Source organism: Gilliamella sp. B3023, from assembly GCF_026536845.1.
Lineage (GTDB): Bacteria > Pseudomonadota > Gammaproteobacteria > Enterobacterales > Orbaceae > Gilliamella > Gilliamella apicola_E.
The window spans coordinates 115,343-173,013 of record NZ_JAFNNH010000002.1 but is presented as its reverse complement, the minus strand read 5'-3'; the positions used below and the strand labels follow the sequence as shown (position 1 = coordinate 173,013).

Genomic DNA, 57,671 nt, shown 5'->3' with positions numbered 1-57,671 from the left:
TCCTTAAGTCTATAATCATAGATACTGACTTTTTGTTTTATTTTATGTTCAAGTTCAAAATCAAATTCATCACTTATCGCATCAATTAAACCGTTTGCTAAAGCGTATTGGGCCATATTACCATTAACAGATTTTAGTTCCGATAACATTTTATCGGCTGAAGGAACTAGTTGTGTAGGTGCTTTTTTGCGTTCTGCAGAAATGTCATTAAGGTAGTTATTCCACATTAAATTTAACCAACGAGAAGTGTTACTTCTTGCTTCTTCTGACATATTATCTCTGATAAATGGCTCAATAGCTGATTTATATGTTCCTACACGGAAAACATGAGTATTAATCTTTAAGTTGTCTAATAATGTTTTGTAGTACAAATTATTGGCGGATAATCCAAAAACATTAACTGCACCTAATGGGGTTAAATAGATTTTATTAGCATAACTCGCTAAATAATATTGGCTTTGATTGAAGCTTGAACCAATAGCGTAAATAGGCTTATTTGCCTCTTTGAATCTGTTTAAATATTTACCAATATATTGCAAAGAACTCAAGTCTGCTCCGACAAAGTTATCCAATTTTAGGACTATGCTATTTATATTAGGATCTGATGTAGCTTGTGATATTTTTTGCACTAAATCGAATAAACTATTTTCACGTGATAGATTTACTCTTTTACCATATAATTTATTTTGTATTTCATACAATTCATCACTATAAAGTGAATTGTCGACAATAACGCCTTCAAGATTTATAACTAATGTGCCATATTGAGGAATGATGTCTTGCTTTTGTGATTCTTTAAATAATGCAATACCACTCAAGATCAATAGGATTATGATTAAGAAAATTAGGTTAAGAAATATTTCTCTAATTAAATTGATACCTTTCCAAATTGATTTTATAACAGTTAGTACAGACATAATAAAATAACCCTTTAATTATTCTTTTATTTTTAATTTTTCATGTTTTTCTTTTTGAAATATTTTTTATCTTCAAATCGTAAACATGTTAATTTGCCACCCCAACAGCACCCTGTATCGAGTGCGTAAATATTTTCAGGTGTTCCTTTTCCATTCAATGCTGCCCAATGACCAAAAGCAATACTATATTCTGACGGAATTTTACTTGGTAATGAAAACCATGGTTTAAGTTTCGATGGGGCCTCATCTGGTTGATCTTTACAATAAAAATCAAGCCGTCCATCTTCGTAACAGTAACGCATTCTTGTTAAAGCATTCGCAATAAAGCGTAATCGATCTAACCCTTGTAATTCATATGACCATTCATCAGGAAAGTTACCATACATTTTGTCAAGAAAGAGGGGATATGAGTCACTACTTAAAACCTGATGAAGATCATTAGCACATTTTTTCAATGTTTCAAGATCCCATTGTGGAGATATTCCGGCATGAGTCATAATAAGTTTTAATTTTTCATCTATTTGAATTAATGGTTGTTTACGCAACCAATTCATTAGTTCATCGAAATCATCAGCGTGGATGAGTTCGTCAAGATTATCCTTCTTTTTTGATGGTGTAACATTGGCGTAAATTGAGAGTAAATGTAAGTCGTGGTTACCTAAAACTAATCTTATTTGTTCGCTGTTTTGTTTTACAAATCTAAGAACTTCAAGTGATTTTGGTCCTCTAGCAACTAAATCTCCAGTAAGCCATAAGGTATCTGATGATGAAAAATCAGCTTTCTCTAATAGTCGCATAAACTCATCATAACAGCCGTGAATATCACCAATTATTAGATTTGCCATAAGGTTATTTCCAAGCGTTTGCTAATAGACAATATTGTTGTACTGTCAAATTTTCCGCACGTAAATTCGGGTCAATACCTAATTCAGCTATTTGCTCACTGTTAAATAAATTACTTAAGCTATTACGAATTGTTTTACGTCTTTGGTTAAAAGCTTCGGTAGTAATACGTGATAGTACTTTAATATCATTAACTAAATAGGGCTTTTCTTTGTAAGGTATTAGTTTAACTACAGCTGAATCAACTTTAGGTGCTGGTTTAAAAGCTGTAGGTGGTACTTCTAAAACAGGGATGATTTGGCAGTAGTATTGTGCCATAACACTCAATCGACCATAACTTTTGCTGTTAGGTGCAGCAACTAAACGAGTAACAACCTCTTTTTGCAGCATAAAATGCATATCAGTAATGATTGGTGCATATTCGAATAAGTGAAACATCAATGGTGTTGAAATATTATAAGGTAAATTACCAAAAACTCTCAGAGGTTGACCTAATGTATCGGACAATTTGTTGAAATCAAAATTTAGTGCGTCTTGTTCAATCACACTGATTTTATTTTGTAAAAAAGGATTTTCAACTAATCGGCTAGCTAAATCTCTATCAATCTCAATAACAGTTAAATGATCTACCAATTTACTTACAGGTACTGTCAATGCGGCAAGCCCTGGTCCTATTTCAACTAGTGCTTCTTCTTTCTTAGGTTGTATGGCTGCCACAATACTTTCAATAATATAATTATCATGTAGAAAGTTTTGACCAAATCGTTTACGGGCAAAATGACCTTGATGAACACGATTATTCATTCTTACCTTCACCTGTAATTTTGATATATGCATCACCTTTTAACTCTTGAATCCAAACTTGTGCTTCTTCAGCAAATTTTCTATTGAAAATCATACGATAAGCTTGATCTTTTTTAACTAAGTTTGTACCGTCAGTTTGTCTGGTATCAATTAGTTGGATTATATGCCAACCATAAGATGATTTTATTGGTTGACTGATTTCACCCTTTTTCAATTGTGATAATGCAGTCCTGAAACCTTCATCATAAACTTCTGGCCTATTCCACCCTAAATTACCACCACTATCTTTTGAACCTGTGTCTTCTGAGTTAGCTTTTGCTGCTGCAGCAAAAGTTGTTGCTCCGCTGGTAATGGCTTTGCGAATGTTAATTAATTTTTGTTTAGCCACCTGATCGGTAACTAATACGTTGGTTTTAATTAAAATATGACGAGCATTAACTTCTTGAAGTGTAATTTTTTGTGGTGTTTCAGAACGGTTATCGTCAACTTTTAATATGTGAATCCCAACTCCAGAGCGAATTGGTCCTATAATACTTCCTTTTGGCGCTCGAATTAGTCGTTCCTCAAAAATAGTAGGTAACTCATTTAACTTTTTCCAGCCCATTGATCCACCTTTTAAAGCAAGATCATCATTTGAGTATGACGCGGCTAATTTAGCAAAATTTTCCCCTTTTTTTGCACGATTGATGATGTCCATCGCTTTATTGGTAGCACTATCAACTTGTTGTTTAGACGCTTTTTCTGGAATAGTAATTAGAATATGACTAATTTTAACATCAATATTGTTAGTTGGTTGGTTAGCTATTGTTTTGGTTAAATGTTCTACTTCTCTGTTAGAGACTTTGATTCTAGGTCGAACTTCATGCAGGCGTGCTTGTTCTATTAGCATATCAGTATGAATACGATCACGATAAGTGCTATAGCTCATGCCCATAGTTGATAATCTGCTTCTTAGTTGATCTATTGTCATACCATTTTCAGCTGCTATTCTATCGATTGCGGCGGTAACTTCATCATCACTAATAGTAATTTTTGCTTTTGCCGCTCTTTGTAAAATTAATTTTTCAACAACAAGGCGATCAATAATTTGTTTTCTAAGTATTTTATCATTAGGTAAAGATTTAGGATCGGCGCTCGCTTTAATCGTTTTGAGCATGTCACTAACATCACTTTCTAAAATGACGTTGTTATTCACAACAGCTGCAACCTGTTCTACCACTTTTGGAGCTGCATTTGCTGAAAAAGGTGTAAAGAGTACTAAATTAACACTCAAGTTTAATGCAATAAAAAGTTTTAATAATTTCATATTTACTCAACTCATTATGTTGTTGCGGTATTAAATTTACCACAATAAATTTATTAGTATGTTTATTCAAATGTTGTTGTATAAGGTAATTTACCAAAGTTTAACATTTTGGCTTGCGTGTCACGATTACTTCCTAAACCTTTAAGTTCAAAGTTAATTGACAGTTTGTTTTTGTATTTACTTATATGTTCTGTGTTATCCCAGTCGGTTAATTTGCGTCCATATTGTACGGTTACTCCCCAACAGCAGTCGCTATAATTTACCCCAATAAAACTGTCTGAAATCTGTTTTTGCTTAATATCATAATAATAAGATCCCACAGCACTCACTTTTTCAGATAGTGGCCAACTAACCATAATGCCGGCTTGAGAAAGATCTTGTTTATAACCTTTATATGCGGAATACTTATACCTGTCATCTACAGTGTCAATATAGTTACGATTGGCATAACGATAAGATAATTGAATTAATTTGTCACCCGATGGTCGATATTCAAACGTTGTATTGGCTAGCGAAATAGTATCGATACGGGTGTCGTATTGAATCCCGCTTCGGAAAATAATATCGTCACTAATTCGCCAGAAATTATCTGTTGCCCAAGTGACACTACCCGTATCAGAATTTTTATCTAATTCATTATTGTGATCACCGGTTTTAGATTTTGTAAAATAGGTAATTTGCCCTAAAGACATATTAAATTTTTCAACTTTGTTACTATCATAAAAACGTGTAGTTACACCCGTTGAAAGTTTATTTGTTGATGCAATACGGTCTAAACCACTATATGTTTGATCTCTAAATAAACCAATATAATCAGCTTGTAAGAGTGTGGAATCGTAATTTCCAATATTTGATTGGTTACGATAAGGGTTATAAGTATATTTCACTCTAGGTTCGAGTGTTTGGCTATACCCATCGATTAGATCAAAGTCTCTTTCAAAAATTACTTTACCATCAATACTAAATTTCGGTATAAAACGATTTACAGTGCGATTTAACTTTATCCCTTCTTTTATGTGTTCAAGATTATTATTATATTTAAATATGTTTTTCTGGTTGTAATGAGTTGCCATAAAACCAGTTTCTGCAGATAAATTTGCCCAAGAATTTGTAACTGTATAATTGATAGTTGGTTCTATATGGACTCGCCAAGCTTCGGGTTCATTATCTGTTGAATTTATAAAATGAGAAAGTTGTGAAAAAGTCTTAAATTTTAATGGTCCCAGCTCGTAGTTATAATAGTTGATATCTAATTGAGGCTGAGTTTGGTAAAGAATATCATAGTGGAATGGTTGGAAGTGTTTGTAACCTAAAGCAACATCCCAATTTTCATCATTGTATGCTAATTTATAAAACTGAGTCAGATATCCAGCTGTTTGAGACGCATATTTAGAACTGAGATCTGTTAAATATTGATTGTCACTGACTCGTGTAGTATCAGCTATAAAACGCCAATTGTAGTTAATTAATTCGTCGTTTTTCCAATAGAATAACCATCGATTACGATTGTTATCGTATCTGTTGCCATTTGTTGATTTTTTTCTATCGTCACTGTATTGATTATCATGCTGTAACCAGTCAAAAGCGAAAGTCCCTAATCCTAATTGATTTAAGTAGCGAAACTCAGTTTGTAACTGTACACCACGGTGTTGTAGTATTCGCGGTGTTATAGTCGCATCATAATTTGGAGCAATGTTCCAATAATACGGTAATGAAAAATCGATACCATCAACACTATCGTAACCAAAACTAGGAATTAACAACCCTGATCGTCTTTTATTGCCTGTAGGCAATTGTAAATAAGGTGAGTAAAGAACAGGTACTTTCTCTATTCTAAATACCGCATTCCAAACTTCTAACAACTGTTCTTCATTATCGTGAATAATTGTTGAACCTGTAATATTCCAAGCACTATCTCCTACAGGACAGGAGGTAAAACTACCATTTTTAAGAATTACATAGCGATTCTTATCAAGTTTGATCTCATCGGCTTCACCTCGTCCAAGTCTATTAACTAATTGATACTCACTTGGATTCATATTGGCATCATTGTTGTTTAGATTCATCGATGCGTGATTACCTTTGGTTTGTATCATATTATCTTGATAAGTGATATCACCATCGAGTGTAACCATCCGATTATTTGCATCTTTTGAGTCAATCGTCACTTTATCAGCTAAAACTGTACGATTGCCTTGCTCTACATAAACACGACCTTTGTAAATAGCTAAATTAGGATAAAGTCCTTCAAACTCATCTGCCTCTGCATTAATAGGTAATGTATTTATATCTCCATTAACAATTGGTCGCTCAAATTTAGGTACACCAACAAGACACTGCGGATTAGTAGTGTCATTTTGGGGTAAATCTATTGCATAACTGCTATAATTGTACAAAGAAAATGTTACAGCTATAGCAATACGAGAAAGCGATAATTTTTTCATTAATGATTAGAATATGATTATGATTATTTTAATTGAAACATTATAGCGGTTATTTATAAAAGTGCGAATGAAAATTAACGTTTAGTCCGTCGTTTATTCGTTTTACCAAGTTGTCTTACCATGGCTATTTTCTTTTCAGTCGATACTTGTTGAAATTCATCCCACCACTTAGCTAAATCTAAAAGCTCACCTTTTTCGATAGAAGCTCGCATTTCTAATAAATCATAAGCTGCTCGGAACTTTTGATGCTCTAAAATGACAAATGCACGTTTTCCTTCTCGTTTTTTCATTCTTAATTGTAATCGCCACATATCACCCATAACCGCTGTAAAACGTCTTGGTATAGCGATAATACGGCATTGCTCATTTAGTACATCATTAATTGCCATAGAAAAAGAATCGTAATATTGCAAACCGCTCTCAATGCAGTTTAATTGAGTTTGTTCTATAATTGGATACCAAAAAAATGCTGCATATAAAAAAGCAGGGTTAATGCGTTGCTCATTTGCTATACGGTAATCAGTATTTTTTAACACTTGAGCAATCATTTTTTCCATATTTCCTTCATGGTCATGTGTAAATAAACGTTCAACCACTGGAAACAATTGTTTAAATAAATGATACTGCTTTAATAATATATAAGTATCGTAACCATATCCTGATTGTAGTAATTTCAACGATTCATCAAAAAGACGGGCTGAAGGAATATTATTTAATAATGGAGCCAGTTTTTTTATTGGTTCAGCAGTAGCTGGGTCAATTTTCATGTTAAGTTTTGCTGCAAAACGGATTGTCCTTAACATTCTGACTGGATCTTCACGATATCTTGTTTGTGGATCACCAATTAATCGAATAATGCCATTTTGTAAATCTTTTAGTCCACCACAATAATCACGAATTGTATAATCTTTGACGCTATAATAAAGCGCATTCATTGTGAAATCACGACGAACGGCATCTTGCTCTATCGTTCCATAGACATTATCTCGTAATAACATACCTGCTTGTGATCGTTTTGATATGTTCTTTTGTTCACTCTGATCATCATGATCACCTCGGAACGTTGCAACCTCAATTATCTCTTTTCCAAACATAATATGAGCTAAACGAAAGCGTTTACCTATCAAGCGGCAATTTCGAAAAATCTTTTGAATTTGTTCTGGTGTAGCATTTGTCGCAATATCGAAATCTTTAGGTTTTTTACCTAATAGAAGGTCGCGAATACAACCACCTACGAGATAGGCTTCATATCCTTGTTTATTCAATCGATAAAGTACTTTCAACGCATTTTCGCTTATATTCTTACGAGAAATATTATGCTCATTACGTGAGATGGAAATATAATGCGACTCTTGTCGCTCTTTGTGATGGAACATTTTACGATAAAAGCGAGAAACTTGTTTAAAAATAGCGCACCTCGAATTAATAATGGTCTATACTGAAATATAGCGCGCGATTATATCGCAATTAAATCTAACTTTCCATTTTTCTTGAAATAGTTATACCGAGTAAAATAAAGGAAATTTCTTTATATTAATTAAATATTTTATTTGATTTTTTGAACATAATTATCAACAATAGTAATTTATATAGTACAATTAGTTAGATTATTTTTTAACTTTATAAAAATTAATTCAAAATAGATTATCTTATTTATTTTATTAATGACTAATTGATTTAATTAAACTTATACTCTTTTAAAAAAAGATTTTTGATAAAAATAATTATTAATTTGGTTTACAATTAAGAGTATAAAAATATTAACTGATAACTTATTGGGGACTCTATGAATATTCGAGATTTGGAATATTTTGTATCATTAGCTGAATTCCGGCATTTTCGTAAAGCAGCTGATGCTTGTAATGTTAGTCAACCAACACTAAGTGGTCAAATCAGAAAACTTGAAGACGAACTAGGCGTAATGTTACTTGAACGTACTAGTCGTAAAGTATTATTTACTCAAACTGGCATGATGCTTGTTGAGCAAGCTAAAGAAATTTTACGTAATATACAGATTTTAAAAGAGATGGCTAGTCGTCAAGGGGAAGAGATGGCGGGTCCTATGCATATTGGATTAATTCCGACTATCGCTCCATATTTATTACCACATGTGATTACCGTATTACATGAATCCTTTCCTCAACTAGAACTTTATTTACATGAAGCGCAAACTGCCAATATTGTTGCTCAACTTGAAAGTGGAAAATTGGATTGTGCTATTATCGCTCAAGTAAAAGAAACCGCACAATTTATTGAACTACCTTTATTCAATGAACCTATGTTTTTAGCCGTTCCTGCAAATGATGAATTAGCTAGTAAACAGACAGTTAAGCTTTCTAGTCTGAAAGGGAAGAAATTTTTAATGTTGGAGGATGGTCATTGTCTACGCGAACATGCTATGGGGTATTGTTTTCAGGTAGGAATTGATGAAGATAAACAATTTAAAGCGACGAGTTTAGAAACATTGCGTAGTATGATATCAGCAGGACGTGGAATTACTTTATTTCCAGAGTTAGCTGCTCCAAATGAACGTACTCGTGATAATATTTGCTATATTCCATGTACTGATCCTGTCCCAACACGAAGCATCGCTTTAATTTATCGACCTGGTTCTCCATTACGTTCTCGTTATGAAACTATCGCTAAAACTATTCGTGACCATATGCCAAAAGTCTTTGCTGAAAAAGAACGACTGTTAGGCCAGAAATAATTTATATTTCTTATAGCGCAGAATTTAAAAAATGAAAAATGTTAAAACCTGTGGAGTTAGAGCGCAGCAAAAGGAGAGAACTCGTCGAAGTTTAATTGATGCTGCGTTTCATCAACTCAACGCGGAACAAGGTTTTGCAAGTTTAAGTCTGCGCGAAGTTTCCCGTGAGGCAGGTATAGCTGCTACATCATTTTATCGCCATTTTCGTGATATGGATGAGTTAGGTTTAGCGATGGTTGATGAGAGCGGTTTAACTCTTCGTCAATTATTGCGCCAAGCTCGAAAACGTATTGAAAAGGGGGGGAGTGTTCTTCGAACTTCGGTAACCACCTTTATTGAATTTATTGATAAAAACCCTAAAGTATTTTTATTGTTGCTCAGAGAAAAAGCCGGGACTTCTTCAGCATTCAGATCGGCAATTGCACGCGAAATTCAGCACTTTATTGTGGAGCTTGTTGATTATTTAGACAATGCCAACCAAATGCCACATCATTATAATGAAGCTCAAGCCGAAGCAATGGTGACTATCGCATTTAATGCTGGCGCGGAAGCAATTGATTTCGACATAGTACAACGCCAAGAACTAATTGAAGATCTTATATTTCAACTTCGTATGGTTTCTCGTGGCGCTTATTACCTTTATCATAAAGAAAAAATCAAAAATAATAATGAATAATTATTGTAAGTTGAAATCGTTATTTTAACTCACTATTATCAAAACCTATCTTATTGATTAATATTATTTATATGATGCAGTTATATAGGGAATAAGTTAATGGCTAAAGTGTACTATCTGTTTTTTTTCATATATTCAATTTCATTTTTTGGTTATGCAGATTCAAATGTTGGATTTAGGGAAATCCATTATGGAGAAGAAGATGGTAGACCTCTTAACATTGCAATATGGTATCCAACTACTAATCAACAGAAAACAGTATTTATAGGCGATAATGTAGTTTTTTATGGTTCTGAAGTTGTCCCTAACGCAATACCTATCAATGATTCAAGGAAACTTCCGTTAATCGTTGTTTCTCATGGTTACGGTGGTAGCTGGCAAAATTTAAGTTGGCTTGCCTATGAACTTGCAGGTAAGGGATATATTATTGCTGCGCCAAATCATCCAGGAACAACTTTTTTTAATAAAGATATTAATCAATCAAGAAAATTATGGCTACGTCCTGAAGACCTAAGTAAAACTATTGATATTTTAAAAGAAGATAAGCTATTAGCTAACCATATTGATATGAATAAAATATCAGCCATTGGGCATTCCCTTGGCGGTTGGACCGTAATAGCGCTTGCTGGTGCAAGATTTGATATTGATCTATTTAAAGAAGATTGTACTGAAAATTCACAATTGAAAGCTTGCCAATTAGTAAATGAACTAGGTCTTGATAACCCAAAATTAACTCAAAGTATGTTAGATTCAAGAATAAAATCATTTATCTCTTTAGATGCAGGGTTAGTCAGAGGTTTTACTCCCGAAAGTCTGAAAAATATTAATATTCCCTCTTTGATTATTGGAGCTGGTGTTGATGTTGGTGATATGAATGTAGAACTTGAATCAGGCTATTTAAGACGGTTTCTTTTAAAATCATTATCTACTTATACTGTTATACCAGATGCGATGCATTTTAGTTTTATACAAGTTTGTAAACCACAGGCGATAGAAATATTAGAGCAAGAAGCTAAAGGCGAAAGTATCATTTGTAAAGATGGCGGGGAACGAACCAGAACCGAAATTCATGATGAAATAATTAATCAAATTACTACTTTTTTAGATCAAAAAAATTTAAACCCTTAACATCTTATAAAAATACTGCGGCTAAAGCCGCAGTAATATTTTGTATCTACTAAAGACTAATCGTCATTAAAGATTTTGTAAAACTTTTTCAACACTATCTTTGGCATCACCAAATAGCATATAACTATTTTCTTTAAAGAATAGTGGATTTTGAACGCCTGCATATCCGGTATTCATTGAGCGTTTGGATATAATAACCGTTTTTGCTTTCCAAACTTCAAGAACAGGCATACCTGCGATAGGGCTGTTTGGATCTTCTTCCGCTGCCGGGTTAACTGTATCATTTGCACCGATTACCCAAACAACATCTGTATCAGGGAAGTCATCATTGATTTCATCCATTTCTAATACAATATCGTAAGGTACTTTTGCTTCGGCTAATAATACATTCATATGACCAGGTAAACGCCCTGCAACTGGGTGAATACCAAAACGGACTTCTATACCCATACCACGAAGCTTTTCAGTAATATTGCTTACAGCACCTTGTGCTTGAGCAACAGCCATACCATAACCTGGTACGATAATAACTGAACGTGCTTCTTTTAATGTTTGAGCAACTTCTGCTGGCTGCATTTCACGGTATTCACCTTGTTCTTCTTCTGAAGAGCTTGATGCGCTACCATCGCTACCAAAACCACCGGCAATGACGCTGATGAATGAGCGATTCATTGCTTTACACATGATGTAAGAAAGAATTGCCCCTGAAGAACCAACTAAAGCACCGGTTACAATAAGTAAATCATTACCTAACATAAATCCTGCTGCAGCTGCTGCCCATCCAGAATATGAGTTAAGCATTGAAATAACTACTGGCATGTCTGCACCACCAATTGATGCCACAAGATGGAAGCCAAATACTAATGCGATGATAGTCATAACAAGTAGACTAACAAGTGCGCCTGCGCCACTTTTCACACCAATAAAAGTAAACATCAAAATTACTGAAACAACGATTGCCGCTAAGTTCCAGTAGTGTTTATAAGGAATAGAAAGTGGTTTAGAGCTAATGCGGCCATTTAGTTTTCCAAATGCAACGACTGAGCCAGAAAAAGTAACTGCACCAATAAAGATACCAATAAAAATTTCTACTAAATGTACAGTAAGTTCACTGCCAGTGAAAACCATAATATTAGAATCTAAGAAGCTATTGAAACCAACGAGAACTGCGGCCATACCAACGAAACTGTGGAGTAGTGCAACAAGCTCTGGCATTTGTGTCATTTCTACTTTTTTAGCAAGATAAAGACCAATAGCTGCACCAATGACCATAGCAATAATGATCCAGTGTAGTCCGCCTTTAATACTTGCAATAGCAGCAATAAGTGCAATTACCATACCAACCATGCCATAAATGTTTCCAGATTTGGCTGATTCTTGATTTGATAGTCCTCGTAAACTAAATATAAAAAGTAATGCAGCAAGAACATAGGCTGCTTGAATTATTCCATGACTAAACATTATCAATAATCTCCTTTACTTGCCACGTTGAAACATTTTTAGCATTCTTTGTGTAACAAAAAATCCACCAAAAATATTGATACTAGCAATTAAAATAGCAACAAAGGCAATTGCCGTAGTTAAGCCATTATCATCACCGACTTGCAGTATTGCACCTACTAATATGATACCAGAGATAGCATTAGTAACTGACATTAATGGTGTATGTAATGAATGAGTTACATTCCATACTACGTAATACCCTACTACACAAGACAAAGCAAATACAGTGAAGTGTCCTAAAAAGGTTTCAGGAACCACATTAGCTAACCAGAAATAAGCAATAATCAATAAAGCTAAAATGCCAAATTTTTTTGCAGGTTGCATTGGTGTTGGTTCTGGTTTGGCTATAGGTTCAACCGCTTTTTTCTGTGGTTGTGCAGAAACTTGAATTGGTGGAGCTGGCCATGTTATTTCTTTATCTTTAACGACAGTTACGCCACGAATCACAACATCGTCAAAATTAATGTCGATGTTACCATCTTTTTCTTTGGCGAGTAATTTTAATAAGTTAACAATGTTAGTTCCATAAAGTTGTGATGCTTGTGCCGGCATTCGGTTAGCTAAATCTGTGTAACCAACTATTTTAACATTATTATCTGTTTCGAATACTTCACCCGGTTTGGTTAATTCGCAGTTGCCACCAGTTAAGGCTGCTAAATCAACAATAACACTACCTGGTTTCATTGACTCAACCATCTCTTTAGAGATAAGTTTTGGCGCAGGTTTACCTGGAATTAATGCTGTAGTGATAATAATATCAACATCTTTTGCTTGTTCAGCAAATAAAGCCATTTCAGCTTCAATAAAGGCTGCAGACATTTGTTTTGCGTAGCCATCTCCAGAACCAGCTTCCTCTTCGAAATCTAATTCTAAAAAGTCAGCACCCATACTATTGATTTGTTCAGCAACTTCTGGACGTGTATCAAATGCACGAACAATAGCACCTAAACTAACTGCTGCACCAATTGCTGCAAGACCAGCAACACCAGCACCGATTACCAATACTTTTGCTGGTGGTACTTTACCTGCAGCAGTGACTTGACCGGTAAAAAATCGACCAAATTGGTTCGCAGCTTCAATAACAGAGCGATAACCTGCAATGTTAGACATAGAACTTAATGCATCTAGTGATTGAGCTCGTGAAATACGAGGCACACAATCCATTGCCATTACAGTAATATTTTTAGTGGCAAGTTTTTCTAAAAGCTCTTTATGTTGAGCTGGATAAATATAACTAATGAGTGTTAATCCCTCTTTCATCAGAGCGATTTCATCATCAGTTGGCGCGTGAAATTTTAAAATAAGATCATTTTGCCAAATATCCTTTGTGTTTTGAATAGTGGCCCCAGCATCAATAAAAGCTTGGTCTTCAAAATGAGCAGCGTGTCCAGCACCTTGTTCTACTGAAACTGTAAATCCAAGTTTTAATAGTTGTCCAACAGTTTGAGGTGTTGCTGCAACCCTAGCTTCATTGGCTAACCGTTCTTTTGGTATACCGATATGCATTACGTTACATCCTTATGTTAAAAAAGATTATTCATGTCTCCCGATTTTAGCACAAATTAGCGACAGTGCGAGTAGGTAATTTATTTTTTATTATCGAAATCTTAATATTAAATTTAATAATAAGTGGATTTTAAATCTGAGAATTGAAATTAGAATATTTCTCTTGTAATCAGTGTGAATAGTTTGTTTTAAAAGTGAACTATCTTAATCGCCATTAAGAACACCTCTGTTTGCCAAAAAAAATTGTTTTTTCTACCTATGGTTAAATATTAATTAGATATTTCAATTGGTGAGTGAGTTATCAGACTAAGTTTTGCAATTATCTGATAATTCAACAAGGTTAATTTGAACTTTAATTAATATTTCATAGTCAGCTGAAAACATCAACGACAGCACGATCTCTGATAATAACCTTTTATTGGTTTTATACGTGAGAAAATAAAATTATTGATATTTAATTATATATCAAATAGATACAAATAAAGAATCATCTCATTTGAGTATAGTTACTAATGATATTCAAATGCCGATCAATTAAAACATTTAATGAGGTAAATATATGGCAGATCTAAGCCAGAAAAAAAATAATATCTTGGCTTTAATGGTTGCTTTGCTTGCTGCATGTGTTGCTTTCCAACTCAATGCAAGTATGTTAAGCCCAGTGTTAGTTACTATAGCGAAAGAATTAGGAACTAATGATGCAGCTGTCGGACTATCTCAAACTTCTTTTTTTACAGCAGCTGCACTATTTTCACTATTCTTGCCCCGATTAAGTGATATAAAAGGGCGAAAAAAAGTATTAACAGCCATGTTGATTATAATGACTTTAGGTACAGTCATTGCTGCCATTGCGCCGAATATTGAAGTTTTGTATGTTGCTCGCATTATTCAAGGTGTATCAGGGCCAGTGGTTCCATTATGTTTGTTAATGTTAAGTTTTGAAGTAAAAGACGTTAAGCAATATGGTATGTTAATGGGTATCATAACAGCAGTAAATGGTGGTATTGCTGGTGTTGATGCTATTGCGGGAGGTTTACTTGCTACGCATTTTGGTTTCCGGTCTGTATTTTGGATTATAGCTATTGTTGCAGCAATTTCGACTTTTTTTGTTCATCGTTTTGCGTCAGAATCTCAGCCCTCTAAAGGTACCAAGATGGATTGGTTAGGCGTTTTGTTAATTGTTTTAACAATAGCTGCGTTATTACTTGCACTTAATGAAGCCGGTAAACTTGACAATGCTAATTGGCTGATTGTTAGTGGTTTAAGTTTATTGGCTTTTTTATGTTTTATTTTATTTTGGAATGTAGAAAAAAGAAGTAAGCAACCTTTAGTCACAATCAATCATTTGAAAAAACGTGCCACCTGGGCGTTGTTATTAACAACCACATTAACCATGACTGGGATTTTTGCCATCGTTAATGGTTTAGTGATGTCAATTGCCCAAAATCATGAAATAGGTTTTGGGTTAGACGCAGATTGGGCATCATTAATTTTTCTCACGCCTTATGCTTTAATTGGTTGGTTTGTTGGGCCATTTTCAGGAAGATTGGCACCAATAATGGGCTATAATAAAGTGCTCAAATTAGGTTTAGTGGGTTGTATTATTGGTATTTTGGTTATTATGTTTTATGGCATTCATTCTTTACCTATTTTATCGGTTGGCGTGATTGTTTTAGGTATTTTTTATGCTGGAATGGCTAATATCATTTTAAATGGATTAGGTATCGTCTTATCTCCTACTGATAATCCAGGATTTTTACCTGGTATGAATGCAGGGGCATTTAATTTAGGTGCTGGTTTGAGTTTTGCTTTATTGCCAGCAATTCAGATGATAAATGGAAACACAATTGATGGTTACTTTAATGGTATGTTGTTAGGTTTAATCATTACGGTGTTAGCTCTATTTTGTAGTTTTCTTATACCTCGTCCGATTAGTGCTGAAGTTTAAAAAGATAATTATAAAAAACGGGATAATGATCCCGTTTTTTATATATAAATTAATCTTCTTCAGGAATTAATGTAAAAACTAATGTAGTAAAAAATTTGTCTTGGGTAGCTAATTGACTATCTTTAAGCGGGAAACCAATTTCAACACCTATAACGTTTAAACCTTGATTTGGTACAATAATAGTAGCCTGGCCTTTATCATCAGTTTTCACTGTTTTGTCTAAATTATTTACAACATCGATGATGACAGGTGTATTGGTTAGTGGTTTACCATCTTTGAAAACGGTTATCGGTAAATTGTCGCCTCGTTTTAATTTTGTTGGGTCAATAGAAGGAACAATTTGTAGTGGAATATCTTCTATTATTTTGGGTTTGTTAACGGATGATAAATAGTTGACACTATATTTTATGGCATGAGTGCCCTTATCTGCACCTTTAACTTGATTCATCGGCAAATTAACGTATTTACCATCCGAATTTTTGGTCCAATAACCATAATCAAAATCAACAGTTACTACAGCTGTATCTTTTGCAGGTTCGATGGTCACAAAGTTATTATGTGCTGTTTTTGAAACGGATAGTACCGACCAATCACTATTATAAGCTTTAACTTTTTTTACCATTTCAGGTTGATAGCCATTATCTAAAGGTCCTTCACCTAAAATAATCTGCTTTTGATCGACTCGATCAGTAATCCATATACCATGAGCTGTCACGGATTGTGAAATTAAACCCATTAAAGTCCCCAATAAAACTGATAATAATACTTTACGCATAGATACCTCAATATTTTAAATGAAAACGATAATTATTATCATTTTTATATTTATATAAGTCAATTTAAATATAAAGTTAATTGGCTAATAAATTGGTCTTTTTTGTCTTGGTAACAAGTTTATTTAAGAAAATTAAATATTGGTTATCACATCTAATAATAAATCCTAAACTTAGCTATTTTTAACTACTACAATTTGTTATATAATCGATAAAATTTTGTCCATAACACAATATATTGTGTTTCTCATATTATTTTAAGATGTCGCGTGCATCTTTAATTAAGGAATCACTATGATGGATTTTTCCCAATCAGTGCCAGAACTGGTCTCTTGGGCAAAAAAGAATGATTTTTCGATTGCTCTACCTGTTGAGCGATTAGCCTTTTTATTAGCAATTGCTGTATTAAACAGTGAGCGCTTTGATGGCGAAATGACTGAATCTGAATTAATTGACGGATTCAGACATGTCTCTCAGATCTTTGAGCAAAGTGAAGATACTATTACTGTTCGAGCTAACAATGCCATTAATGATCTAGTGCGCCAACGTTTAATTACTCGCTTTGCTAGCGAAATGACCGATGGTTATTCTATTTATCGTTTGACTCCACTAGGAATCGGCATTTCTGATTACTATATACGCCAACGAGAATTTTCGACTTTACGCTTATCTATTCAGCTTTCTATTGTTGCACAAGAATTAAAGCGTGCAGCAGATGCGGCTCTTGAAGGTGGCGATGATTTACATTGGCATCGAAATGTTTTTGCTCCATTGAAATATTCTGTTGCAGAAATTTTTGACAGTATTGATATCACTCAGAGAGTAATGGATGAACAACAAGCTGAAGTTAAACAAAATATTTCAGCATTGTTAAGTCAAGATTGGCAAGCAGCCATCAGTAGTTGTGAAGGTTTACTTACCGAAACATCACAAACATTGCGTGAGTTGCAAGATACGTTGGCAGCAGCAGGTGATAAGCTACAAGCCAGTTTGCTTCTGATACAAGATGCCACATTAGATAATCCAGATCTTGATAAAATTAACAATGTTGTTATGGATCTGCAAGGAAAACTAGACCGAATTATTGGCTGGGGACAAAAAGCAATAGACCTATGGATTGGTTATGATAGACACGTTCATAAATTTATTCGTACAGCAATCGATTTAGATAAGAATCGAGTTTTTTCTCAGCGATTACGTAAATCGATTCAAAGCTATTTTGATTTACCATGGTCACTCACTTTTGCTAATGCTGAGCGTTTACTTGATATGCGTGATGAAGAGTTAGCACTGCATGAAGCAGAAGTGACGGGTGAATTACCATCCGAGCTTGAGTTTGAAATGATTGAAGAAATTCAAGAACATATTATTTCGCATATAGAACAAAATTTATTGATCTTTAAACAAGAAAATAAACCACTTGATATGAGTAATGCAATTCATAGCTATTTAGCACAGTTCCCACGTGAACAACATTTTGATATTGCAAGACTGTTTATTGATCAGGCTATTCGATTAGGTGTTGCCGAAGGCGATTTACTCGGTATCCCAGCCGAATGGAAACCTATTAACGATTATGGAGCTAAGGTACAAGCACATGTCATCAACAGATATTAATGATTTAGAAATAGAACAAACTTCCCATCATCTTGATGAGGTTATGGGGCGTATTGCAGCAAGCTCTCAAGCGTCGATAGATAAGTTTATGCCGGTAAAATTAGCTCAAGCTATTGCCAATCCAATATTTCCGGAACTTGACAGTCTATTAAGGTCAGGTCGTCATATTGGTATCGATGAGCTTGATAATCATGCTTTTTTAATGGATTTCCAACTTGAGCTTGAACAGTTTTATCAGCGTTATAATGTTGAGCTTATTCGCGCACCGGAAGGATTTTTCTATCTTCGTCCTCGTTCAACTACTCTGATTCCACGTTCAGTATTATCTGAACTTGATATGTTAGTCGGTAAAGTGCTTTGTTATCTCTATTTAAGTCCAGAGCGATTAGCACATGAAGGCATTTTTACCTTACAAGAACTTTTTGATGAGCTTGTTTCATTAGCGGATGAAAGTAAATTATTGAAACTAGTCAATCAGCGTTCTACAGGCTCGGATTTAGATCGCCAAAAATTATTTGATAAAGTAAAAACTGCATTAAATCGATTACGTCGACTTGGTATGATCTTCTTTATTGTAGGTAATGATAGTAGCCGTTTTCGTATTAATGAATCTATATTCCGATTCGGAGCTGATGTGCGTAGCAGTGATGATGCTCAAGAAGCACAATTACGCCTGATTCGCGATGGTGAAGCGATTAAAATTGAATCATCACTTATATTAGATGATGATAATAGTGATGATGAAGATGTTAATGAGGAGATTGAATAATGATAATGGGACACGGTAAATTTCACTCATTAACCTTAATTAATTGGAACGGTTTTTTTGCTCGAACGTTTGAGCTTGATCAGCTTGTCACCACACTTTCTGGTGGTAATGGTGCTGGTAAATCAACCACTATGGCAGCATTTGTCACTGCATTAATCCCAGATTTAACCTTATTACATTTTAGAAATACAACTGAAGCTGGAGCAACTTCGGGTTCTAGAGATAAAGGTTTACATGGTAAATTAAAGCCAGGCGTGTGTTACTCGATGCTGGATGTAATTAATTCTCGTAATCAACGGATTATCTGTGGTGTGCGTTTGCAGCAGGTTGCTGGTCGTGATAAAAAAGTTGATATTAAACCTTTTTTAATACAAGGTTTGCCTGTCAATATTACTCCAACAGAATTAGTAACAGAGCGCTTAAATGAAAAACAGGCTAGAATTTTATCTTTACCAGAATTAAAAGATAAGATTGAATCAATGGAAGGGGTTATCTTTAAGCAATTTAATTCCATTACTGATTATCATTCAGTCATGTTTGATTTTGGTATTTTACCTAAAAGGTTACGTTCTTCATCTGATCGAAGTAAATATTATCGTTTAATTGAAGCTTCTCTTTATGGTGGGATTTCTAGTGCTATCACCCGATCATTACGTGATTATTTATTACCAGAAAATAGTGGTGTTAGAAAAGCATTCCAAGATATGGAAGCAGCACTTCGTGAAAATCGGATGACACTTGAAGCTATTCGAGTTACACAATCAGATCGTGATTTATTCAAACATCTCATTACTGAATCTACAAATTATGTGGCTGCTGATTATATGCGTCATGCTAATGAGCGTAGAGTTCATATCGAGTCCGTTTTAGGACTACGTCGAGATATGTTCAAAACGCAAGATCTGCTTATCAGTAATCAGTATCGACAAGTTGAGATGGCAAAAGAGCTTAAAGAATATCAAGATGCTCAAGGCGATTTAGAGACCGACCTTCAGGCAGCAAATGATCATCTTAATCTTGCACAAACTGCTTTGCGTCAACAAGAAAAAATTGACCGCTATCAAGCAGATTTAGATGATCTTAATATAAAACTTGAAGAGCAAAATGAAGTTGTATTTGAAGCAAATGAACAGTATCAAACTTACCGAGATCAAGTTGAACAGACAGAACAAGAAGTTGATGAGATTAAAACTCAATTGGCAGATTATCAACAAGCTTTGGATGTACAACAAACTCGAGCTATTCAATATCAGCAAGCAATTCAAGCACTGAAAAATGCCCAACAACTATGCCAATTGCCTAAATTAGGTATAAGCAATGTTGAAAATCACTATGAAGTTTTTCAAGAAAAACAAAAAGAAGTTACTGAAAAATTATTAGAATTGGAACAGAGAGTTAGTGTATCTGATGCTGCAATAAGTCAATTTGATAGAGCGTATCAACTAGTTGTTAAATTGGTTGGCGATGTAGTACGAAGTGAAGCATGGAGTGCTGCTAGAGAAGCATTAAAACAATGGCCTTCACAATGTTATCAAGCTGAGCAAGCAGAACATTTACAGCTACAATTAGATGAATTAGAACAACGCTTTTTTGAACAAAAAGAAGCTGAATCATTACTAACTCAATTCTGTAAGCGTTTTGGTCGTCAAATTAATTATGATGAACTTGATGAATTAAAACAAGAACTTGAAGTTCAATTGGATCAAAATGCCGAGCTTGCTAACGAATCAAGTGAAAAACGAATTGAATTTAGGCAAGAATTTGAGCAAATACAAACAAAAATAAGTGACTATCGTCAAAAAGCCCCATTATGGTTAAAAGCTCAAGATGCACTTATAGCATTGCAAGAACAAACACAACAAACTTTTACTAATAGTCAATCAGTTACTCAGCATATGCAACAACTGCTTGAACAGGAACGTGCTTTTGTTACTCAGCGTGATCAAATAAACTTCAAACGAAATCAACTTGATACGCAAATAGAACAACTTAATCAACCAAGTGGTGTTGATGACGGACGTTTATCTGTTTTAGCTGAACGATTCAATGGTGTTTTACTTTCTGAAATTTATGAAGATGTAACAATTGATGATGCACCTTATTTTTCAGCATTGTATGGTCCGTCAAGGCAAGCCATTGTGGTACCGGATTTATCATTAGTCAAAGCACAACTCGAAAGCCTTACTAGCAGTGAAGAAGATTATCCTGAAGATATCTATTTTATCGAAGGTGATCCATCATCATTTGATGATAGCGTATTTGATTGTGAAGAGATGAATAAATCGGTTCTTGTTAAAACAGGTGATCGTCAATGGCGTTTCTCAAGTTTTCCTAAAGTTCCTTTGTTTGGTCGAGCTGCACGTGAAATACATCTTGAGAAATTATCAGCTGAACGTGATGAGCTACATGAACTTTATGCAACAATTTCGTTTGACCTCCAAAAATTGCAACGTATTGAGCAAAATGTTGGGCAGTTTATTGGTGAATATTTATCTGTAGCTTTTGATATCGATCCAGAAGCCGAAGTACAAAAACTAACAACACGACGCAATGAAATTGAACGCCAATTATTAGCACAAGAAAGCATTGATAAACAAAACCAACAGCAAGTGGCAATTTGTAAAGAGCAGCTAGCTACAGTTAATCGATTAGTTGCTCAGATGCATTTATTGGCTGATGATGATTTAGCCGATCGAGTTGATGATTTACGTGAACAAGTGGCTGAAGCGCAAGAAGCTGCGCAATATGTGAGTCGTCATCGTCATACTGTTTCGGAATTAGAACCAATTATTGCTGTGTTACAAAGTGATCCTGAACAGAATGAATCACTACGTGAGCAATATAATACTATCAAAGCTCAGCAACAAACTATTCGTCAACAAGTTTTTGCCTTAACCGAAGTCATGCAACGCCGTGCGCATTTTAGCTATGAAGATTCGGCTGGAATGCTAAATGAAAATAGTGATTTGAATGAAAAACTACGTTCTCGACTTGAGGTGGTTGAAGCACAGCGTACTGAAGCACGTAGCCAGATGCAACAGTATCAAGATAAATACAATCAATATAATCAAACTCTTGCTTCTTTGAAAAGTGCATTTGAAACTAAACGTGACATGCTCAATGAGTTGCATAAAGAGGTTGAACAAATAGGTGTTAAAGCAGATGCAGCAACCGAAGAACGAGCACGTATTCGTCGTGATGAAATTCATCAAAAACTTAACAGTAATCGCCAACAATGCACATCGCTTGAAAAACAACTTATTATGTGCGAAAGCGAAATGACACAAATGCAAAAACGTTTAGCACAAACACTACGTGATTATAAACAATTACGTGAACAAGTTGTGGAAGCGAAAGCAGGGTGGTGTTTAGTTTTACGATTAGTTAAAGAAAATAGCGTTGAACGAAGGTTACATCGTCGAGAATTAGCTTATCTAAGTGCTGATGAATTGCGCTCTATGTCAGATAAGGCACTCGGTTCATTGCGTCTAGCAGTAAATGATAATGAACATTTACGTGATGTATTAAGATTATCCGAAGATCCAAAACGACCAGAACGTAAAATACAATTTTATATTGCGGTTTATAAACATCTTCGTGAACGAATTCGTCAAGATATTGTTAAAACGGATGACCCAATTGAAGCTATTGAGCAAATGGAAATTGAGTTATCACGATTAACTGAAGAACTTACCTCACGTGAACAGCAATTGGCAATTAGCTCAAAAAGTGTGGCTAATATTATTCGTAAAACTATTCAACGAGAGCAAAACCGTATTCGTATGCTTAATCAAGGTCTGCAAGCGGTGGCATTTGGTCAGGTAAATGGTGTACGTCTTAATGTTAGTATCCGGGAAGCTCACTCTTCATTATTAGCAGCATTAGCTGATGATCAAAACGAGCATCAAGATCTGTTTAGTAATAATCGTATTACTTTCTCAGAAGCATTAGCTAAACTTTATCAACGCTTGAATCCTCATATTGATATGGGGCAGCGAACTGCGCAAAATATAGGTGAAGAATTGCTTGATTATCGAAACTATCTGGAAATGGATGTTGAAGTTAATCGTGGCGCTGATGGCTGGTTACGTGCTGAAAGTGGTGCATTATCAACAGGTGAAGCAATCGGTACAGGTATGTCGATCCTATTGATGGTGATTCAAAGTTGGGAAGAAGAATCTAAACGCTTGCGTAATAAAGACATATCACCTTGTCGTTTATTATTCCTAGATGAAGCAGCCCGACTTGATGCTAAATCAATTGCAACGCTCTTTGAACTTTGCGAAAGATTGGAAATGCAACTTATTATTGCAGCGCCAGAAAATATCAGTCCGGAAAAAGGCACAACGTATAAATTAGTACGTAAAGTCATTAATAACCAAGAACATGTTCATGTGGTTGGTTTAAAAGGCTTTGCATAATTTAATTTAACAAACTAATTCGCCGACTTTATGTCGGCGATATATGGTAGCGTTCAATCTAATCAAAAAGTATGATTGGTATTTGCCTCGTTTAAAATAACAAAATAGGCTACAAACTATTTATACTCTTTTTGATGTGCTTTACAGGATTTTAAAGAATCCTGCTGAATATTGAATTGGTGAATGGGTGGCGGCTCTTTTAAACCTCATGAATACTTCAGAACAATAACATATGCAGCATAATTAGCCAATGGTCAAATTTTTCACTAATGTATGTATCCTATCTATTAATAATAGTTGCTCAAAATTTGTTACTAATAAATATTAAAATATCTATAAGCAAATTAAAGTGTTATTCCTGATACTTATTTTATTCTATTACAAACTGATTCGATTTTAGATCTAAAATCAATAGTATCTGTGTGATTATTGAGTTTTTTTATGCGTTTCGTTATTATGATGTTAAATGAGTCGTTATCCTTGATTTCTAAAGATTGTTTCAGAGTGCAATTTGATTCATAACATATTTCATTTACTGTACTGTTAAAGCCGTTGACATCGATAGTTTGTTTTGTTCCATCATTTTTAATTTCGTAAAACTTATCATCTAATATTCTATATTTCATTGTAAAATCTTCAGGCTCAGTGGTATGTTTAAGCTCTTCTTCTGGGGATACATTTAGCCCTATACCATATATCGCAGTGCATTGCCAATCGCCCACAAGATATTCTTTGAGAACTTTATTATCACTCTCACCACAACCGAATAGAATTAGACTAACCATGCTTATAAGAATAAAATTTTTCATAACATTCCTTTGTTTTTGAATAATAATATGAGAATTATTCTTCAATATCAACTAGATGTTAAACTTTGCATTAATGAAATTTTCATTTTCTATCAAACCTTATCAATATGTAGACTTTCAATTTCAGTCAAAGGGTATTTCTAATTATTTTATTTATTACTATTTTTTTGACGGTTTTTCTGTCGTTATAAAATTTTTAGTTATACAAGATTTACATAAATAAACATATAATTAAAAAGTGGTTATAAATGTAACTTACTGATACTTGCAGAATAGTAAAACAGGCTTTGAGCCTTGTTTATTCAGGTTTTGATGTGGTTTAAAGAATTTTAAAGAATGTTACTGATTATTGAATTGGTGCCGTGGGCGGGACTTGAACCCGCATGCCCTTAGAGCACTACCCCCTCAAGATAGCGTGTCTACCAATTTCACCACCACGGCGCCGTTTTTATTCTGGAATATCTGAAGTCGGATTAATACTCTGTGGCTGTATAACTGGATCAGTAGTTGGAATTACTTGCCTATTACTGTTCGAGTCTTCTGTACTTTGCTGTGTAGTTGTATTATCGCCAACATTTTTGAAATCATCGCTGATATTAGTTGTTTTTGAGCTACCAATATTAGACAAAATAATACTTAATGCAAAGAATAATACACCTAATATTGTCGTTGTACGTGTAAGGAAGTTTCCACTACCTGATGAGCCAAATAGAGTCGCAGATGCACCCGCACCAAAAGATGAGCCCATGTCAGCACCTTTTCCGCGCTGTATTAACACTAAAACGATTATCGCAAGTGCGATAATTAAATAACCTATAATTAATAGTTCGTACATTTCAACCTGTCAATTTTATGTTATAGAACAGAATTTATTGATGCGAAATATTAGCGAAAGAGTGAGCAACAAGCAAGTATATTTTGTTATTTTCTGTATTTATCATAATCAATTGTACGTTTTTAGGGAAAAATAAGTATAATGTCGCCATTTTTAGTCTCGCAAATTCTGTTGTATGAAATTTATAGTTAAACTTTTTCCTGAAATCACGATCAAAAGTGAATCTGTTCGTTTACGTTTTATTAAAATATTAACGAGCAACATCCGTAATATTTTAAAACATTCAATTGATGATGTTGCAGTTATTCGTCATTGGGATTTTATTGAAGTTCGCCCTAAAGTTGTAAATAGTGAAAGTCAAATCTTAGAACTATTAACTCGAATTCCTGGTATTCACCATATATTAGTAGTTGAGGAGCTTAGTTTTGTCGATCTGCATGATATATATGAAAAAGCGTTTAATCATTTTGCCCCTTTAATTGAGAATAAAACATTTTGTGTCAGAGTAAAACGTCGTGGTAAGCATGAGTTTACTTCAATTGATGTAGAGCGTTATGTTGGTGGTGGGCTAAATCAACATGTTTCGACAGCTAAAGTAAAATTAACCCGTCCGGATGTAACAGTTAATCTTGAGATAGATAAAGATAAGCTATTATTAGTTAAAGAGCGCCATGCAGGAATTGGTGGTTTTCCTACAGGAACTCAAGAAGATGTTATTTCTCTTATTTCTGGCGGATTTGATTCTGGTGTGTCGAGCTATATGTTTATTAGACGAGGTTGCCGAGTCCACTATTGCTTCTTTAATTTAGGTGGAAAAACTCATGAAATTGGCGTTAAACAAATGGCTCATTATTTGTGGAAGAGATTTGGTTCTTCTCATAAAGTTCGTTTTATCGCCATTGATTTTTCGAATGTAGTAGGTGAGATTCTTGAGAAAATTGACGATGGGCAAATGGGCGTTATTTTAAAACGGATGATGATTCGTGCTGCTTCAATGGTTGCTCGACGTTATAATGTTGAAGCGTTGATTACTGGCGAGGCATTGGGGCAAGTATCAAGCCAAACTTTAACTAATTTACGTTTGATCGATAATGTGAGTGATACTTTAGTTTTACGTCCACTAATAACGTATGATAAAGAAACTATAATTAACCTTGCTCGTCAAATCGGTACTGAAGATATCGCTAAGACAATGCCAGAATTTTGTGGTGTGATATCAAAAAATCCTACTGTAAAAGCGGTTAAAGAGAAAATAGAAGAGGAAGAACAACATTTTGATTTCTCTATATTAGATAAAGCAGTTGAAGAAGCCGAAAATATTGATATTCGTGAAATTGCTAAACAGACTGACAACACAATTACACAAGTCGATATGGTTTCAACATTAGAAGAGAATCAAATTATAATTGATATTCGTTCACCTGAGGAACAAGAGGATAACCCATTAGAAATTGAAAATGTCGATGTTAAGCTCATCCCTTTTTATAAATTGGCGACGCAATTTGGCGATCTAGATCAATCAAAACAATATTTATTGTATTGTGCTAAAGGTATTATGAGTAAATTACAAGCACTTTATCTTATTGAACAAGGATTTAGTAATATAAAAGTGTTTAAACTATAAATCTTAACAATTATTTACGACATTCTTTCATTTTATCTATATAATATTTTTAAAAATATAAAATAAATTTACAATAATCAAAAACCAATATAAAAGTTATAAATTTCTTAATTAATGAGGGTAGTAATGAACAAATTGCTCGTAGTTGATGATGATCCAGAAATTGCCTCAATGTTATGTGAATTATTAGAATTAGAAGGATTTGAAGTCGTAATAGCTAATAATGGTGTTCAGGCTTTAGATAAATTTGATAGTAGCATTGACCTAATATTACTTGATATTATGATGCCAGAAATGAATGGGCTAAGTGTATTATCTCAACTGAGAAATAAATATACCGTTCCAGTAATTTTCTTAACAGCTAAAGATAACGAATTTGATAAAATTATTGGGCTTGAGCTTGGTGCTGATGATTATATCTTAAAGCCGTTTAATGATCGGGAGCTTATTGCTCGAATCAACGCATTATTACGTAGGAAACGTTGGGATAATATGGTTGTAACTTCTGGTGAGAAGTCAGTTCAATATACCATTGATAAACTTACCGTTAATCGAAAACAGCAATCTGTTTCATTTGATGATAAATATATTGAATTAACGGGTACTGAATTCCAAATATTATTGCAACTTCTTGAAAATGCTGGAAAAATCATTTCAAGAGATGATCTAAGCGAAAACGTATTAGGTAAAGAATTTTTACCTTTAGCTCGTTCAATTGATGTTCATGTTTCTAATTTGCGTAAAAAACTTCCTCCTCGTAGCGATGGTTTACCATGGATTAAAACATTACGTTCAAAAGGATATCTGTTTGTTGTAGATCAAAATGATGATGTATTACAAAACTAGCTATTTCTTTATATGGTAAGAATATATGTGGTTCTTTGATCGCCTAACAATTAGAATTTTCACAATATTCTTACTTACTATTGCTTTCTTTCTTATTCTGGTAATGGCCTTGCCAAAGCTAGACTCCCGAAATTTAACCTATTTAGCCAATAAAGATAAAGAAAGTGGCAATCTACTGGCTAAAGAAATCGAAAAAGATTTAACCAAGATACCTAAAGATAGTTTCCGTTGGTGGATGAGATTCATTGTTGTAATGGATAATCATCAAAAGGCTGGGCAACTATTATTTATTGTTACACCCAATCAACAAATTATCACAGCAGATACTAATAATATTGATTTAGTAAAAAGTTTTAGTGAAAAATCCCACGATGTTGATGATCCAGCTAAGAAAATCTATGATAACCAAGAAATTATTGGTCCTTTCTTGCTTCATTATGCTAATGAAGACTATCAATTATTTTTATTACAACCTGCATCGGATATTCAGTCTCAATTTGTTAATTTAATATTTGATCATCCTTTCTTGCTTTTGACATTAACCATGTTGGCAAGTACACCATTCTTGTTGTGGCTATCTTGGAGTATTGCTAGGCCAGCACGTGGATTGCGGTTGGCTGCTGAGCAAGTAGCCAAAGGTAATCTACAACAGTGGCCTGAACTCGAAAAAGTTGGATCGTATGAATATAAAGCAGTGGGGGCAAGTTTTAACCGCATGCTTAGAGAGTTGAAAAGGATGCAAGAGTTACAGCAACAATTGTTTTCTGATATTTCTCACGAATTGCGGACACCATTAACTCGATTGCAATTAGCAACTTCACTGCTACGTCGTAAACAAGGTGAAAGTAACGAAGTTTTACGAATAAGTGATGAAGCGATAAAGCTTGATTCAATGATTGGTGATTTATTGTCATTAGCAAGGAATCAGCATGATAATAACGAAGTTCGTGAATATAAACAGTTAGATGAATTATTTAAAAATGTTTTAGATAATGCGACTTTTGAAGCTAATCAAATTTCAAAACAATTTTCAATTCTTACTCCCCCAACTAATAATACAATTTTGTGTTATCCAACGGCGTTATGTAGCGCGCTTGAAAATGTAGTAAGGAATGCATTTCGTTATTCAAATCAGCGAATTGATGTTAATTTTGTTATTCAACAACAAACTGCAATTATCACTATTGATGATGATGGGCCAGGTGTTGCTGATAGTGAGTTAGAGCAAATATTCAGACCGTTTTATCGTACTAATGAAGCTCGTGATCGTGAGTCAGGTGGCACAGGTTTAGGTTTAGCCATTGTTTCTAACGCTATTACTCGAGATAATGGCACTGTTAAAGCAGAGAAAAGCCACTTAGGTGGACTTAGAATTGTGATAGTATTACCTCTTCAAAAATATTAACGGCTAAGAGAAATAATTGTGTCAGATGCATCTTTAAATATTGTTTTATTTGAACCTGAAATTCCTGCTAATACTGGTAATATCATTCGTTTGTGTGCTAACACTGGTTTTAATTTACATATTATTGAGCCAATGGGATTTTATTGGGATGATAAAAAATTGAGACGAGCAGGATTAGATTATCAAGAATTTGTTGATGTAAAACGTTATAAAAATATTGAGTGCTTTTTAGATGAGAACCAACTTGATTTAGCTTCTCAAGTTTATGCCTTAACGACAAAAGGTCAAAAACCACACAGTGAAGTAAATTATAAATCAGCTGACTTTTTGATGTTTGGCCCAGAAACGAGAGGTTTACCAGCAAAAATTCTTGATGCATTGCCGCAAGATAGAAAAATTCGGATTCCAATGGTTGCTAATAGCCGAAGTATGAATCTGTCTAATTCAGTTGCAGTAGTTGTTTATGAGTCATGGCGACAGCTTAATTATATCGGGGCTAAATAAATTTAAATTTTGATTTTTAATTACCAAATAAATGAAAAATTTTTGCAGATGTTTAACTCAAAAACCCCGTTCCTCAACTCAAAAATTTAACTTAAATTTTTTTACTTAAAAAAAAGAGGTCATATCGACCTCATTATTTAAATAATTATTTTGATGAATTACTATTTAACGCGAGAAACGTATTCACCTGAACGTGTATCAACTTTAAGTACTTCACCAATTTGCACAAATAAAGGAACACGTACAACTGCACCAGTTGATAATGTAGCTGGTTTACCACCAGTTCCCGCTGTATCACCTTTTAATCCTGGATCAGTTTCAATAACTTCTAATTCAACAAAGTTTGGTGGAGTAACAGCAATTGGTTGACCATTCCATAAGGTTAAAATACATTCCGCTTGATCGACTAACCATTTAGCATTGTCACCTACAGCTTTTGCATCAGCAGAAAGTTGTTCAAATGTATCATTATTCATAAAATGCCAAAACTCACCATCGGTATAAAGATAAGTTAAGTTCATATCAACGACATCAGCCGCTTCAACAGATTCTCCTGATTTAAATGTTTTATCAACAGTTTTACCAGAAAGTAATTTTTTAATTTTTACACGGTTAATTGCTTGTCCTTTACCTGGCTTGTAAAATTCATTTTCAACAATTACACACGGCTCGCCATCTTGCATTATTTTAAGACCAGCTTTAAACTCATTAGTACTATAAGATGCCATAAAAGCTCCAACTATCATTCTGAATTACAAAAATGAGCCATATTATACAGCAAAATGTTGAACAACCAAATAAAGATGAGTGGATTTTTGATCTCGCTAATGTAGTGACAGATATCAAAAAGCTTTATCATTGTCTGGATTTAGATTCTGAGGAAATTTCTTTACCCATGTTACAGGCAAGAAAGCAATTTCCACTTCGTGTGCCTATGGCTTTTATAAATCGAATGAAAAAAGGTGATCCTCAAGATCCTTTACTGCTTCAAGTACTTTGTGATGAACAGGAATTAATAAACGTACAGGGTTTTACTAAAGATCCTCTTGATGAGCAACATAACAATATTCCAGGATTACTACATAAATATCATAATCGCGCATTATTAATGACTAAAACTGCTTGTGCGATTAATTGCCGTTATTGTTTTAGGCGACATTTTCCTTATCATGATAATCAAAGTAACAAAAAGAATATTAGTATCGCATTAGAGTATATTGCACAGCATACCGAACTTGATGAAATTATTCTTTCGGGGGGCGATCCTTTAATGGCAAAAGATCATGAAATAGCTTTTTTAATAGCTGAATTAGAGAAATTTCGTCATATTAAGCGTTTACGTATTCATAGTCGTTTAGCGGTGGTGATACCTAATCGTATTACTTCTGAGCTGTGTCGATTATTTGCAAAAACACGTTTACAAGTTGTGTTAGTTACCCATATTAATCATCCGAATGAAATTGATAATAATGTAGCTCATGCCATCAAAGATTTAAAGAAAAGTGAGGTAACAGTACTAAATCAGAGTGTTTTATTAAAAAATATTAATGATGATGCTGATGTGCTAGCGAAGTTAAGTAATAAGTTATTTTCAATTGGTATTTTACCTTATTACATCCATTTATTAGATAAAGTACAAGGTGCGGCTCATTTTTTAGTCGATGATGATGAGGCCAAAAAAATCATGCGGCAATTGACAAAAAAACTATCAGGTTATTTAGTTCCAAAATTAGCGCGTGAAGTTGGTGGTGAAGCAAGTAAGCGAGTTTTAGCTATTAGTGATTAATGAAATTTGAAAAGGTCCTTACAATTTATGTTTCAAAATCCCGTTGACGAAAAATAAAATAGACTCTATAATTCGGACCTCTTTAATTAATGCTGTGGAGTTTATACTCTACAACTTGTTGATAAATTAGATTTGGATATAAATCGTCATGAAACGCACATTTCAACCATCAGTATTAAAACGCAATAGAACTCACGGTTTCCGTGCTCGTATGGCTACTAAAAACGGTCGTCAAGTTCTTGCTCGCCGTCGCGCTAAAGGCCGTGTTCGTTTAACTGTTGCTAGCTAATTTAAAGTTGAGTGACTAAACTCACTTTTCCTCGGGAGTTACGCTTGTTAACTCCCTTTGATTTTAATCATGTATTTCAAGAATCTATTCGTGCAGGTTCGCCTTTCCTGACTCTAGTTACACGTAAAAATAATCTAAGTCATCCCAGATTAGGCTTTGCTATAGCTAAAAAACAGGTTAAAAGAGCCCATGAGCGTAATCGTATTAAACGGTTAGTCAAAGAATATTTTCGTCACAACCAACATCAGTTTCCTAATATCGATTTTATTTTGATGGCTAAACAGCCTGTTATACAATTGAATAATCAACAATTAGTTGAGACATTAGATAAACTATGTCAGCAAATCATCAAAAAAAACTAAGTAAATTAATATTAATTGTCAAACAGCATGTTTATGCGGTTAAAGCTTTGATTATTAATGTTTTTGTTTTTGTTATTAGTTTATATCAACGTATCATTAGTCCGTTATTTGGTCCTAAATGTCGCTTTACTCCCAGCTGTTCACAGTATGCCATAATCGCATTAAGGCGATTCGGATTGATAAAAGGTGGTTGGCTAACGGTCAAACGTGTATTAAAATGTCACCCTTTACATGAAGGAGGTGAAGATTTTGTTCCTCCTAAGAAAACTAAAACCAATAGAGAAAAACACTAATGGGATCTCAACGTAATATATTAGTCATTGCTTTACTTTTCGTTTCTTTCCTGATTTGGAAAGCGTGGGTAGATGATCATGCACCAAAACCCCCAGTTGCTAACCAATTGACACAACAAATAGGTGAAGATAGTTCAACAGCGGATTCAGTGCAAGGTAAAACTATCACAATAAAATCTGATGTATTGTCATTAACGGTTAATACCTATGGTGGCGATGTGCAATCTGCTCAATTGTTGAAATATGAGCAGTCTCTTCATTCAGGTACACCTTTCCAACTACTTACTTCTAAACCTGATTTTATTTACATTGCTGAAAGTGGGTTAACAGGTAAAGATGGCCCAGACAATGCAACTCAAGGCTCAAAAAGACCATTATATCAAACTGATCAATCTGAATATGTTTTAGCTGATGGTCAAGATGAGTTGAAGGTTCCATTTACCTATCAAGTTAATGGTGTAACTTATACTAAATATTACATCTTACATCGTGGTAATTATGCTGTTGATGTACAGTATGACGTGAACAATCAAACCCAAAGTCCGTTAGAAGTATCAATGTATGGTCAGTTGAAGCAGACTATTGAACTCCCTAAAGATGCCGTTACTGAAGGCGGTGGCGGATTAGGACTAAGCGCATTTCGCGGTACAGCTTATTCCAGTGCCAACACTAATTATAGTAAATATAGTTTCAGTGATATCAAAGATGATGCGTTAGAAGTCAAAACTGAAACTGGCTGGATTGCTATGTTGCAACACTATTTTGCTTCAGCTTGGATTCCTACGCAGGAACAAAATAATTTATTCTATTCACGTGCAACAGCTAACAATTCACAAGCAACAATTGGTTTTAAAGGTGAAACAACAGTTATTCAACCAGGTGAAACGAAATTAATTAATGCCAAATTATGGTTAGGTCCTGAAATTCAAAGTGAATTAAAAGAAACAGCTAATCATCTTGATTTAATCGTTGACTATGGTTGGTTATGGTTCTTATCTCAACCACTCTTTTACTTATTGAAATTTATCCATAGTTTTATTGGAAACTGGGGCTTTTCGATCATTGTGATCACTTTTATTGTGCGTGGTATTTTATTCCCATTAACACGAGCACAATATCGTTCAATGGCTAAAATGAAGTTATTGCAACCTCGTTTACAAGCATTAAAAGAGCGTTATGGTGATGATAGACAAAAAATGAGTATGGAAACAATGGCACTTTATAAACAAGAGAAAGTTAATCCTCTTGGTGGTTGTTTACCATTATTGATTCAAATGCCTATCTTCTTGTCATTATTTTACATGTTAGGTAATACGGTTGAGCTACGTCATGCTCCATTCGCTCTTTGGATCCATGACTTATCTGCACAAGATCCATATTATGTTTTCCCATTGTTAATGGGTGCAACTATGTTCTTAATTCAGAAGATGTCACCAACACCGGTTACCGATCCTTTACAACAAAAATTAATGACTTATATGCCATTAATCTTTACGGTATTCTTCTTATGGTTCCCATCAGGTTTAGTTTTATACTATATTGTAAGTAATTTATTTACGATTGCTCAGCAACGTATAATTTACTGGGAGCTTGAGAAAAAAGGTCTACACGAAAAGAAAAAGAAATAGTATTGCCAAAAAGGAGGATTAAGATCCTCCTTTTTAATAGTTATTTTTTGGTATTGATGTGATGAATATACAACAACAATTTAATTTAATTGGTAACGAAAAAGGTTATTGGTTTGTTAGTCAAAATGGGCGATTATGGTTGCCAAATGGCGAAGTTCCTCATGGTATTGCTAGTGAATTAGGTTTTACCAACAAACTAGCTCAACCAATTGGTGAGTGGAATGGGCAAACCGCTTGGTTGATTTGCCAAGAAATGAAAAACTCTATGTCAACGATTCGCCCCTTACTTAATAATGCTGATCAATCATTATTTAATATGGCTGGCAGGGCGGTACAATTGTCTGAGTTTTATCGTTCTCATAAATATTGTGGTTATTGTGGTCATGAGATGCATATTAGTAAAACAGAGTGGTGTTGTTTATGCAGTAATTGTCACCAACGTTATTACCCACAAATTTCCCCTTCAATTATCGTTGCTATTCGAGATAAAAATAAAATTTTATTGGCAAAGCATGTTAGGCATAATCAAGAAAATTTATATACCGTTTTAGCTGGTTTTACAGAGATTGGTGAAACAATGGAAATGACGGTTGCCCGAGAAGTGTACGAAGAGTCAAAAATAAAAATTAAAAATATTCGTTATATTGGTTCACAACCTTGGCCGTTTCCTAACTCCATGATGATGGCCTATTTAGCTGATTATGAGAGTGGTGAAATTACTATCGATAAAAATGAGTTAGTCGAGGCAAATTGGTATCATTATTCTCAATTACCTAAAATACCCGAATATGGCACGATAGCAAGACGTTTGATTGAAGATACAATTATACTTTGTCGTGAATATGATGAGTTTGGTGAGTAAAATTCATCATATTCACTTAATTAACAATTTATAAATATTCAATGGTTCTGGTTAAATCAATTTTACTTGAACCTTCTCCTACTATTTCACAAACAGCTTTAGTCCAGTCGTTATTTTCGTTATAAGCGAAATAGGTACAAGTCTCAGTTGATTCTAACTCTTGTTCATTTTTATCATTGATGATTACATTACCTTTTGCTGATAATTTATATGTTCTAGTAATTGTTTTTTCGAGCTGATTATTAGTGTTATAAACTATATCTTTCTCTCTCACTAAAACGGGCAGTTTAGTTCGTTCATCTGATTTTATATAAGCATTATATAAAACTTGTTCAACCAGATCGCCGTTATAAATAATTTTACTATTAAAAACAATATTATTATCGGCAAAGTTGGATAAGGTTGTTTCAACTAAATGACCTTGTTCATCAAATTCATTAATGGCAACAATGTCACCATTATCATCTTTCATACCAATAATATTTTTTGAATCGTCAAAAGAAACATCGTAATTATTCCTAACATCTTTCATGCCATAAATATATTTGGCTGTATCATAGTTTATTTCGCCATATAAACCTTCAAGATCATAATTCTGTACATAACCTTGAGCATTATAATTGATCGTTTTTTCTGTCGGTCCTTGGATTTTTTGGTGTTTGATCAGTTTTTTATGAGGTAGAAGTTCTGGTTCGGTATGAAAAAGATAACTGTTACTTACCAATATTGATGATTGGGATTTAAATTCATTATTTATATTTTTGTTTACAGCATTATTCTCAGTTTGGGCCTCTTGATTTTTGCTTGTACTAGAGGCGGCATTTGTTTCTGCCTTTTTTTGATTATCACATCCCGTTAATAAAAAAATAGTCAAAAAGAATAGATAGATATAATTTTTCATAATATTAGTCTCTTAATGTTAGAGTTAGAGTTTTATTTATATCTAATAAAAAAGCTTAATCAACTTCAGTATTTTATTGCAATCTTAGTCTGTTTAGAGCATAAATTTGAATTTCATTTGTATTCGTTTCTTATAGATAAGCTTTACAAATATTAGCAAATTGGAGGTCAAAGATATAGTTTTCGTCAGAATTTTTATTTTTAAATTAACAGATTACTTCGAAAAAAATGATGAGGTAAGAAAATTTAAATATTGATCATATCAATCTGCGATAAGTTGCCGATTGATATGAATCAGATAAAACCATCAATGCTCTGGGTTATTGAGCCATTGAGCTATTTGTTTGGCAAAATAAGTTAAAACCCCATCTGCACCCGCGCGTTTAAAACAGAGTAATGATTCCATGATGACAGATTTTTCATCTAACCAACCGTTTCCAATTGCGGCCATCAACATTGCATATTCTCCAGATACTTGATAGGCAAAGGTTGGTACCGCAAAAGTGTCTTTTACTTTACGAACAATATCTAGGTAAGGCAACCCAGGCTTAACCATTACCATGTCAGCACCTTCACTTAAATCTTGGTAAATTTCTTGTAATGCTTCATTAGCGTTGGCCGGATCAAGTTGATAGGTTTTTTTATTACCACCTTTAATGTTTTTTGCTGAACCTACAGCATCACGAAATGGTCCATAAAAGCTAGAGGCATATTTTGCTGAATAAGCCATTATTTGCGTATTAATAAAATCATGTGATTCTAGCCCATTACGAATTGCGCCAATTCGACCATCCATCATGTCACTGGGTGCAATAATATCAGAACCTGCTTGAGCTTGAACTAATGCTTGTTTAACCAAAGTACTAACAGATGTATCATTTAAAACATAACCACTATCATCAATAATACCGTCTTGGCCATGAGTGGTATAAGGATCGAGTGCAACATCACTTAAAATTCCGAGTTCTGGTAACTCTTTTTTTAGTGCCCTAATTGCTTTAGGAACTAATCCATTTTCGTTATAAGCTTCTTCAGCTAACAGTGATTTTTGAGAAGGCTCAATAGCAGGAAACAAAGACAATATAGGAATGCCTAATTTGGCAACTTGCTCTGCCTCTTTCACTAATACATCAACGCTCATTCTTTTAACATTGGGCATTGATGATACAGATTGAATAATATTTTTCCCTTCAACGATAAATACTGGATAAATCAAATCATCAACTGTTAAACGATTTTCTGCAACTAGGCGACGACTAAAATCATGAGCACGATTACGACGTAATCGTCTTTGGGGATATTGACCGGTAAAGACTGATGACATATAAATACCTATATTTTTGATTAAACGGTCTTATTATCTGACTCAAAAGTAAGATTAGCAAATAATTTGTTATGTCGTAATTATACGATATTTTACTTTACAACTTATATGATTTAGAGGTAAAATTGCGCACTAATTTTTAGTCCCTTGTGATATTAACCAAATTTGAGGTGAGAGGCACATGCCAGTAATTAAAGTACGTGAAAATGAACCTTTCGATGTAGCATTACGTCGTTTTAAACGTTCTTGCGAAAAAGCAGGAGTTTTAGCTGAAGTTCGTAACCGTGAATTTTACGAAAAACCAACAACTATTCGTAAACGCGCAAAAGCAGCTGCTGTTAAACGCCACGCTAAGAAATTAGAAAGAGAAAACGCTCGTCGCACTCGTCTATATTAATATTTATACTGAAAATTTAATTTATTTATTTTTTTAATATAAAAATTTTAACAAGCCGTACTTTTACTACGGCTTGTTGTCTTTGTGTAATGCCATAAATGGTTGAATTTTATCATGAAAGGTCTTATTCCTCGCGATTTTATTTTAGATTTGCTTGCCCGCACAAATATCCTTGATGTGATAGGTAAGCGCGTTAAAATGAAAAAAAAAGGAAATAACTATTTTGGTTGTTGTCCTTTTCATGATGAGAAAACCGCTTCTTTCTCATTAAGCGAAAAAAAGCAGATTTACTATTGTTTTGGATGTGGCGCTACTGGATCTGCAGTAAATTTTTTGATGCAATATGAGCGATTGTCTTTTCCTGAGGCAATTGAAGAGATAGCTAGTATGCAAGGAATCCGTGTTCCATACACGGATAACGAAAATAATCAAGCTGATGCATCAAAGCAAATTGAATCTCGTAATGTTCGTCGAGATCTTTATTCATTGATGTCTAAAATAACTGATTTCTACCAGCAGCAATTAGCATTATCGACTTCGGTAGATGCTCAAAAGTATCTTGAACAACGCGGATTAAACGCAGAGATTATAGCTAGGTATAAAATCGGTTATGCACCTAATTCAAAACAACTAACTTTTCAAAATATAGTTAAGACTGAAAATGAAGTGGTGCTATATGACAAGGCAGGGATGTCTGTCAATAACGATATAGGTAATCGATATGATCGCTTTCGTGGGCGTATCATGTTCCCGATTCGCGATAGACAAGGTAATGTTATCGCTTTTGGTGGAAGGACGATCTTCAATGAGTCGGCGAAATATCTAAATTCACCTGAAACTCCTATTTTTCATAAAGGTTTTCAATTATATGGACTTTATGAAGCTCAAGAAACTAATCGTAATTTAAAGCAATTAATAATTGTTGAAGGTTATATGGATGTTGTTTCTCTTGCACAGTACGGTATTGATTACGCTGTAGCTGCTTTAGGAACAGCAACATCAGAAGAGCATATTAAGCTTCTATTTAGAGCAACAGATTCCGTAATATTTTGTTACGATGGTGATAAAGCCGGGCGAAATGCTGCATGGCGAGCGCTTAATGTATTACTACCTTGTTTGATTGATGGTAAAAATATAACTTTTGCTTTTTTACCACAAGATGAAGATCCAGATAGTTACGTGCGTAAAGTCGGAAAAGATGGCTTTGAAGATTACATAAAAAAGGCGCCTAACTTATCTGAATTTTTGTTCGATGAGTTATTAAAACAGGTCGATTTAAAATCAGCTGAAGGTAAAGCTAAATTGAGTTCACTTGCTATTCCTTTACTTGAACAGGTAAAAGCAAAAGTATTTAGACTTAATTTACTTCAAAAATTAGGGCGTTATTTGGGGCTATTGGATCTATCCCAAATTGAACAATTAATCGCGAATAATAATATAAGCGAAAATAGAACTATTGATTCAGCACCTGTGCCAAAAATGAAATTGACCACTATGCGGATTTTAATTGGTTTGTTACTTCAATATCCAAATCTAGCTAAGATGGTATCTGATATTAACGTTATGAGGCAAGTTAACTTAGCGGGAATTGATATATTTATTGAACTACTTGAATTATGCCAACAATATCCAAATATAACTACAGCGCAAATATTAACTGAATGTATTAACCGACCATATTATAAACAGCTAACTCGTTTAGCAACCTGGGAGTACCATTACCAAGATGATGAAATAGAATCAATTTTTTCTAATACTTTAAAAGAGTTATATGATAATATACTCGCCCAAAGGCAAGATGAACTGATCGCAAAAGAGAGAGTCTCCGGATTGAGTACCGCAGAGAAAAAAGAATTAGCGACACTAATACTTGTTTTATCAAAAAAAGACTAAATATATAGGGTATGTGTAGAAAAATACTTTTTATTCTGCACATATAATACACATGACCGAATAACTAAATGGTGATACTTTATGGAGCAAAATTCTCAATCACAGTTAAAACTCCTAATTATACGGGGTAAGGAGCTGGGATACCTGACCTATGCTGACGTCAATGATCACTTGCCTGAAGAAATCATTGATTCAGATCAGATTGAAGATATTATCCAAATGATCAATGATATGGGGATTCAAGTACTTGAAGAAGCTCCAGACTCAGATGAATTATTACTTTCAGATAATGTTCCAGATGAAGAGGCAGTTGAAGCAGCAACAGCATTAGTTTTATCTAATGTAGAATCAGAAATAGGTCGAACTACTGACCCAGTACGTATGTATATGCGTGAAATGGGTGCGGTTGAACTATTAACCCGTGAAGGCGAAATTGATATCGCAAAACGTATTGAAGATGGGATTAATCAAGTTCAAACCTCAGTATCTGAATATCCAGAAGCCATTACTTATCTCTTAGAACAATATAATTTAATCGAAAGCGGCGAAGTTCGCTTGTCCGACCTTATTACTGGTTTTGTCGATCCGAATGCTGAAGAGTCAGAAGAAGAACTTCCTGAAGAATTGGAAGACGGTGAAGAAGAGATTGATATTGACGATAGTGATGATGAAAGTGAAGAAGAAAGCGATTCTTCAGCTGATGATGATGTCTCTATCGATCCAGAAGTAGCAAAAGCGAAATTTGCTGAATTACAAGAGCAACATGATAAAACTTCTGCTGCAATTAAAAAATATGGACGTGCTCATAAAAAAGCACAACAAGAAATTGAAAATCTATCTGAAGTTTTCAAACAATTCCGATTAGTTGGCAAGCAGTTTGATATTCTTGTTAATAATATGAGAAGCATGATGGATCGAGTAAGATCTCATGAGCGTATTATTATGCGAATTTGTGTCGAACAATGTAAAATGCCGAAAAAACAGTTTATGACTCATTTTACTGGCAATGAAAATAGCATGGACTGGTATAAAAAAGCGAGTACTGGTAAAGGTGCATTTGCTGCTAAATTAAAAGAATTTGAATCATCAATTGAAGAGCAAATTAAAGCTTTACAGCAAATTGAAACAGAAACTAATCTTTCTATCGAACAAATCAAAGATATTAATAGAAGAATGTCTATTGGTGAAGCTAAAGCTCGTCGAGCCAAGAAAGAGATGGTTGAAGCAAACTTACGTTTAGTTATCTCTATTGCTAAAAAGTATACTAATCGTGGTTTACAGTTCCTGGACCTTATTCAAGAAGGTAATATTGGATTGATGAAAGCGGTTGATAAGTTTGAATATCGCCGAGGGTATAAATTCTCAACCTATGCAACGTGGTGGATTAGACAAGCGATCACTCGTTCAATTGCTGACCAAGCAAGAACAATTCGTATCCCTGTGCATATGATTGAGACAATTAATAAACTAAATCGTATTTCTCGTCAAATGCTTCAGGAAATTGGGCGTGAACCAACACCGGAAGAGTTATCTGACCGCATGCAAATGCCTGAAGAGAAAATTCGTAAAGTACTAAAAATCGCAAAAGAACCAATTTCAATGGAAACACCAGTCGGTGATGATGAAGATTCACACTTAGGTGATTTTATTGAGGATACTGCACTTGAGCAACCACTAGATGCAGCTACATCGGAAAGTTTACGTAGTGCAACACGTGATATTTTATCTGGTCTAACACCACGTGAAGCAAAAGTCTTACGTATGCGATTTGGTATTGATATGAATACAGACCATACTCTTGAAGAAGTAGGTAAACAATTTGATGTAACGCGTGAACGTATCCGTCAAATTGAGGCTAAAGCATTACGTAAATTACGTCATCCTAGCCGATCTGATGTTCTTAGAAGTTTCTTGGAATAAATTATAACTTTAGCTAAATCGCCACTTATGTGGCGATTTTTTTAACTTATCAAGCTAATATCATGAATATACTTCAACGATTTAAAATTGATCCATTCTTGCTGACTTTGATTTGCGTTGTGACTACAGCAAGTATTTTTCCATGTAAAGGACAAGCAAAAGTGTTATTTGAAAATCTTACAACTTTTGCTATTGGTCTATTGTTTTTTATGCATGGTGCAAAACTGTCGTTTGATGCGATAATTGTTGGTATAAAAAATTGGCGATTGCATCTGTTGATATTTACTACTACCTTTGTAGTATTCCCTATTTTAGGGGTGATGATGCAGGTACTGGTTCCAACTTTTTTATCAGAAGATCTTTATTTAGGCTTTGTATATCTTTGTGTCCTACCAGCTACCGTTCAGTCAGCCATTGCCTTTACATCAATTGCAAAAGGCAATGTTGCTGCTGCAATCTGTAGTGCTTCTGCATCGACCCTATTAGGTGTCTTTATCACACCGGTATTAGTTGGATTATTAATTCATACTCAAGCTGCTGCTTCAATGAATATATTAGATACCATTGAATCTATTATGCTTAAACTGATGGTGCCATTTATTGTCGGTCATTTATCAAGACGTTTTATTGGTAAATGGGTTGATAAATATAAAGGTGTAATTTCTAAGACCGATCGTATATCGATATTATTAGTTGTTTATGTGGCTTTTAGTGATGCAGTGGTTAATGGTATTTGGTCGAAAGTCAGCTTTTTATCTCTTTTAGAAATCATTGTGTATTCAATCATCTTATTAACTATTGTGTTATTAATTACGACTTATAGCTCGAGATTCTTGGGTTTTAACAAAGAGGATGAAATTACTATTGTATTTTGTGGCTCTAAAAAAAGTTTAGCGAGTGGTATTCCAATGGCTAGTGTAATTTTTCCTATGTCTATAACAGGCATAATAATTTTACCGCTAATGATTTTCCATCAAGTACAATTGATGATCTGCGCTGTTTTAGCTTCTCATTACGCGAAAAGAAAAATATAAAAATTGTTTTGCTCATTGGGTTATTCTCAAGGATAATAGAAGCGCTATTAACAACAGAAAGATATATTATGTTTCATCTATTTGCTGATTTAGAATTTTCTACGATTATATTACTAGTTTTAGCGCTATTTTTTGTTCTTTTTTATGAGGCAATTAATGGATTTCATGATACCGCAAATGCAGTTGCGACAGTAATATATACTAGAGCATTAAAAGAACAGCTCGCTGTTTTTATGGCTGGTATGTTTAACTTTTTTGGGGTATTACTTGGCGGGCTTAGTGTTGCTTATGCAATCGTTCACCTTTTACCTACTGATTTATTACTTAATGTAAGTTCTTCTCATGGACTTGCAATGGTCTTTTCAATTTTATTTGCTGCTATCATTTGGAATTTGGGTACTTGGTATGTAGGTATTCCTGCTTCTAGTTCTCATACTTTAATTGGTGCAATTATTGGTGTTGCATTGGCCAATGCATTTATTATGGATACATCAATCATTGATGCACTTAATATTCCAAAAATGATACAAATCTTTCTATCATTAATCATTTCACCAATTGTTGGTCTTGTTATCGCTGGATTAATGATTTTTTTATTACGAAAATATTGGACCCGTAAAGGTCAAGGTAAGAAACGTAGTAAAAAAAGAGAACGAATTTTTATGACACCAGAACAGCGTGAAAAGCTATATGGTAAAAAGAAACCGCCATTTTGGATTCGTATTATGCTTATTATTTCAGCCGCTGGTGTAAGTTTCTCGCATGGCGCAAATGATGGGCAAAAAGGTATTGGTTTATTGATGTTAGTATTGATGGGCATTGCACCCGCTGGTTTTATTGTTAACATGGGGGCATCAACCTATGAAATTACCAATACCAGAAATGCGATTCATAATATTGAAGAGTACTTTATCACTCATAATGATGATCTCAATACAGTAATTGGTAAACAGTCAGCAGTTGATACTGCAACTCCTGAAAATGATTTAAATAAATATCATTGTGATTATTCTCGATCCTTCACTACGTTAAGTATTGCTAACAATTTGTTCAATAAAATTAACGATTATGGTTCGCTTAATGTAGATCAACGTTCTCAAACTAGACGTATTTTATTATGTTTATCTGATACGGTATCTCATGTTGCTAAACAACCAAATGTATCAGCAGAAGATAAACAGTACCTAAAATCATTAAATAATGATTTATTAAAAACAATTGAATATGCACCAATTTGGATAATTATCGGAGTAGCTTCAGCACTTGCAGTTGGCACAATGATTGGTTGGCGGCGAGTAGCTATTACTATTGGTGAAAAGATTGGTAAAAAGGGAATGACTTATGCACAAGGGGTTTCAGCTCAAATTACTACAGCGTTATCAATTGGTATAGCAAGCTATACAGGAATGCCTGTATCGACAACACAAGTCCTTTCTTCATCTGTTGCCGGTACGATGATTGTCGATGGTGGAGGAGTGCAAAGTAAAACGATTAAAAATATTGCATTAACCTGGGTTCTTACTTTACCTATTTCAATTTTGTTATCTGGGTCACTTTTTTGGCTTGCTCAAAAATTAATTTAGTAGTAAAAAGGAAGTATAAAATCTTAATTTAATTAGAGTGTCAAAATAGGAAGGAGTGAATATTATGGCTTATAAACACATTTTAGTCGCAGTGGATTTATCACCTGAAAGTGAAGTTCTTGTTGAAAAAGCAGTCTCAATGGCTAGACCATATAATGCTCAAATATCACTCATTCATGTGGGCATCAATTACTCTGACCTTTATACAGGCCTAGTTGATATTAATATGAATGATATGAAAGATCGTATCACTGAAGATGCCCATATTGCATTAAATAAATTAGCTGATGATGCAGGTTATCCAATTGCACATACTCTTTCTGGTAATGGTGAATTTGGACAAGTATTAATTGAAGCTATCCACGAATATGGGGCAGATCTAGTTGTTTGTGGTCATCACCAAGATTTTTGGAGTAAATTAATGTCTTCAGCACGCCAGCTAATTAATAATACCCATATCGATACATTGATTGTTCCTTTGAAAGATGATGAGCCATCCGAAGAACCATCTAAATGAAACATACGATATGAACCCGCCTTGTAGCGGGTTTTTTATATATTTTTATCTAAAATTTAGATAGTTATGTTTTCAAACAAGTTGTATATATTTGGGCACCTATTTTTCTTTTCATTCAATATCGGTATACACTTGTAATTATTATGAAGGAGATTGGATATGAATATTGCTTTAGTTACTGGTGCTTCTTCTGGCTTTGGTAAAGCAATTTGCCGAAAACTTATTACTGATGGTTATAAAGTAATTGGTGCAGCCAGACGACTTGATAAATTACAAAAACTTGCACAAGAATTAGGTAATAATTTTTTACCGCTAACTCTTGATGTGACAAAAAAAGACTCTGTTGAAACAATTTTGTTACAGCTGCCTAAAGAGTTTCAGCCTATCGATATATTAATTAACAATGCAGGATTAGCTTTAGGTTTAGCACCCGCATATGAAGCTGATTACAATGATTGGGAAACAATGATTGAAACCAATGTTATTGGATTAGTGCATTTAACATATCAAATATTACCTGGCATGGTAGAGCGTAACTATGGTTATATTATTAATCTTGGATCAGTTGCCGGTACATATCCGTATAAAGGTGGAAATGTTTACGGTGCAACAAAAGCATTTGTTAAGCAGTTTAGTGCTAATTTAAGAACAGATTTATTGGGTAAAAAAATCAGAGTAACAAATATCGAACCCGGATTATGTGGAGGAACAGAGTTTTCCAATGTCCGATTCCATGGTAATGACGAAAAAGCTGCTGCGGTTTATAAAGATGTGGATTTTATTACACCAGAAGATATTGCCAATACCGTCTCATGGTTAGTTAATACACCAAATCATTTTAATGTGAATTCAATTGAAATTATGCCGGTCGCACAAGCTTCGGCAGGGTTATCAGTTTGCAAAGAAGTTTAAGGTGAAATTAAATTACCATTATATGATACCGAGGTTTTAAAAAAATAACAAAAAAGTGAATTGAAAAACAAAATAGACTTGCACTTATGTTAATGGATTGCTATTCTTCTTATTTGTGATTTTGATTGAGGTTTTAGCAATGACATTTTCAGAAGTAACAAAAACATTTGCGACAAGCTTACCTGGTACCGATTCGTATGTAAAACTACGTAAGGCTATGAGGTCATTAATCCAAGAAGATCCGAATAACGCATCGGTTTACTTTTTAATCTTTGGATTTGCTCGCACTTATGTGATGTTATATGAAGATCAGGAAGTTTCACCACAATTTGCTGAAGACAATCAAAAATTAATGTTATCGTATCTCAACATACTTGATGAGGCATTACAAAAACAAAATGCCGAAAGTATCTATCAAGCCTTAAATAAGGTAGTGAATGAATACGAAAACAGCAAAAAGGTATTTTAATTATTTACAGCCTGACATGAAAATGTCGGGCTGTTTTGTTTAGGGTTTAGTTAAGGAAAATTAATGAAAATGGTAATGATGATTTCAGGCATTATTGGTACCACCGGCACTATTATGAAATATAGGGCGGGTTGATTTTTCCTTAAAAATATCGAAAAACCCGCCCCAAAAGGCGGGTTTTTTACTTTGTGAAATAAAAAAGTTCTTAAATAGAAATTAAAGTAAAAAGAATTCAAAATATTAGTTTTATCAGTATTTTTTAAAAATTGCATTTTGAATTATCATTGGCATAAGTTAGAAAAATAAGTAAGGTGTGATATGAAAGTTTTAAAATTTGGAGGAACATCTGTTGCCAACGCAGAACGTTTTTTGCGTGTAGCAGAGATTATTGAAAATAATGCTAAACAAGAACAAACGGCAACGGTTTTATCTGCACCAGCTAAAATTACTAATCATCTAGTGGCAATGGTTGAAAAAACCATTGCAAAACAAGATATACAAACTAATATCTACGATGCTGAAAAAATCTTTGCAGACTTACTAGAAGGTATTTCGAAAGCGGTACCTAATTTTGCCTATGAAGAAATGAAAAAGTTTGCTCTAGGTGAGTTAAATAACGTTAAACAACTATTAGAAGGTATTCGGCTATTAGGTCAATGTCCGGATAGTATTAATGCAAGTATCATTTGTAGAGGTGAAAAACTTTCGATTGCAATTATGCAAGAATTGCTTAAAGCGAAAGGTCATGCTGTAACAGTTATTAACCCTGTGGCAATGCTGATTGCTGAGGGGGACTATCTAGAGTCTACAGTTGATATTGTCGAGTCATCGCATCGAATCAGTGAAATGCATATACCTCCAGAAAATATAATTTTGATGCCAGGGTTTACCGCTGGTAATGAAAAAGGAGAATTAGTTGTTCTTGGCCGTAATGGCTCTGATTATTCAGCTTCAGTATTAGCAGCGTGTTTACGTGCCAACAGCTGCGAAATTTGGACTGATGTTGACGGAGTTTATACTTGTGATCCTCGAATTGTGCCTGATGCTAAATTACTAAAAACGATGTCTTATCAAGAAGCTATGGAACTATCGTATTTTGGTGCAAAAGTGCTTCATCCAAGAACAATTTTACCTATCGCTCAATTTCAAATTCCATGTTTAATTAAAAATACTAATAATCCAGATGCAGCAGGCACGTTAATCGGCGCTAATGTTGTTGATAGCTCAACACCAGTAAAAGGTATCACTAATTTAAATAACATGGCTATGATTAATGTATCAGGTCCAGGATTAAAAGGCATGGTAGGTATGTCAGCGCGTGTTTTTTCCGCTATGTCTTATGCTGGTATTTCCGTGGTACTTATTACGCAATCATCATCTGAATATAGTATTAGTTTTTGTGTGCCTCAAACCGAACTCTACCGAGCTGAAGAGGCATTAAGTGAAGAATTTTACTTAGAGTTAAAGGATGGCTTACTTGAACCAATTGAAGTTATCGAAAAATTAGCAATTATCTCAGTTGTTGGTGATGGTATGCGTACTTTACGTGGTTTATCGGCTAATTTCTTTACTGCATTAGCCCGAGCCAATATTAATATCGTAGCAATTGCTCAAGGCTCATCGGAACGCTCAATCTCGGTCGTTGTTGATAATGATGTTGCCGTAATGGGTGTACGTGTGACGCATCAAATGCTATTTGGTACTGACAAAATGTTAGATGTGTTTGTTATTGGTGTTGGTGGTGTTGGTGGTGCATTGGTTGATCAAATTGGTCGGCAACAAAAATGGCTTAAAAACAAACAAATCGATTTACGTGTTTGTGGTTTATTTAATTCCAAACACGCTGTTCTTAATCGGGATGGTATTGATTTAACAAATTGGCGCGATCAAATAAAACAAAGCGAGACCAATTATACTTTAAATAGCATTATTGATTTTGCTAAAAATAACCGGCTCCTCAATCCAATTTTAGTCGATTGTACTTCAAGTAGTGATGTATCAGATAAATATGTTGATTTTTTAGCTAATGGATTTCATGTTGTAACGCCAAATAAGAAAGCCAATACAAGTTCGATGGCTTATTACCATCGTTTACGGCAAGAAGCAGCTAATAGTAAGCGAAAATTTCAATATGATACTAACGTTGGTGCAGGTTTACCTGTGATAGAAAATTTACAAAATCTGCTTAATGCTGGTGATGAATTGATCAAGTTTTCAGGGATTTTATCTGGATCATTGTCTTTCATTTTTGGTAAGTTAGACGAAGGTATGTCATTGTCAGAAGCAACTAAATTAGCGAAAGAAAAAGGTTTTACCGAGCCTGATCCTAGAGATGACTTATCAGGAACAGATGTCGCAAGAAAGCTATTAATTTTAGCTCGGGAGGCTGGATTACAACTAGAACTTGATCAAATTAAAGTTGAGTCAGTATTACCAGCTGAATATTCTAAAGGTAGTATCGATGAATTCATGGCAAAACTACCACAACTGGACGCTCAGTTTAAAGAAAAATCAGAAAAGGCAGCTAAAGAAGGAAAAGTGTTACGTTATGTTGGTAGTATTGATGGAAACCAATGTAGCGTTAAGATAGAATCTGTTGATAATGATGATCCACTTTACAAAGTTAAAAATGGTGAAAATGCTTTAGCATTTTATACTAGGTACTATCAACCAATTCCATTAGTATTACGTGGTTATGGTGCTGGTAATGACGTTACAGCAGCGGGTGTGTTTGCCGATATTTTACGAACCACATCTGGAAAAATTGGAGGCTAAATGAGTCAAAAATCATTAACTGTGTATGCACCTGCATCAATGGCAAATATTAGTGTTGGCTTTGATATTTTAGGTGCAGCAATCAATCCAATTAGTGGTGCGATGTTGGGCGACTGTATTACCATCGAGTCTGCAACTGAGTTTAGCTTTACCAGCCAAGGTCAATTTGTTAAAAATTTACCAAAGGATCCCAAATTAAATATTGTTTATCAATGTTGGCAGCGTTTTTGTAAAGCCATGGGGAAAACATTACCGATAAAAATGACGCTTGAAAAAAACATGCCAATTGGTTCTGGATTAGGTTCAAGCGCTTGCTCTGTTGTTGGTGCTTTTGTTGCGTTAAATAAGTTTTTTAATGAACCATTTAATAAATTTGAATTGCTCTCCATGATGGGCGAACTTGAAGGCTGCATTTCTGGTAGTGTGCATTATGATAATGTTGCTCCTTGCTATTTAGGTGGAATGCAACTTATTCTCGACGAAATGGGCATTATAAGTGAGTCAATACCTCATTTTGAAAATTGGTATTGGGTGATGGCTTATCCTGGTATTAAAGTTTCTACAGCTGAAGCTCGAGCAATATTACCAGCTCAATATCAAAAAGCCGATTGTGTCGCGCATGGTCGTTACGTAGGTGGTTTTTTACATGCTTGTTATACTAAACAACCAAAACTTGCAGCAGCAATGTTGATTGATAATATTGCAGAACCTTATCGTAAACAATTGCTACCTAATTTCGATGAAACACAAAAAAAGGTCAAACAACTTGGTGCACTAGCCTCGGGTATATCAGGCTCAGGGCCGACGATGTTTGTGGTGGCCGACAACCTTGAAACTGCACAGCAGATTGAGTCGTTGTTAAAAAGTTCTTATCTACAAAATGAAGAAGGTTTTACTCATATTTGTAAAATAGATCCACAAGGTGCAAGAGAGATTTAAGTTATTAAACAAAACAATAATATTAAATCAATAAGAAAACAATTAAAGCATAAAAGAATTGGAACACATTATGAAACTGTATAACTTAAAAGATCATTCAGAGCAAGTTAGTTTCGCGCAGGCGGTACAACAAGGTTTAGGGAAAGAACAAGGTCTATTTTTTCCAGAACAATTGCCAAAATTTTCATCTGCAGAAATAGAAGCACTTTTAAAAATGGACTTTATCACACGTAGTGCCAAAATCTTATCGGCGTTTATTGGCAATGAAATTAGCGATAATGATATGCATCGATTAGTGCAAAACGCATTCCAATTTCCAGCTCCAGTTAAATCAGTAGAAGATGATATTGGAACATTAGAACTTTATCATGGCCCAACATTAGCATTCAAAGACTTTGGTGGACGCTTTATGGCTCAGGCTTTAGTCCAAGTGGCAGCAGATAAAAAGATTACTATCTTAACAGCAACCTCTGGTGATACTGGTGCTGCTGTTGCCCATGCGTTTTATCACTTACCCAATATTCGTGTAGTGATTTTATATCCGGAAGGTAAAATTAGTCCGTTACAAGAAAAACTATTTTGTACTTTAGGCGATAACATTCACACAATTGCTATTCAAAGTGATTTTGATGCCTGCCAAGCTTTAGTTAAAAAAGCGTTTGATGATGAAGAGCTAAAAACTACAATTGGTTTAAACTCAGCTAACTCGATTAATATCAGTCGGCTTTTAGCTCAAATTTGCTATTATTTTGAGGCTTATGCACAGCTTACGCCAAAACAACGCGAACAATTAGTTATCTCAGTACCAAGTGGTAATTTTGGTGATTTAACTGCTGGTTTACTAGCTAAAACGATGGGGTTACCAATTAAACGCTTTATTGCTGCTACTAATGCTAATGATACGGTTCCACGTTATTTAGAAACAGGAAAATGGGAACCCCATAAAACTGTGGCAACATTATCAAATGCTATGGATGTTAGTCAGCCAAACAACTGGCCAAGAATCGAAGAAATTTATAAACGAGAAGGTTGGGTACTGAAATCATTAGGGCATGCTGCTGTTTCTGATGCCGTTTCCGTAGAAACGGTTCAGGAATTAGATAAAAAAGGATATTTATCCGAGCCTCATGGTGCTATTGCTTATCGTGCATTACGAGACCAGTTGCAAGAAGGAGAGTACGGTTTATTTTTGGGTACAGCTCATCCAGCTAAGTTTAAAGAAGTAGTTGAGGATATCCTTGGCCGATCAATCTCACTACCACAACCTCTGGCTGAACGAGCTGATATGCCTTTACTTTCTCACCATATGCCTGATGATTTTAATAAATTACGTGATTTCTTAATCTCATTGACATGGTAAATTCAATTCCCGTCACCAGATTGGTGACGGTTTTTAGCTTTTTTGAATTACAAGTTAATTAATAGAGCTAGTTTATATTACTTTGTTGATAACTTGTTTAAATGGCTAATTTCGGCTATTGTAATGTAAGTTAAAACGTTATCAGGATATATTTATGCACTGTCCGTTTTGTAATGCAGATGATACAAAAGTTATTGATTCTCGTTTAGTTGGTGAAGGGTTTCAGGTTCGTCGTCGTCGACAATGTGTCGAATGTAATGAACGTTTTACGACATTTGAAGTGGCTGAATTAATTATGCCTAATGTTATTAAAAGCAATAAAGTTCGCGAACCTTTCAATGAAGATAAACTCCGCAATGGTATAAAACGAGCACTAGAAAAACGCCCTGTTAGTTTTGATGCAATTGAAGATGCAATTACTCGAATTAAATCGAAACTGAGAGCAACAGGAGAAAGGGAAGTACCGGCCAAATTAATTGGTAATTTTGTTATTGAAGAGCTTAAAAATCTCGATAAAGTTGCCTATATTCGTTTCGCATCTGTCTATTTTAGCTTTGATGATATTGAACAATTCAGTAATGAAATTGCTAAGTTACAACAAAAGTAATCCTCATTATGACTATGAATAAAGATCAATTTTATATGCAGCAAGCTATTGAGCTTGCTAAACTTGGTCGCTTCACTACTACCCCTAATCCTAATGTCGGTTGTATCATTGTTAAAAATGATCACATCATTGGTAAAGGTTTTCATATGAAAGCTGGTTTACCTCATGCAGAAGTCTATGCATTAAAAATGGCTGGTGATGAAGCTAAAGATGCTACGGCTTATGTAACGCTAGAGCCTTGCAGTCATTATGGAAGAACGCCTCCTTGCGCAGATGCACTGGTTAAATCGGGAATTAAACGAGTTGTTATTGCTATGCAGGATCCTAATCCTAATGTCGCAGGACAAGGTATAAAGAGATTAACTGATGCAGGCATTGAAGTTTGTGTTGGCGTGTTAGCTGATCAAGCCGAAGCCATTAATAAAGGCTTTTTAAAACGGATGCGAACAGGTTTGCCATTTGTACAACTAAAAATGGCAGTTTCTTTAGATGGTAAAATAGCTATGGCATCAGGCGAAAGTAAATGGATAACCTCCGTTGCGGCAAGACAAGATGTTCAGCAATATAGAGCTCAGGCAAGTTGTATCTTAAGTACCAGAAAAACAGTTCAGGAAGATAATGCGAGTTTAACGGTTAGATATAATGAATTACCTGATTCAATTAAAGAAATTTACCCTTCTACCGAAATTCGTCAACCTATACGAGTGATAATCGATAGCAAGAATCAAATGACGGGTGATGAAAATATCTTTAATCAGCCTGGTGAAACTTGGTTGGTTAGAAAACAAAATGTTCTAATATCATCACCAAATACAAAACTTATCATTGAATCATCAAACAGTCATCAAGTCGACTTATTAGAATTATTATCCATATTAGCCAAGCAGCAAATAAATTCTGTATGGGTTGAAGCTGGATCTCATTTAGCCGGTGCGCTAATTGAGCAAAATCTCGTGGATGAGTTAATCATCTATTATGCACCTAAATTACTTGGTCATAATGCACAAGATATGTTTGTATTACCTCACTTACAAAAACTTTCGTTAGCACCTCAGTTCCGATTTGAATCTGTTGAAATGGTGGGAGATGATCTGAAAATAATGTTGAGGAACGGGGTTTTTTGATAACTTTTATTTAAATATATTGTGCTATTTAACAATTTTTGAGTTGTTAATATTCTATTTTAACGATTAACTATATCTCTGTAATTTAAAAATAAAGTACAAACTGAGTATATTTTTACACTACTTAATCGGTTCAGTTCCTTTCTAGGGTTTATCGTTTACAACTTGTATGATAAATTTTATCTGTTTTTGAGTTAGGTATTTATCTTTTAACATAGGATGTGAAATGGCTAAAGTATCTTCGGCACAATTAAAGCGGCGATTGGAAATTGCTGCGATTGTGCGCAAAAATGGAGAAATAAAAGTTGATGAGTTATCTGACATGCTACAAGTTTCTCATGTAACTATTCGTCAGGATTTAACATATTTAGAACATCAAGGGTATTTAAAACGTTTTTTTGGGCGAGCAATCTATATTTCGCCTGAAGATTTTATTAGCAATTCAAATAGTGTGTATCCAAGTCGTTTGGCATCATATCTTAATACTGATAATAGTGATGTTAATTTAGTAAAAACTTGTCTAAATTATATTAAAGATGGTGATACAATTTTTTTAAGTCATGGTCATTTGATTCGAAAATTGATTCCTTTTCTGCATAATAAAAAATCATTAACAGTTATTTTAAATGATATTAATAACGCGAAACTGGTTAGAGAATTCTCAGATGCAGAAGTGATTCTTGTTGGTGGTTTTTTAATAAATGGTAATGTACTACAGCATCCTAACTTTTCATCATCTATATTAACGCAATTCCCAATATCACATTTTATATTCGAATTCGCAGCTATTAATACTAACAATTATTTAGCTATTCAAGATATTGAACATCAAGAACTTTATCAACAGATATTAAAAAGTTCAGATCATTCTATCGGTATTTTACCACCAAGAATCAGCAGTAATGATAATCATACTATTGGTAAATTAAAAAACATGGATGTTATTATTTTATCCCGCTCCGCTGTTAATGAATATCATCAACTATTGCTTAATTCTAATTTTAAACAACATACAACAAGTAAATATTCTGTGACTTACCATAATGCATTGGAGGCCTAATTAACATGGATGTTAAAATTTGTACAATGGGCGAATTGTTTGTTGAATTTGTTGCTAAGGAATTCAATCAACGGTTTGATTATACAAATGAATATATTGGACCATACCCTAGTGGAGCCCCGGCTATCTTTGCAAATCAAGTTGCCAAATTAGGTTTTCCAGTTATCTTTTTAAGTTGTGTAGGAAAAGATCCTTTTGGAAAAATGTGCATTAACCGACTTAAACAAGATGGGGTTAATGTTAATGGGATCACTTCTCACAATAAAGTAAAAACAGCTAGCGCATTTTCAACGCAAATTGGTCCAAAAGAGCGAAGTTTAATTTATAACGTTTTAAATAGTGCCTGTGGCTTAATTTCATTTGATCATGTGAATGAAGCTTTATTAAAAGACTGTAATCATTTACATATTATGGGATCATCACTTTATTCATTTCGAGCCATTGATGCGATGTGCAAAGTAATAAATTTTATTAAAAGCCATGGTGGAACTGTTTCTTTTGATCCTAATTTGCATAAAGAAATGTCGGAGATTCGTGAGATAGAACAGTCTTTTAGTTATATATTAGAATTTACCGATATCATTTTGATTAATGAAACACAAGTTAGGTATTTTTCTGAAAATTATGAAAGTGATGAAGAAACGATTAAAGCTTTATTGGAGAAAGGTATCAAACATCTCGTGGTGAAAAAAGGCAGTGATGGTGCAAATTATTATTGTTGCGATGATAAAAATAATATTAATACAATTTATTCTAAGGGTTTTAGTATTGATGCGATTGACCATTCGGGTGCTGATTACTGCTTTGATGCAACTTTTGTGAGTTTACTACTGTCAGGATTTAGTGTTGAACAGACTTTAATGTATGCAAATGCTTGTTATGCGTTGTCTTCATCTTATAAAGGACCAATGGAAGGAACATCATCCCTTATCGCGATTGAAAAATTCTTATCGGAAAATATAAATAATTAATCTTATTTCAAACCCTAAAAAAAATCCCAATAACAATGTTATTGGGAAAACATAAGGAATAGGAAAACAATGAAATAAATGCATTGTTGTACATATTATGCACTCTTTTCAGATAAATTTTAGTTAAGATATGCGTAGGTTTAGTTAAATTGTTAGTATTTGTTTTGTTAATAAATAGTAAATCTTTTAACTGATTTCGTTATAAGAATATTTCAAGTAATGAATTTAAAAATAATTTCCCATGCTCTGTGATTTGCCAGCATTGGTTGTTATCAATCAAATATTTTTTTTCAATAGCAGTCGATATCTGCTTATCAATAGAGTGTAAAGGTAAAAAAGTTCGTTGTTCAAATTCGGATTTAGGTGTGGCTTCAAATAATCTAAATCTATTCATAAAAAATTCAAATGCTAACTCATCTTTAGGGACAGTATAAGATTGTTCCAAATAACGTCCTTCTAAATATCCTTTAGGATGTTTTGTTTTTACGGTGCGAATAATTGTGCCATCATTTTGGGTTAATTTTCCATGAGCACCACAACCAATACCGATATAATCACCAAACCGCCAATAATTTAAATTATGTTGGCATTGATAATTGGCCTTTGCATAAGCAGATGTTTCATATTGTAGGTAACCATGCTTAGTTAATAATTGATGGCCTTGTTGATAAATATCCCATAACATATCATCATCAGGTAAAACAGGCGGTTTAGAACCAAATAAAGTGTTAGGTTCTATTGTAAGTTGATACCAAGATAAATGTGGCGGTGCAATTTCTATTGCCTGTTTTAGATCACTCAATGCATCACATACTGTTTGATTAGGTAAGCCATGCATTAAATCTATATTAAAGCTTTTTAACTTTAAATTTTGTGCTAATTTTCCAGCATCTATTGCTTCTTGCGGATTATGAACTCGTCCTAATTTTGCAAGCTTATCTGCTTGAAAGCTTTGTACACCAATTGATATTCGATTAATTCCAGCTTGTTGATATCCCTTAAATCTTTCTACATCAACTGAATTAGGATTGGCTTCAATTGTTATTTCTGCGTCGTGATTAATTGGTATAATTTTATTTATACTCATTAATAATTTATTAATTAACTCCGCGGAGAAAAGACTGGGTGTACCTCCACCAATAAAAATAGAGTCAATAGAACGATCATTTGAAAGCACGACGTCTTGTTTTAAATCATTAATTAAATGATTTATATATGCTGAATAATCGGGCGTTTTCTTCATGTTATGTGAATTAAAATCACAATATGGACACTTTTGTACACACCATGGCATATGTATATATAAACTCAACGGGATTTTATATTGAACCATATACCTTTCCTCAAATTTTTAAAAAAGTGTCAGCAACTGATAAGAAATAGCTGGCTATATTACTCCAATTTAGTAAAAAAAGCTTTTATTCCGTTTTTATAATTCGAGTAATGCGCGTACAATTAATGACTAAAGACGATGTTCGCCAAGCAAATTAGATAGTTAGGAGTAAATATGAGTATTATTAAGCAGATTTTAGATAGTGATTTATCAAGTACATCAGTGAGTGCATCAGTTAATCAATGTACATTTGGTGAATTGCCTGTCATAGTGATTAAACATAAAAAGTGTTCAGCAGCAGTATCGTTACAAGGTGCTCATCTTTTATTTTGGCAACCTTCAACAGAACCGACACCGGTTATTTGGTTAAGTCAAAAAGCTAACTTTAAAAAGGAAGTTGCAATTAGAGGGGGAGTACCAATTTGTTGGCCATGGTTTGGTAAATTGGGTGATCCTATGCATGGTTTTGCGCGTCTGGTTGAATGGAAATTAGATTCTTGCAAAGAAGATAATAATGGAGTGAATTTAACTTTATCATTAACTAATAATCAGCAAACAGAACAGTTTTTCACAAAACCTTTCCAAGCTTGGTTAACCATTCATGTTGGACAAACGTGTGAAGTGAATTTATCTTGCACTGGGGATTTCGAAGCAACAAGTGCATTACATACTTATTTTGAAGTTAATAATATTAATGATGTCACTGTTAAAGGTTTAGGCGATTCTTATCAAGAACGCTTAGCAGTTGAAAATAAACCATCAATTTCAGGGCAACTTACCTTTAATCAAGAGGTTGATCGCATTTATACCCATGCGGATGACTCAATCCTTATTACCGATGGTAAACGAACAATTAAATTAACTAATGTTAATGCAAGTGATGTTGTTACTTGGAATCCTTGGATAGATAAAGCTAAAGCAATGGCGGATTTTGCTGATGAAGAATATCAATCTATGGTATGTGTTGAAACGTGTCGTATTAATAAGGCGTTAAAATTATCGCCAATACAGAAATCAACATATGGATTTAAGATTGAAGTTATTTAATCATTAGGTTTTGATATTGCAAACGCAATCAATATAACACTATATCTTTATTAAACTGATTATTTGATTGCGTTTACAATCATAACACTTTATAATCCTTAGCGCTTTTTAGAGCATCAATTTTATAGCCAACTACTGGGTCGCCTGTAATTGGTTTTTTATTTAGAATAAACAAGAGAAATCAATATGTTTAAATTTAAAGCAGAAGTTAGAAAAGAGCATGGTAAGGGTGCGAGCCGCCGCCTGCGTCACGCTGGTCAGTTCCCAGCAATTGTTTATGGTGGAACAGAACCTGCAATTTCTATTGTGTTAGATCACAATCAAATTTTCAATATGCAAGAAAAACCAGAGTTTTATTCTGAAGTACTAACTATTGAAATTGACGGTAAAGCAGTTAAAGCTAAAGTGCAAGCAGTACAACGTCATCCATTTAAACCAAAATTAGTTCACATGGATTTTGTACGCGCATAATCATATGTTTGTTGAAAAATCATTCAACAATATCTTTAAATAAAAGGTCACCTAAATGGTGACCTTTTATTTTTTACTATAGTCTTAAAACGACAAATACCTATTGTTATAATTTATTCTATTAACTTGATGTATATTGGTATCAAACATAATAAAATAAATTGTAGATTACACCATTTTAGGAGAAACTCATGTCTGATATCCCAGCTTGCGATTTGGTAATTTTTGGCGCTAAAGGGGATTTAACAAGGCGCAAACTCTTACCGTCTCTATATCAATTAGAAAAATATGGAAAGTTGCCAAAGCAGACAAAAATTTTAGGTGTAGGTCGAGCTGATTGGGATCAAGCCGCTTACACTGAGGTTGCAAAAGATGCGTTAACCACATTTATGACTGAACCACTAGATGAAAGTATTTGGCAACGTTT

50 protein-coding genes and 1 tRNA gene (2 of these 51 running past the window's edge) are annotated in these 57,671 nt (G+C 34.1%); 35 read left to right on the top strand and 16 right to left on the bottom strand.

Annotation, left to right across the window (positions count from 1 at the left end; genetic code table 11):
- From sppA to pcnB, 6 genes are all read right to left on the bottom strand, one after another.
- A protein-coding gene (sppA, locus tag J3U16_RS02175) for a signal peptide peptidase SppA (RefSeq protein ID WP_267330032.1) crosses the window boundary here: on the bottom strand, nucleotides 1–917 show its 5' portion. Its footprint begins 901 nt before the window's first position; only the first 917 of its 1,818 coding nucleotides appear in the window; the start codon lies at nucleotides 915–917; its stop codon lies beyond the left edge, outside the window.
- A 32-nt stretch (nucleotides 918–949) separates the two neighbouring features.
- On the bottom strand, nucleotides 950–1,762 hold the full coding sequence (apaH, locus tag J3U16_RS02170; RefSeq protein ID WP_065562373.1) for a bis(5'-nucleosyl)-tetraphosphatase (symmetrical) ApaH: 813 nt from the start codon (nucleotides 1,760–1,762) through the stop codon (nucleotides 950–952).
- A 4-nt stretch (nucleotides 1,763–1,766) separates the two neighbouring features.
- Nucleotides 1,767–2,564 (bottom strand): 16S rRNA (adenine(1518)-N(6)/adenine(1519)-N(6))-dimethyltransferase RsmA, encoded by a 798-nt coding sequence (gene rsmA, locus J3U16_RS02165; protein ID WP_065734777.1) that lies wholly within the window; start codon nucleotides 2,562–2,564, stop codon nucleotides 1,767–1,769.
- Nucleotides 2,557–3,870: a peptidylprolyl isomerase SurA gene (surA, locus tag J3U16_RS02160; RefSeq protein WP_065562371.1), complete on the bottom strand. Its 1,314-nt coding sequence runs from the start codon at nucleotides 3,868–3,870 to the stop codon at nucleotides 2,557–2,559. Before surA ends, rsmA begins: the two co-directional genes overlap by 8 nt.
- A gap of 62 nt (nucleotides 3,871–3,932) precedes the next feature.
- Nucleotides 3,933–6,314 carry an LPS assembly protein LptD gene (gene lptD / locus J3U16_RS02155; RefSeq protein ID WP_267342432.1) on the bottom strand — a complete coding sequence of 794 codons (2,382 nt, stop codon included), beginning with the start codon at nucleotides 6,312–6,314 and terminating at the stop codon, nucleotides 3,933–3,935.
- Between the two features lie 74 nt (nucleotides 6,315–6,388).
- Nucleotides 6,389–7,690, bottom strand: a complete 1,302-nt coding sequence (gene pcnB, locus J3U16_RS02150; protein WP_065734779.1) for a polynucleotide adenylyltransferase PcnB — start codon at nucleotides 7,688–7,690, stop codon at nucleotides 6,389–6,391.
- Between the two features lie 410 nt (nucleotides 7,691–8,100).
- Here pcnB and oxyR point away from each other — a divergent pair, with 410 nt between their 5' ends.
- From oxyR to J3U16_RS02135, 3 genes are all read left to right on the top strand, one after another.
- Nucleotides 8,101–9,024, top strand: coding sequence for a DNA-binding transcriptional regulator OxyR (gene oxyR, locus J3U16_RS02145; RefSeq protein WP_065562368.1), 924 nt, complete (start codon nucleotides 8,101–8,103; stop codon nucleotides 9,022–9,024).
- Between the two features lie 31 nt (nucleotides 9,025–9,055).
- Entirely contained in the window at nucleotides 9,056–9,700 is a 645-nt protein-coding gene (fabR, locus tag J3U16_RS02140; protein ID WP_065562367.1) for an HTH-type transcriptional repressor FabR, read from the top strand.
- A 99-nt stretch (nucleotides 9,701–9,799) separates the two neighbouring features.
- Complete coding sequence (locus J3U16_RS02135; RefSeq protein WP_267342431.1) at nucleotides 9,800–10,828, top strand: alpha/beta hydrolase family protein; 1,029 nt, start codon at nucleotides 9,800–9,802, stop codon at nucleotides 10,826–10,828.
- A 66-nt stretch (nucleotides 10,829–10,894) separates the two neighbouring features.
- Here the strand turns inward: J3U16_RS02135 and pntB are convergent, their stop codons facing one another.
- Together pntB and pntA are read right to left on the bottom strand one after the other, a co-directional pair.
- Nucleotides 10,895–12,289 carry a Re/Si-specific NAD(P)(+) transhydrogenase subunit beta gene (gene pntB / locus J3U16_RS02130; RefSeq protein WP_065562366.1) on the bottom strand — a complete coding sequence of 465 codons (1,395 nt, stop codon included), beginning with the start codon at nucleotides 12,287–12,289 and terminating at the stop codon, nucleotides 10,895–10,897.
- A 15-nt stretch (nucleotides 12,290–12,304) separates the two neighbouring features.
- Complete coding sequence (gene pntA, locus J3U16_RS02125) at nucleotides 12,305–13,837, bottom strand: Re/Si-specific NAD(P)(+) transhydrogenase subunit alpha (protein WP_065734782.1); 1,533 nt, start codon at nucleotides 13,835–13,837, stop codon at nucleotides 12,305–12,307.
- A gap of 559 nt (nucleotides 13,838–14,396) precedes the next feature.
- Here pntA and J3U16_RS02120 point away from each other — a divergent pair.
- Nucleotides 14,397–15,785 carry an MFS transporter gene (locus tag J3U16_RS02120; protein WP_065734783.1) on the top strand — a complete coding sequence of 463 codons (1,389 nt, stop codon included), beginning with the start codon at nucleotides 14,397–14,399 and terminating at the stop codon, nucleotides 15,783–15,785.
- A gap of 49 nt (nucleotides 15,786–15,834) precedes the next feature.
- Here J3U16_RS02120 and J3U16_RS02115 read toward each other — a convergent pair whose 3' ends face one another.
- A complete protein-coding gene (locus J3U16_RS02115) occupies nucleotides 15,835–16,560 on the bottom strand; it encodes a DUF4198 domain-containing protein (RefSeq protein ID WP_065734784.1) in 726 nt (241 codons plus the stop codon).
- A 292-nt stretch (nucleotides 16,561–16,852) separates the two neighbouring features.
- Between J3U16_RS02115 and mukF the strand changes: the two genes are divergently transcribed.
- Genes mukF through mukB form a run of 3 tightly spaced genes read left to right on the top strand, consistent with a single transcriptional unit; the run spans nucleotide 16,853 to nucleotide 23,365 of the window.
- Nucleotides 16,853–18,175, top strand: coding sequence for a chromosome partition protein MukF (mukF, locus tag J3U16_RS02110; protein WP_065562362.1), 1,323 nt, complete (start codon nucleotides 16,853–16,855; stop codon nucleotides 18,173–18,175).
- 43 nt (nucleotides 18,176–18,218) lie between these two features.
- Nucleotides 18,219–18,944 carry a chromosome partition protein MukE gene (mukE, locus tag J3U16_RS02105; RefSeq protein WP_065562474.1) on the top strand — a complete coding sequence of 242 codons (726 nt, stop codon included), beginning with the start codon at nucleotides 18,219–18,221 and terminating at the stop codon, nucleotides 18,942–18,944.
- Nucleotides 18,945–18,946: 2 nt separating this feature from the next.
- Nucleotides 18,947–23,365, top strand: a complete 4,419-nt coding sequence (mukB, locus tag J3U16_RS02100; protein WP_416380740.1) for a chromosome partition protein MukB — start codon at nucleotides 18,947–18,949, stop codon at nucleotides 23,363–23,365.
- Between the two features lie 365 nt (nucleotides 23,366–23,730).
- Here mukB and J3U16_RS02095 read toward each other — a convergent pair whose 3' ends face one another.
- The 3 genes from J3U16_RS02095 to secG form a co-directional block, all read right to left on the bottom strand.
- Nucleotides 23,731–24,174 (bottom strand): hypothetical protein, encoded by a 444-nt coding sequence (locus J3U16_RS02095; RefSeq protein ID WP_267330036.1) that lies wholly within the window; start codon nucleotides 24,172–24,174, stop codon nucleotides 23,731–23,733.
- 355 nt (nucleotides 24,175–24,529) lie between these two features.
- Nucleotides 24,530–24,615, bottom strand: a tRNA-Leu gene (locus J3U16_RS02090).
- Between the two features lie 7 nt (nucleotides 24,616–24,622).
- On the bottom strand, nucleotides 24,623–25,009 hold the full coding sequence (gene secG, locus J3U16_RS12080) for a preprotein translocase subunit SecG (RefSeq protein ID WP_065734794.1): 387 nt from the start codon (nucleotides 25,007–25,009) through the stop codon (nucleotides 24,623–24,625).
- 175 nt (nucleotides 25,010–25,184) lie between these two features.
- Between secG and thiI the strand changes: the two genes are divergently transcribed.
- The 4 genes from thiI to trmL all read left to right on the top strand — a co-directional run bounded on the left by thiI (nucleotide 25,185) and on the right by trmL (nucleotide 29,388).
- Complete coding sequence (gene thiI, locus J3U16_RS02080; RefSeq protein WP_065734795.1) at nucleotides 25,185–26,633, top strand: tRNA uracil 4-sulfurtransferase ThiI; 1,449 nt, start codon at nucleotides 25,185–25,187, stop codon at nucleotides 26,631–26,633.
- A 126-nt stretch (nucleotides 26,634–26,759) separates the two neighbouring features.
- The gene (locus J3U16_RS02075; RefSeq protein ID WP_267330037.1) at nucleotides 26,760–27,479 is read left to right on the top strand and encodes a response regulator; all 720 of its coding nucleotides are present in this window, start codon (nucleotides 26,760–26,762) and stop codon (nucleotides 27,477–27,479) included.
- A gap of 25 nt (nucleotides 27,480–27,504) precedes the next feature.
- On the top strand, nucleotides 27,505–28,884 hold the full coding sequence (gene cpxA / locus J3U16_RS02070; RefSeq protein ID WP_267330038.1) for an envelope stress sensor histidine kinase CpxA: 1,380 nt from the start codon (nucleotides 27,505–27,507) through the stop codon (nucleotides 28,882–28,884).
- A gap of 18 nt (nucleotides 28,885–28,902) precedes the next feature.
- On the top strand, nucleotides 28,903–29,388 hold the full coding sequence (gene trmL / locus J3U16_RS02065) for a tRNA (uridine(34)/cytosine(34)/5-carboxymethylaminomethyluridine(34)-2'-O)-methyltransferase TrmL (protein ID WP_141673912.1): 486 nt from the start codon (nucleotides 28,903–28,905) through the stop codon (nucleotides 29,386–29,388).
- Between the two features lie 161 nt (nucleotides 29,389–29,549).
- Here the strand turns inward: trmL and efp are convergent, their stop codons facing one another.
- Nucleotides 29,550–30,116: an elongation factor P gene (efp, locus tag J3U16_RS02060; protein WP_034882790.1), complete on the bottom strand. Its 567-nt coding sequence runs from the start codon at nucleotides 30,114–30,116 to the stop codon at nucleotides 29,550–29,552.
- Nucleotides 30,117–30,148: 32 nt separating this feature from the next.
- On the opposite strand from efp, the gene epmB reads away from it, so the two are divergent.
- The 6 genes from epmB (at nucleotide 30,149) to nudC (ending at nucleotide 34,608) form a co-directional block, all read left to right on the top strand.
- Complete coding sequence (gene epmB / locus J3U16_RS02055) at nucleotides 30,149–31,174, top strand: EF-P beta-lysylation protein EpmB (protein ID WP_065562354.1); 1,026 nt, start codon at nucleotides 30,149–30,151, stop codon at nucleotides 31,172–31,174.
- 148 nt (nucleotides 31,175–31,322) lie between these two features.
- A complete protein-coding gene (rpmH, locus tag J3U16_RS02050) occupies nucleotides 31,323–31,463 on the top strand; it encodes a 50S ribosomal protein L34 (RefSeq protein ID WP_025314679.1) in 141 nt (46 codons plus the stop codon).
- Nucleotides 31,464–31,474: 11 nt separating this feature from the next.
- The gene (rnpA, locus tag J3U16_RS02045) at nucleotides 31,475–31,825 is read left to right on the top strand and encodes a ribonuclease P protein component (RefSeq protein ID WP_065562353.1); all 351 of its coding nucleotides are present in this window, start codon (nucleotides 31,475–31,477) and stop codon (nucleotides 31,823–31,825) included.
- Nucleotides 31,798–32,118, top strand: coding sequence for a membrane protein insertion efficiency factor YidD (gene yidD / locus J3U16_RS02040; protein WP_081299466.1), 321 nt, complete (start codon nucleotides 31,798–31,800; stop codon nucleotides 32,116–32,118). Before rnpA ends, yidD begins: the two co-directional genes overlap by 28 nt.
- Complete coding sequence (yidC, locus tag J3U16_RS02035; protein WP_220225138.1) at nucleotides 32,118–33,746, top strand: membrane protein insertase YidC; 1,629 nt, start codon at nucleotides 32,118–32,120, stop codon at nucleotides 33,744–33,746. The genes yidD and yidC overlap by 1 nt, the downstream gene beginning before the upstream one ends.
- A 61-nt stretch (nucleotides 33,747–33,807) precedes the next feature.
- Complete coding sequence (nudC, locus tag J3U16_RS02030) at nucleotides 33,808–34,608, top strand: NAD(+) diphosphatase (RefSeq protein WP_065562351.1); 801 nt, start codon at nucleotides 33,808–33,810, stop codon at nucleotides 34,606–34,608.
- 28 nt (nucleotides 34,609–34,636) lie between these two features.
- Here the strand turns inward: nudC and J3U16_RS02025 are convergent, their stop codons facing one another.
- Complete coding sequence (locus J3U16_RS02025; RefSeq protein ID WP_267330039.1) at nucleotides 34,637–35,509, bottom strand: hypothetical protein; 873 nt, start codon at nucleotides 35,507–35,509, stop codon at nucleotides 34,637–34,639.
- 306 nt (nucleotides 35,510–35,815) lie between these two features.
- Entirely contained in the window at nucleotides 35,816–36,832 is a 1,017-nt protein-coding gene (gene hemB / locus J3U16_RS02020) for a porphobilinogen synthase (RefSeq protein WP_065734799.1), read from the bottom strand.
- A gap of 181 nt (nucleotides 36,833–37,013) precedes the next feature.
- Here hemB and rpsU point away from each other — a divergent pair, with 181 nt between their 5' ends.
- From rpsU to J3U16_RS01945, 15 genes are all read left to right on the top strand, one after another.
- A complete protein-coding gene (rpsU, locus tag J3U16_RS02015; RefSeq protein ID WP_034882800.1) occupies nucleotides 37,014–37,229 on the top strand; it encodes a 30S ribosomal protein S21 in 216 nt (71 codons plus the stop codon).
- 114 nt (nucleotides 37,230–37,343) lie between these two features.
- Nucleotides 37,344–39,122, top strand: coding sequence for a DNA primase (gene dnaG / locus J3U16_RS02010; protein ID WP_065562348.1), 1,779 nt, complete (start codon nucleotides 37,344–37,346; stop codon nucleotides 39,120–39,122).
- Between the two features lie 81 nt (nucleotides 39,123–39,203).
- Entirely contained in the window at nucleotides 39,204–41,042 is a 1,839-nt protein-coding gene (gene rpoD / locus J3U16_RS02005) for an RNA polymerase sigma factor RpoD (RefSeq protein ID WP_065562347.1), read from the top strand.
- A gap of 62 nt (nucleotides 41,043–41,104) precedes the next feature.
- Entirely contained in the window at nucleotides 41,105–42,076 is a 972-nt protein-coding gene (locus J3U16_RS02000; protein WP_267330040.1) for a bile acid:sodium symporter family protein, read from the top strand.
- A 68-nt stretch (nucleotides 42,077–42,144) separates the two neighbouring features.
- A complete protein-coding gene (pitA, locus tag J3U16_RS01995) occupies nucleotides 42,145–43,659 on the top strand; it encodes an inorganic phosphate transporter PitA (RefSeq protein WP_065562346.1) in 1,515 nt (504 codons plus the stop codon).
- Nucleotides 43,660–43,723: 64 nt separating this feature from the next.
- Complete coding sequence (gene uspA / locus J3U16_RS01990; RefSeq protein ID WP_065562345.1) at nucleotides 43,724–44,176, top strand: universal stress protein UspA; 453 nt, start codon at nucleotides 43,724–43,726, stop codon at nucleotides 44,174–44,176.
- A gap of 159 nt (nucleotides 44,177–44,335) precedes the next feature.
- Nucleotides 44,336–45,088, top strand: a complete 753-nt coding sequence (locus J3U16_RS01985) for an SDR family oxidoreductase (protein ID WP_065734801.1) — start codon at nucleotides 44,336–44,338, stop codon at nucleotides 45,086–45,088.
- 139 nt (nucleotides 45,089–45,227) lie between these two features.
- A complete protein-coding gene (locus J3U16_RS01980) occupies nucleotides 45,228–45,557 on the top strand; it encodes a hypothetical protein (protein WP_065562343.1) in 330 nt (109 codons plus the stop codon).
- 318 nt (nucleotides 45,558–45,875) lie between these two features.
- Complete coding sequence (thrA, locus tag J3U16_RS01975; RefSeq protein ID WP_267330041.1) at nucleotides 45,876–48,332, top strand: bifunctional aspartate kinase/homoserine dehydrogenase I; 2,457 nt, start codon at nucleotides 45,876–45,878, stop codon at nucleotides 48,330–48,332.
- Nucleotides 48,333–49,271 (top strand): homoserine kinase, encoded by a 939-nt coding sequence (gene thrB, locus J3U16_RS01970; protein ID WP_220225132.1) that lies wholly within the window; start codon nucleotides 48,333–48,335, stop codon nucleotides 49,269–49,271.
- Between the two features lie 70 nt (nucleotides 49,272–49,341).
- A complete protein-coding gene (gene thrC, locus J3U16_RS01965; RefSeq protein ID WP_267330042.1) occupies nucleotides 49,342–50,631 on the top strand; it encodes a threonine synthase in 1,290 nt (429 codons plus the stop codon).
- Nucleotides 50,632–50,785: 154 nt separating this feature from the next.
- The gene (nrdR, locus tag J3U16_RS01960; RefSeq protein ID WP_034882816.1) at nucleotides 50,786–51,238 is read left to right on the top strand and encodes a transcriptional regulator NrdR; all 453 of its coding nucleotides are present in this window, start codon (nucleotides 50,786–50,788) and stop codon (nucleotides 51,236–51,238) included.
- A gap of 14 nt (nucleotides 51,239–51,252) precedes the next feature.
- Nucleotides 51,253–52,362, top strand: coding sequence for a bifunctional diaminohydroxyphosphoribosylaminopyrimidine deaminase/5-amino-6-(5-phosphoribosylamino)uracil reductase RibD (ribD, locus tag J3U16_RS01955; protein ID WP_065734832.1), 1,110 nt, complete (start codon nucleotides 51,253–51,255; stop codon nucleotides 52,360–52,362).
- Between the two features lie 226 nt (nucleotides 52,363–52,588).
- Nucleotides 52,589–53,422: a DeoR/GlpR family DNA-binding transcription regulator gene (locus J3U16_RS01950; protein WP_065734805.1), complete on the top strand. Its 834-nt coding sequence runs from the start codon at nucleotides 52,589–52,591 to the stop codon at nucleotides 53,420–53,422.
- Nucleotides 53,423–53,427: 5 nt separating this feature from the next.
- On the top strand, nucleotides 53,428–54,393 hold the full coding sequence (locus J3U16_RS01945; protein WP_065562337.1) for a sugar kinase: 966 nt from the start codon (nucleotides 53,428–53,430) through the stop codon (nucleotides 54,391–54,393).
- A 199-nt stretch (nucleotides 54,394–54,592) separates the two neighbouring features.
- Here J3U16_RS01945 and hemW read toward each other — a convergent pair whose 3' ends face one another.
- Complete coding sequence (hemW, locus tag J3U16_RS01940) at nucleotides 54,593–55,726, bottom strand: radical SAM family heme chaperone HemW (protein WP_065734807.1); 1,134 nt, start codon at nucleotides 55,724–55,726, stop codon at nucleotides 54,593–54,595.
- Nucleotides 55,727–55,900: 174 nt separating this feature from the next.
- Between hemW and J3U16_RS01935 the strand changes: the two genes are divergently transcribed.
- From J3U16_RS01935 to zwf, 3 genes are all read left to right on the top strand, one after another.
- Entirely contained in the window at nucleotides 55,901–56,773 is an 873-nt protein-coding gene (locus J3U16_RS01935) for a D-hexose-6-phosphate mutarotase (protein WP_267330043.1), read from the top strand.
- A gap of 186 nt (nucleotides 56,774–56,959) precedes the next feature.
- Nucleotides 56,960–57,244 (top strand): 50S ribosomal protein L25, encoded by a 285-nt coding sequence (gene rplY, locus J3U16_RS01930; RefSeq protein ID WP_065562334.1) that lies wholly within the window; start codon nucleotides 56,960–56,962, stop codon nucleotides 57,242–57,244.
- 191 nt (nucleotides 57,245–57,435) lie between these two features.
- On the top strand, nucleotides 57,436–57,671 hold the 5' end (the start) of the coding sequence (gene zwf / locus J3U16_RS01925; RefSeq protein ID WP_065562333.1) for a glucose-6-phosphate dehydrogenase. Its footprint extends 1,225 nt past the window's final position; only the first 236 of its 1,461 coding nucleotides appear in the window; it begins with the start codon at nucleotides 57,436–57,438; its stop codon lies off the right edge, out of view.

Bases quoted from the DNA above. Each gene is read 5' to 3' on its own strand.
- uspA (WP_065562345.1), top strand. From the start codon at position 43,724: ATGGCTTATAAACACATTTTAGTCGCAGTGGATTTATCACCTGAAAGT.
- nrdR (WP_034882816.1), top strand. From the start codon at position 50,786: ATGCACTGTCCGTTTTGTAATGCAGATGATACAAAAGTTATTGATTCT.
- mukF (WP_065562362.1), top strand. From the start codon at position 16,853: ATGATGGATTTTTCCCAATCAGTGCCAGAACTGGTCTCTTGGGCAAAA.
- J3U16_RS01935 (WP_267330043.1), top strand. From the start codon at position 55,901: ATGAGTATTATTAAGCAGATTTTAGATAGTGATTTATCAAGTACATCA.
- ribD (WP_065734832.1), top strand. From the start codon at position 51,253: ATGAATAAAGATCAATTTTATATGCAGCAAGCTATTGAGCTTGCTAAA.
- J3U16_RS02120 (WP_065734783.1), top strand. From the start codon at position 14,397: ATGGCAGATCTAAGCCAGAAAAAAAATAATATCTTGGCTTTAATGGTT.
- pntA (WP_065734782.1), bottom strand. From the start codon at position 13,837: ATGCATATCGGTATACCAAAAGAACGGTTAGCCAATGAAGCTAGGGTT.
- cpxA (WP_267330038.1), top strand. From the start codon at position 27,505: ATGTGGTTCTTTGATCGCCTAACAATTAGAATTTTCACAATATTCTTA.
- fabR (WP_065562367.1), top strand. From the start codon at position 9,056: ATGAAAAATGTTAAAACCTGTGGAGTTAGAGCGCAGCAAAAGGAGAGA.
- J3U16_RS02000 (WP_267330040.1), top strand. From the start codon at position 41,105: ATGAATATACTTCAACGATTTAAAATTGATCCATTCTTGCTGACTTTG.
- mukE (WP_065562474.1), top strand. From the start codon at position 18,219: ATGGGGCGTATTGCAGCAAGCTCTCAAGCGTCGATAGATAAGTTTATG.
- pcnB (WP_065734779.1), bottom strand. From the start codon at position 7,690: ATGTTCCATCACAAAGAGCGACAAGAGTCGCATTATATTTCCATCTCA.
- yidC (WP_220225138.1), top strand. From the start codon at position 32,118: ATGGGATCTCAACGTAATATATTAGTCATTGCTTTACTTTTCGTTTCT.
- thrA (WP_267330041.1), top strand. From the start codon at position 45,876: ATGAAAGTTTTAAAATTTGGAGGAACATCTGTTGCCAACGCAGAACGT.
- J3U16_RS01980 (WP_065562343.1), top strand. From the start codon at position 45,228: ATGACATTTTCAGAAGTAACAAAAACATTTGCGACAAGCTTACCTGGT.
- hemW (WP_065734807.1), bottom strand. From the start codon at position 55,726: ATGGTTCAATATAAAATCCCGTTGAGTTTATATATACATATGCCATGG.
- lptD (WP_267342432.1), bottom strand. From the start codon at position 6,314: ATGAAAAAATTATCGCTTTCTCGTATTGCTATAGCTGTAACATTTTCT.
- pitA (WP_065562346.1), top strand. From the start codon at position 42,145: ATGTTTCATCTATTTGCTGATTTAGAATTTTCTACGATTATATTACTA.
- rpoD (WP_065562347.1), top strand. From the start codon at position 39,204: ATGGAGCAAAATTCTCAATCACAGTTAAAACTCCTAATTATACGGGGT.
- rsmA (WP_065734777.1), bottom strand. From the start codon at position 2,564: ATGAATAATCGTGTTCATCAAGGTCATTTTGCCCGTAAACGATTTGGT.
- secG (WP_065734794.1), bottom strand. From the start codon at position 25,009: ATGTACGAACTATTAATTATAGGTTATTTAATTATCGCACTTGCGATA.
- dnaG (WP_065562348.1), top strand. From the start codon at position 37,344: ATGAAAGGTCTTATTCCTCGCGATTTTATTTTAGATTTGCTTGCCCGC.
- apaH (WP_065562373.1), bottom strand. From the start codon at position 1,762: ATGGCAAATCTAATAATTGGTGATATTCACGGCTGTTATGATGAGTTT.
- J3U16_RS02095 (WP_267330036.1), bottom strand. From the start codon at position 24,174: ATGAAAAATTTTATTCTTATAAGCATGGTTAGTCTAATTCTATTCGGT.
- J3U16_RS02115 (WP_065734784.1), bottom strand. From the start codon at position 16,560: ATGCGTAAAGTATTATTATCAGTTTTATTGGGGACTTTAATGGGTTTA.
- epmB (WP_065562354.1), top strand. From the start codon at position 30,149: ATGAGCCATATTATACAGCAAAATGTTGAACAACCAAATAAAGATGAG.
- efp (WP_034882790.1), bottom strand. From the start codon at position 30,116: ATGGCATCTTATAGTACTAATGAGTTTAAAGCTGGTCTTAAAATAATG.
- thrB (WP_220225132.1), top strand. From the start codon at position 48,333: ATGAGTCAAAAATCATTAACTGTGTATGCACCTGCATCAATGGCAAAT.
- J3U16_RS02135 (WP_267342431.1), top strand. From the start codon at position 9,800: ATGGCTAAAGTGTACTATCTGTTTTTTTTCATATATTCAATTTCATTT.
- rpmH (WP_025314679.1), top strand. From the start codon at position 31,323: ATGAAACGCACATTTCAACCATCAGTATTAAAACGCAATAGAACTCAC.
- J3U16_RS02025 (WP_267330039.1), bottom strand. From the start codon at position 35,509: ATGAAAAATTATATCTATCTATTCTTTTTGACTATTTTTTTATTAACG.
- oxyR (WP_065562368.1), top strand. From the start codon at position 8,101: ATGAATATTCGAGATTTGGAATATTTTGTATCATTAGCTGAATTCCGG.
- pntB (WP_065562366.1), bottom strand. From the start codon at position 12,289: ATGTTTAGTCATGGAATAATTCAAGCAGCCTATGTTCTTGCTGCATTA.
- thrC (WP_267330042.1), top strand. From the start codon at position 49,342: ATGAAACTGTATAACTTAAAAGATCATTCAGAGCAAGTTAGTTTCGCG.
- hemB (WP_065734799.1), bottom strand. From the start codon at position 36,832: ATGTCATCAGTCTTTACCGGTCAATATCCCCAAAGACGATTACGTCGT.
- rplY (WP_065562334.1), top strand. From the start codon at position 56,960: ATGTTTAAATTTAAAGCAGAAGTTAGAAAAGAGCATGGTAAGGGTGCG.
- J3U16_RS01985 (WP_065734801.1), top strand. From the start codon at position 44,336: ATGAATATTGCTTTAGTTACTGGTGCTTCTTCTGGCTTTGGTAAAGCA.
- yidD (WP_081299466.1), top strand. From the start codon at position 31,798: ATGTCAGCAAATCATCAAAAAAAACTAAGTAAATTAATATTAATTGTC.
- J3U16_RS02075 (WP_267330037.1), top strand. From the start codon at position 26,760: ATGAACAAATTGCTCGTAGTTGATGATGATCCAGAAATTGCCTCAATG.
- nudC (WP_065562351.1), top strand. From the start codon at position 33,808: ATGAATATACAACAACAATTTAATTTAATTGGTAACGAAAAAGGTTAT.
- thiI (WP_065734795.1), top strand. From the start codon at position 25,185: ATGAAATTTATAGTTAAACTTTTTCCTGAAATCACGATCAAAAGTGAA.
- surA (WP_065562371.1), bottom strand. From the start codon at position 3,870: ATGAAATTATTAAAACTTTTTATTGCATTAAACTTGAGTGTTAATTTA.
- J3U16_RS01945 (WP_065562337.1), top strand. From the start codon at position 53,428: ATGGATGTTAAAATTTGTACAATGGGCGAATTGTTTGTTGAATTTGTT.
- J3U16_RS01950 (WP_065734805.1), top strand. From the start codon at position 52,589: ATGGCTAAAGTATCTTCGGCACAATTAAAGCGGCGATTGGAAATTGCT.
- rpsU (WP_034882800.1), top strand. From the start codon at position 37,014: ATGCCAGTAATTAAAGTACGTGAAAATGAACCTTTCGATGTAGCATTA.